The sequence below is a fragment of the Lactococcus sp. AK05 genome (genome assembly GCF_041026685.1).
Lineage (GTDB): Bacteria > Bacillota > Bacilli > Lactobacillales > Streptococcaceae > Lactococcus > Lactococcus lactis.
The window spans coordinates 115,343-173,013 of the sequence record NZ_JBFTEI010000003.1 but is presented as its reverse complement, the minus strand read 5'-3'; the positions used below and the strand labels follow the sequence as shown (position 1 = coordinate 173,013).

Here is a 57,671-nt window from a genome sequence, read left to right as displayed (position 1 = left end):
AAATGGCATAAGATTCTAAGCCAATATTTGTAAAATAGCGGGCACCATATTCAGCTAAAGCTCCTGAAGAACCTACTCCAATAAAAATAATATATCGAGCTTCTCGAATTAATTTGACAGCTTCTTCTAATTTTCTTCCCGCTTCCTTAGAGGTTATTTTTCGTAAAAATAGGTCGAGTTGTAATAAATTTTCATAGTAATTAACTGGAATTTCTGTCAGTTGATTTTGGTTTTTAAGATAATATTTTAGTTCTACCCAGCCCTCAAAACCAAGTTTTCTGGTCATGCGCATAACTGTTGCTGTGGAAACATGGACAGCTTGTGCAAGCTGTCTGACTGACATTTTATCAATACTTGATAAATTAGATAAGATGAAATTAAATGTCGCAGTTTCTAGTTCATTGAGCGTTCGAACTTGTTCGGGCAAGAAATCAATCATTTTTACTGACCCAACCTTTCTTATGTTGTTGATTATTTATTTGTTATCCTGAGCGAACTCATCAGTATCGATTTTTATTTAATAAATAAATTACTGACAGAATTTTGAGGGTCAACTCTAAACTCTTCTGTGACTTCCAAAATAAAATAAGCCAGTCGACAAATTGTCAACCAGCTTATTTTACTTTTTATTCTTTAGCTCTCATTTTTTTACTGACAGCTAATTATTATAAGATTTAACTGATAAATGTTCAGATTGTCATCTTTATTTTACAACAATATTAACTAATTTATTTGGAACAGCAATTACTTTGACCACGTTTTTACCTTCAAGAGCCTCAGCAACTGATTCACGACCAATTTTTTCAAGTTCTTCACGCGCTAAATCTTTAGCAATTTTAATTTTTGCTTTTAATTTACCATTAATTTGAACAACAATTTCAACTTCTGATTCAATTAATTTGCTTTCGTCAAATGTTGGCCAAGCAACATAAGAAATTCCAGCTTCATTACCTAATTTTACCCAAAGTTCTTCAGCAATATGTGGTGCAAATGGCGCCAAAAGTTGGACAAAGCCATTAGCGTATTCTAACGGTAAAGCTTTTGCTTTATTAACTGCATTAACAAAAATCATTAATTGGGAAATTGCAGTGTTAAAGTACATCAAGTCCAAACGCTCAGTAACATTTTTCACTGTTTCATTGTAAACTTTGTCCAACTCTCCATTATTTTCAGCTTTAATCTCTGAATTCTCAATCATTCGAACAGCTCGGTCTAGGAATTTACGAGCCCCTTCAAGGCCTTCTTCTGACCATGGAATACTTGCATCAAGTGGACCCATGAACATTTCATAAACACGTAAAGTATCAGCTCCATAATGTTCAACAACATCATCAGGATTAACAACATTTTTAAGAGATTTAGACATTTTAGCAGGAGCTTGTTCAAGGGCTTCACCTGTTTCCATATGGTAAAAGCCACCATCACGTTTTTCAACCTTATCAGTTGCAACCAAGGCCCCACGATGATCACGATAAGAGGTTCCGAGAATCATTCCTTGGTTAAAGAGTTTTTGGAAAGGTTCTTTAGTTGGAACAACTCCTAAATCATAAAGCACTTTATGCCAGAAACGAGCGTAAAGTAAGTGAAGAACAGCATGTTCAGCCCCTCCCACATAGATATCAACTGGCAACCATTCTTTGAGAAGTTCTGGGTCTGCCAAAGCTTCGCTATTATTTGGGTCAATATAGCGAAGGTAATACCAACTTGAACCTGCCCATTGTGGCATTGTATTAGTTTCACGGCGACCTTTTAGGCCATCTGCGCGTGTGACTTCCAACCAATCTGTCAAGTTAGCTAAAGGAGACTCACCAGTTCCTGACGGTTTGATATCAGAGGTTACTGGTAAAACAAGAGGAAGTTCATCTTCTGAGAGCGCTGTTGATGTGCCATCTTCCCAATGAATAATTGGAATTGGTTCACCCCAGTAACGTTGACGACTAAAGAGCCAGTCACGCAAGCGGTAAGTGATTTTCTTTTTCCCAATTTTCTTTTCTTCTAAAAATTCAATGGCTTTTTCAATCGCTTGTGCTTTGTCAAGTCCATTCAAAAATTCTGAATTAATATGAGGGCCATCTTCTGTATAAACAGCTTCTTCTACATTTCCACCTTCAACAACAGGCAAAATTTCAAGTCCATAGACCTTAGCAAATTCCCAGTCACGTTCGTCGTGAGCAGGAACTGCCATAACAGCACCATGTCCATAAGAAGCAAGAACATAATCTGCAACCCAAATTGGTATTTTACGGCCATTAATTGGGTTAATCGCGTAAGCTCCGGTAAATGCTCCAGTTTTTTCTTTAGAAAGGTCTGTACGGGCTAAATCAGATTTCAAGCTCGCTTTGCGACGGTATTCAGCAACAGCTTCTTTTTGCTCAGGTGTCGTAATAGCATCAACTAAATCATGTTCAGGTGCAAGCACCGCATAAGTTGCCCCAAAAAGGGTATCAGGACGAGTCGTAAAGACTTCAAATGATTTGTCAGTTCCTGCAACTTCAAAAGTCACATCTGCTCCTACTGATTTCCCTATCCAATTCCGTTGCATTTCTTTGACTGATTCAGGCCAATCCACTTCTTCAAGGTCTTCAAGTAAACGTTCCGCATAAGCTGTAATTTTAAGCATCCATTGGCGCATTGGTTTACGAACAACAGGATACCCCCCGCGTTCAGAAGTTCCGTCTGGAAGCACTTCTTCATTGGCAATAGCCGTTCCGAGTTCTTCAACCCAGTTAACAGCTACTTCTGCTTCATAAGCTAAACCTTTTTCATAAAGTTTAGTAAAAATCCACTGTGTCCATTTATAAAAATTAGGGTCAGTTGTATTAACTTCACGTTCCCAGTCATAACTAAAACCTAAGCTATTGATTTGACGTTTAAAGTTAGCAATATTTTCAGCTGTAAATTCTGCTGGGTCATTTCCTGTATCCATTGCATATTGTTCAGCAGGTAAACCAAAGGCATCCCAGCCCATTGGATGAAGAACATTGAACCCTTGAGCGCGTTTGTAACGGCTCAAAATATCAGTTGCAGTATAACCTTCGGGGTGTCCAACGTGAAGTCCTGCACCAGATGGATAAGGGAACATGTCTAGAGCATAAAATTTTGGTTTATTTTTATCTGTTCCTGTACGGAAAGTTTTGTTATCCGCCCAGTATTTTTGCCATTTGGCTTCTATTTCTTGATGATTGTATTCCATATTAAAGATTTGAGTTCAATTTTATTAAACTCAGTTCCTTTCTCATAATATTGCTAATGTAAATTGTCTTTTATAATAAATTATAAGCGAGAGTTAGGTCACTTCCTGAAAGCTGTAAGCCATATTTTTGCTCATATTTTTTGATTTTATTAATCAGCGTATTTCGATGAACATAAAGTATTTTTGCTGCTTTCGTTTGATTGCTACTTGCTTTATACATTGCTTCAACTAGTTTTTGGTCTTCAGGATTTTCTAATAATTCTTTACGGATTTCTTGTAAAATTCTATTTTCTGATAGATTTAGACTTTCTGATAAAATGTATTCACTAAAAGTTTGCTGACTTTCAAAAATTTTGTATTCTTCAGAATATACTTCAGAGAGTTTATTTTTCTCGACAAAACGGCCAACATAAGCCGTCACCTCTTCACCCATATCTTGCGAAAGGGTTTGAAAAATATCAAAAAGTTCTGAGTTTGTGGGACTATCAGTTGAAAATGCTTCTATCACAATTTTTTCTTCCCCAATGCTTTTTACAAAATCAGGTAAAAGTAGCTTTAAAGTATTTTCCAATTCTTCAAAATTATTTCCTGAAAATTGTAAAATACGATAGCGGCCATTAGGAAGTTTATCAGTCTTCAATTTTCTGTCAGTAAAAATCAATTCTGTCAGTAACTTTTCTCGCTCTGTCAGTTGACTGGAGTCAACTTTCTCGTAAAGTTTTCTAATTTTTTCTAGTTCCATTTTTTAAAAAAGCGACCTCTGGTCGCTTGAAGTCTTATCCTAAATCCACTTTGAATTCCAACAATTACTAGTTTAGATTTGTTCTGAAGGAAGATGTAATTCAAAGAGTGGTGACAATGGACGGCGTTCGTGAATACGAATAATCGCATCAGCAAGCAAGTGAGCAATTGAAAGTTGAACAATTTTTTCACTTTGACGTTCTTCTGGCATTTCAATAGTATCCAAAACAACGAGTTTAGTAATTGCTGAATTATTAATTCTCTCGATAGCTGGTCCTGAAAGTACGGCATGAGTACATGAAGCGTAGACTTCTGTTGCACCAAGTTCTTTAAGGGCATTGGCCGCTAAAGTAATTGTTCCGGCCGTATCAATCATGTCATCAATCAAGATACATTTTTTCCCTTGAACATCACCGATGATATTCATAATTTCTGCCACATTGGCACGAGGACGACGTTTATCAATGATAGCAAGTGGGGCTTTCAAGAAGTTTGCTAACTTGCGCGCACGTCCTACTCCACCATGGTCAGGCGAAACGACAACGATATCATCACCAGCAGAAACCAATTGACGACGGAAATATTCAGCAATCAATGGTGAACCCATAAGGTGGTCAACTGGAATGTTGAAGAATCCTTGAATTTGTGGTGCATGAAGGTCGAAAGTAATTAGACGGTCGGCACCAGCAATTTGAAGCATGTTTGCTACGAGTTTTGATGTGATTGGTTCACGAGCACGAGCTTTACGGTCTTGGCGAGCATAACCATAGTAAGGTAAGACAATGTTAATTGATGCAGCAGAGGCACGACGCAATGCATCCATCATAATCAAGAGTTCCATCAAGTTATCATTGACAGGGTCACTTGTTGATTGGAGGATAAACACATGATCACCACGAACTGATTCGTCAATATGAACGACAGTTTCGCCATCCGAATGTGCACCAACACTTACTTTTCCAAGCTCAATTCCAATTTCTTTAGCCACTTTTTGGGCTAATTCGTGGTTAGAAGAGAGCGAAAACAACTTCAAATTTGAATACGACATGAAGAGCCTTTCTTTAATTCCTACAGAACATAGCAGTTCTATTTTATGTAATTCTATTTTACATTAAATTCTCAATTTTTTCAAACGCTCATCGGCTTTATTTTAATGGAACCGTTGACAAGTAAAAAAAGCATTGCCCAAACTGAACAAAACTTTTTTACTTCTTATTTTATATTTTATAAAAGCTCTTTGAAAAGCCCTCTGACGAAAAATTCTTCATCAAAATCTTGTAAATCATTAAGCTTTTCACCTAAACCAATCAATTTAACTGGAATTTTAAGACTTTGAACGATTGACAAGACAATCCCACCTTTGGCCGAACCGTCAAGTTTGGTCAGAGCGATTCCTGTAATTGGAGTTACTGCTGAAAATTCTTTGGCTTGTTGAATGGCATTTTGGCCTGTTGTTGCATCAAGTGCCAAAATCGTTTCATGCGGAGCATCTGGAATTTCTCGTTTAATCACTTTACCAATTTTTTCCAGCTCTTTCATCAGGTTATCTTTATTTTGCAAACGACCTGCAGTATCCACAAGTAAAATATCATAATTTTCAGCTTTAGCTTTTGCGAGAGCGTCAAAAACGACTGCCGCTGGATCTGAACCAGCTGGTTTTGTGACTACTTCAACGCCTGAACGATTTCCCCATTCAACTAATTGGTCAATAGCACCTGCCCGGAAAGTATCCGCAGCTGCTAAGAGTACTTTTTTGCCTTCATTTTTATAGCGAGCAGCTAATTTACCAATGGTCGTTGTTTTACCAACACCATTTACCCCAACAAAAAGGAAAACACTTAATCCATCCGTTTGGATATCCAATTTTGTCGGTAATTTTTCACCGTCAAACTTATCAACAATTTTTTCAATAATCAATTGACGCAAGTCATCTGTTGATTTAGCATTAACTAATTTAGCTTCCTTGCGCAATTCTTCAGTCACTTCCATTGCCAAATCCACACCGACATCTGACATAATTAAAGTTTCTTCAAGTTCTTCAAAGAATTCTTCATCAACTGTCCGGAAGTTAGCAAAAAGTTCATTAAAGCCGTCAGAAAAAGTCTTACGAGTTAAAGTTAATGACTGTTCATATTTTTTCTCAGTTTCTTCGCGTGATTGAGTGAAAATATTAGCCAGAGCATCAATATCAATGACAATCTCTTCTTCCTCATCTTCGTCAGTAACTTTTTTCTCAGTCACTTCTGTAGTTTCAGAGATTACTTTTTCGTCAGTAATTTTTTCTAATTTTTCATCATTTTCTGGTTTAACAATTTGTTCATCAGTAACTTCTACTTCAACCTTTTCAGAAATAATAGGTTCATTTTCACTGACAGGTTCATCCGTAATTTCTGGCTCAACATCAATCATTTTACTGACAGACTCGTCAGTAACTTTTTCTACTTTTACTGGCTCTTCATTTACCTCAGGCCGTTTAGTAGTTTCATTTTCTTTTTCATTCTTGACTGGTTCAGTGATTTCACTAGATTGATTTTCACTGACAGGCACATCATGATTAGTTTCTTCTTGTTTCTTCTTTCCGAAGAGTCGGTCAAAAAGTCCCATATTTTCTCCTTAATAAAATATCACATTTTGATGATGAAGTTCATTCATAAAGTGAAAGATTTTAATTTAATTTTTTTCTTAAAAATGCAAGCCCTAAAACAAGGACTCCAACGGCTGAAAAATCGATTACCTTTGAAAGCAAAACGAAAGCCGTGGTCTCTACAAGAAAGGCTAATAAAATGACTGACAAAGCATGAAAAATAAAAACCAAGCCCATAAAAAGAGTCATTATTAACATTTTTCTGTGATTTTCACCCTCGCTAGCAAGCTCTAAAAGCGGTCGATTTAGAAGGACTGACAGTAAAAAAATCGTTCCAATAGCAGCCGTTAAAATCGGGTGCCAGAGCTTGAAAGCAAGATTATTTCCATGCGTCAGATAAACAGCTAAGAGTGAAATTAAAAAACCAATAATTGCCACTAAAGAAACAGGATTTAACTCTTTTTTTCTAATTAAAGACCAGAGCATATGAACAACTGGAAAGGCTGTTGCAATTCCTAAAGCTAAAGTGTCTGAATTCCCAAGCATTTTTAAAAACAAATAGGCAATAACTGGTAAAATAATCGCAAAAATTAAACTCGGCAAATACTTTTTTAGTTGAACTTCATCTTTCATTATTAGTCCTTAGAGTACATATTTTTCAATAATATGAGCAACAGCATGTTGGTCATTAGTTAAATCAGAAATAATTCTTGCTTCTTCTTTAACAGCTGGGACAGCATTTGCCATAGCAACACCATATCCTGCCCAAGAAATCATTGATAAATCGTTTGCTTCATCTCCCATGGCCATTACATTTTCTGGTTTTAAGTTTAACTGATTGATCAATTGTGTCAAACCATAAGCTTTATTAATTCCTTTTGGCATAAATTCTAAAAGCTTCGCTTGAGTTTTAAAAATCTCAAATTGGTCAAAATAAGATTCAGGAATTTTATCAAGACTAGCGTCCAACAATTCTTTTTCTGTACAAGAAACAATCTTATTATAAACCACATCAAGTGGAACTTGATCAAAATCAACTTTGATAAAAGTTAAAAGCTTATTTAAAGTGTCATATTGCGAATCAATTTTACTTTTCGTCATATAAACTTTTTCCTCACTCAAAACATCGCAAGGAATGCCAAGATTTGAAGTCAATTCTTTAATTTCTAAAATTTCATCATGTGAAAAACTTTTTTTAGATAAGATTTGCCCCGTATTTCTTTGGACCAGACCACCATTAAAGGTAATTGAAAAATCTTCAAAATCAAGCATTTCTAACGTTTTGAGAAAGGGTTGAATTGCAATCAAAGGACGCCCCGTTGTTAAAACAACATGGACCCCTTTTTGTCTTGCTGCATTAATAGCCAGACGATTTTCTTTTGAAATTTCTTTTGAAGAGTTGAGTAAGGTCCCATCCAAATCTAGGGCAATGAGTTTAATTTCTTTATTCATTGTTTAATTATAGCACACTGTATCATTCAGGTTCAATAATGCTCACTAAAGTCGGATTGCAGAATTAAACATTAACTAATATTTTTAGATTATTTATGAAAATATTTGACAAATCTAAATCTTTTGATTACACTTAGAATAATTAAAAAAACGAGGTCCAATAAATGACTTATTTACAAGCTTCTCTTAACTTGTTGTTGAAGGAGGGCTCACACTAGCTAATTTAAGCTAAATGTGTGAGTCCTCTTTGACGTTAGTTATTAACGAGGACGAAGAGACGTCCTCAGGACGTCTTTTTTTAATGTTTTATTATCAATTTATTAGTCAATAAAAGAGAGACGTCTCTGCTTATTGATTTAGAAAGCTAGGAATTATCGTTGGAAACTAATCAATCCTTAAAGAAAAAAATGGCCGCACGCCATATTACTATGATTGCTCTTGGTGGAGCAATTGGTGCTGGTCTTTTCAAAGGAAGCTCATCAGCCATTGCTGCCGCTGGTCCCTCCGTCTTAATCGCTTATTTTATCGGAGGAATCGTTCTTTATTTTGTAATGAAGAGTTTAGAAAAGCTTGTTCTAAGTTCAAAAGATCCACACGGCTTGTCCGGACTTGTTCAGCCTTATCTGGGCAATCATACGGCTGATTTTACGGACTGGGTTTATTGGTCAATGTGGATGATTAATATCATTGCTGAGGCTGTTGCTGCTGCAAGTTTTTTGCAGCTCTGGTTTGCTAATGTTCCCACTTGGGTTTTTGTCTTGATTATTGCCCTTTTAACTTCCCTTATTAACTTATTCTCAGTTGCTCTCTTTGCTGAGACAGAATACTGGTTGGCATTTATTAAAATTAGTGTTGTTATTTTGTTGATTATTTTTGGTGTTTTTCTTGTGGCAAAACAAATTTTTGATACTAATCTAGTAACTACTTTCTCTGGAATGACCGCTCATGGTGGCTTTGCTCCTCATGGCTTTAAAGGAGTCATTAATTCTTTATTAATTGTTATCTATTCGTATGGTGGTTCTGAATTAATTGCTATTACAGTTAGTGAAACAGAAGATCCTAAAAGAGCCATTCCTAAAGCCATTCGCGGTGTAATCGGTCGAATTATTTCATTTTATATTATTCCGATGTTCTTACTTCTTGTAATTTATAACTGGCAAACATTGGCTACTTCTTCAATGAGTCCTTTTGTGATGGTCTTTAATAAAATGCATATTCCTTTTGCTGGCGATATTGTCAACTTGATTATCATTCTTGCCCTCTTCTCATCAATTAATTCCGGAATCTATGCGTCATCTCGCCTTTTGTATTTCCGTTTAAAAAATCGTCAAGGTAAAATGGCACAAAGAATGGCTCATTTAAATAAACATCATGTTCCTCAAAGAGCAGTAATTTTCTGTTCAGGTACACTTTATATCGGTGTTGTTCTTTCTTATTTTGTCGGTGATCGTTTGTTTAATTACTTGGCTGGTTCCCTTTCTTACACTGTTTTAGCCGTTTGGATTTTAATTAGTCTCGCTGGTTTTGGTCTTTCTCTTAAAACAAAATCATTATCCGGTAGAACAATGAGTCTCTTAGCACTGATTGCTCTCTTTCTCATACTGATTGGTATTTTATTTACTAATCCAATCGGTGTGACTGTTTTGACTGCAATTCTTTATTTCATCATCTTTATCAGTTATCGAAAAAAGAATGATTCTGTCAGTAATTTAAACTAATAAAAAAGACTTGATAATTAATCAAGTCTTTTTATTTTTACTGACAGAATTATCTGTCAGTATTTTTTTGCTCAAAAGATTTTTGAACAAAATAACCAGAAAGCCAAATTGCAAATAGAATTCCTAACATTCCTAAAAGCATGGCGGCAACTTCAGCCATTAGTAATTTTGAATTAAAAATATCAGCCAAGCGATAATTTAATCGTACAAACCAAAGAATTAGACCTACAGTTGCTCCCAAAACTCCAAAAAAGAGGGTATTGACAGCTGTTCCCAAAATTTGTTGAGATATGATTTCTCTTTGATTTTTGAATTGGTCAAGGCTCATGTTTTCATCCTGCTCAACAACTTCTGAAAGGCTAGCTGCTAAAGCCATCGCTGATTCTGCTACCGCTCCAAGCATGGAAATAACCATGACTACAATGGCTACATTTGAAAAATTAAGCCCCACATTTAATGACAGATTTTCCAATTCATCAACATCTTCTGTGGCAAATCCCTGAAATTGACCAAAATGTTGAATGATTAAAGCAAGAATGAGCAAAGATAAAACGACAATGATACTCGTTTTAAAAGCAATCAATGTGACTTCACTTTCATCAGCAGACATAAAGATAGCTATTGCCAAAATAATTACTGACAGAACTATCAGAACTGCTATTGCATTAAATCCCCAAGAGATTAAAGTAATTAACACAAAAATAGCAATAAAGTTAAAGGTCAAACCAATTAAATTTCGTAAGCCATCTTTTTTGGCAACGATAAGCATCAATAAAATCAGTAAAATTAATAGGATTAAGAGTGCATTCATAAAGAACTCTCCTTTCCTTGATGATTTCTAGTCAAAGCAAAACTTGTGAAAACAGCGGTAATTGGCACAGCTAACACGATTCCAATGGCCGAAATAATTGTTTGTAATAACCCAAGATTAAGACCAACCGTTGCAATATAAGACCAAGAATTTCCATTTCTCAATAATAAAAGCGTCATCGGCAAAGTTTCCGCCATGAAAATCATGAACAAAACATTTGTCAAAGTTCCAATGAGCTCTTGCCCAATTGAAATTCCTGATTTAATGTAATCTTTTCTGACCATATTTATTTTGTTCAATTTATTTTGTCTAGCCATACCAAAAAGCCCTGCAACAATATCACCTGTACCATCCATGATTGCCCCTAAAACTGAAATCATTGTCCCAACAAAGAAAAACTCTGATGGATTTTGGGTGACATAGTCCAAATATTCAAAATGAATACCCGAATTCCCTGTCATTTTTAGAACGAATAAAACAATTGAAAAAGTTAAAGCAGTGGTTAATACGGTAGTTATAAAAGTATAGAGCATCTGTTTTGTGGGTCCCAAGACAAATAAAAGGGAGGAAGCTGCAAAAATTACTGACAGAAGCCCAAATAGCAAAATGACAGGTGGATTAAATTCAACGTTAAGGGCGATGACAATCACAAAGTAAAGAAGATTTAAGACCAGAGATAAGAAAAGAAAAATTGAAGCCCTAAATCGTTCAAAACTAATGACAAAACCAATAAATAAAACGAGTAGTCCAACAATTAGTGCATCCCTTTTTAAGGTCACAATTTGATAATTTCCCGATATTTTCTTTAAAATTACTTGCTGACCAACACGATAAATTTGTCCTGTTGTTTGAGAGAGAGTTGTTGTGTTTTTTAAATTTAAATTGCCAGGCTCTGCTCCTTTTGCATTGAGGACTTTTATTGACAATTCTTGCGTGACTTGACGGTCTTTATTTTGAAAATCATCACTCACTTCGTGACTACTTATCATTTTGGCAACCGTAATTTTGCCAACTGGCGCCTCGTACAAAAATTGGTCATGACTCACAAGAAAAAATGCAACAATAGCAAAGATTATGGGAAGTAGCATTTTCTTGAATATCCATTTTATATTCATAACTTTCCTTTTTTCATCGACTAAAACAATGAATTTTAGTCCTATTTTTTTATGACAAATCAAAAGACGACAAAACTGCCGTCTTTTTTATTAGGCTTTTAAATCACTGACTTTATCAGAATGTTCTATCGTATCATGCAAAGTTGCTAAAGCTTCTTTAGACTTTCCAAAAGTGAAGAATTGATAACGTTTGCCAGCATAAGAAAATCCAAAACCAAATTTAGTTGTTTTTACGGCTGTGATATATTTCAATTCAATTGTTTTCATTCGCACTCGGGGGAAAGTTGTAAAGTGAAGCTCGTCATCAGCAATGAAGAAACGGTGTGGCCAAATCAAAGTGATAAAGATAATATATGAAACAATCGCCAAAATAGTCAAAAACCAGTTGCCTTCTTTATTAAATTCATAAAAAAGTGTTCGCTCAAAGCTTAAAATGATGATGCCCCAGAGCAAAACTAATCGATGATTAAGTGACACTGGCAGAAAATATCCTGTTTTCATTGGTTCCTCTCTTAATATAAAGTGCTGACCAGCCTCAAAATTAGATCAACTCATTTTGAAGCATTTTGTCATTAACTTATCTTATTTTTATTAATCTTTCACCTTTGGTGAATCTTGTCCTTTTTCAACTTCTGGAATTTCAACCGAATAATCTGGTAAAGTTGATTTTCCTTGATTTTGACTAAGTAAACTATTTGATCTAGCTGCTAAATCTTCATTTTCTTTCTTCAATCGCTTCTCGGTTGCCTTGACCGAATAGTTATAATCTTTAGGGTCAACAGCTTTAAAGCCTTCTGGCGTATAGAACCTGAGGAGATTTTGATTATTTAATTTATCAGATGCTTTCAAGAGTTCCGAAACTTTTTGTTTGGTTTCTTTAACATATTGTTCTTGCTGAGCATTAAGTTTTTCAATCTGCAAGCCAGTTTGAGTATCATAATAGTTTCCATTCAAACTTGGTTGAGTAATGGTTGGAGTAACAAATCCACCATTTCTTAGAGCAACAAAGTCTTGACGACCAGAAGCAAACATATCTTGACCAAACTGTATATATTTTTTCGTATCAATCCCTAGTAAATGCTCAAGGGTTGGCATGACATCAAGTTGTCCAACATAAGTATTGATGATATGACCATTTGTTTGTCCAGGAATATCTACCATGAATGGTGTTCTTTGTAACATTGTACTATCGTAACTATTGAAAGTATCAGCATTATAGCCAACATAAGGAGCAAATGCCTTATTATCACTACCAGAAATTCCGTAGTGGTCACCATATAACACAATAATTGATTTATCATATAAGCCAGATTTTTTCAAATAATCATAAAATTGTTGAACTGCTTGGTCTAAGTAATGAGCCGTTTCAAAGTAACCGTCAACTAATTTATTCCCTGAATCAACAGTTGCAAAGTTCGGATCTTTGTCTTCATCATCCATTGTATATGTTAAGTGATTTGTAACTGTCAAATACTTAACATAGAAAGGTTGTTGCATTTGTTCAAGCAATGGTACAGAATCACGGAAGAGTAATTTATCTTTAATTCCCCAAGGACTCATATTTGATGCGGAATTATCAAAGAAACTTTGGTCAAAGAAGTTTTGATAACCCATTTGTTTGTATGTATTCAATCGATTATAGAAAGCACCAACGTTCCCATGAACCACAGCTGAACTATAACCATCGGTTTGATTCAAAATAGCCGGCATTGCTTGGAAAGTTTGGGTTGAACCATATTTGGCAAAAAGTGAGCCAGCTGGTAAACCAAATGTTGATGTTTCCAGTAGATTTTCGGCATCAGAAGTTTTTCCTTGTCCAACCTGATTGAAGAAATTACTGAATGAATAAGTCGAATTTGAATGATAGATTGAATTGAGGAAAGGCGTAACAACATGTTCTTTTCCATCTGTTCCTTTAATTTTCAAATCAATCAATGCTTGTTGGAAAGATTCCAAATGAATCTCAATAACATTGCGGTTTTTAGCAATTCCATACATCTTCAAGTTTGGTGCTAAATAACGATTTGAAGCAATGTATTTTTGAATTTCTTGCAAGCTTTCTTTGCTAGCATCTTTCCGTTGCGTATTTGCTAAATTCGTATAATAACCGTCTGTTAACATCCATGGGCCTAAGCCAAGATATCGAACAATATAAGTTTTATCTGATTGGGCCTTACGCAAAATCAATTGGTGTTTATTAAAATCTCCAAACCAGAAATTCAAACCGAACAAAGCCAAGCCCATTGAAAGATAAGTAAATGCTCTTTTCGCACCAACCGGTCGTTGGTCGAATTTCATTTTTTTAGCAATCAATAAAACAATAATGACTACAAGGTCAATCCAATAAACCCAGTCCATCAAATGAACAGGCACCGAACCAAAATCAAAACCATGTTGGAACATTCCGGCCCCACCAGTCATCGTATCAATCGTGATGAAATCGGTGAATTCTCGATAATAGAGAATATTAAGATAGAGCAAAAAGTTTGCAGCTATCGTTAAGACCAGTGTCGCTAAATAGAAAAGCGAAGTTCTTCTAATAAAGAGTAAAACAGCAAAACAAATAGCTGTAAAACCAATTGGGTTAATAATCATCAGCAATAATTCTGCTGGACCAACTCCGCGAAGATTAAAAACTCCGAAGTAGGCAATCATCGATTTTACCCATACAAAAAATACAATAAAACTAAGCAAACCAACACGTGTGTTGAAAGCAGATAGTAATTTTTTCAATTTATTATCCCCAGAAAATATACTCATTCTTCCTTAATTTAAAGAAAAACTGCAGTCAATTCATTAATATAAAACTTATTAATGAATACGAAAAACGCCAATTTCATTATTTTTTTAATTAATGAAATTTTTTAAATTCATGTTTTTGTTGCTTAAATTATACGACTTTCCTTATTTTTAGGCAAATCATATACCAAGCCATAAATTAGGCAGTCCTTCAAAAATCAATTTATAGTGTAGCATTAATAGATTAAAACTATCTTAAATTTCAATTAATAGCCGAATCAAGTTTAACTGAAATCATCTTAGAAACCCCAGCATCAGCCATTGTAACACCATACATTGAACCTGCTGCCGCCATAGTTCCACGACGGTGTGTTACAACAATAAATTGATTACTATTATCAAAGTGATTCATGTAATCACCAAAACGTTTAACATTGGCTTCATCAAGTGCCGCTTCAACCTCATCAAGAACCACGAAAGGTACTGTTCGTACTCTTAAGATTGCAAAAATTAAAGCTAAAGCTGTCAGCGCTTTTTCTCCACCACTCATCAAATTTAAACTTGATAATTTTTTACCTGGCGGTTGTACTTTAATTTCAACCCCAGCTTCTAAAAGGTTGTCGCTTGTTAATTCTAAATCAGCAAGCCCACCAACAAACATTTGAGCAAAGGTCGTTTTGAAACTTTCACGAATCGCATCAAAACTTGTTTTAAACCGAATTTTAACTTCATCATTCATGTCATCGATTGTACTCAATAGAAGATTTTTAGCTTCTAATAAATCATCTTTTTGACTTGAAAGGAAAGTAAAGCGTTCATTGACTTCATCAAATTGAGCAATCGCATCCAAGTTAATTGGTCCTAATGCCTTGATTTGACGTTCTAGATTTTTGAGTTTTTGCTCAGCTTCCGCTAAATCATCCACTATTTTTGCAGTGGCTTGCGCCTCTTCAAAACTGATTTGATGTTCACTATTTAACGTTTCTTGAAGTGTCATCAATTGTCCTTCGATTTGTTCCAATTGCATTTCATAACGCGTTTTTTTCGTGTTAAGTTCTTGCGTTTGCTGGATAAAATCTTGATTGTGCTGTTCTAAATCTTCCATTTGAGCTGCTAAATCTTCACGTTCAAATTTTAAACTAACCATTCGGACATTAATTTGACTCAAGCGTTCTTCTACTTCTGTCAGTTGTTTTGAGAAATTATTTCTTTCTGTTTCATCAAATTGGACAGGGTTTAAAAGTGCTGTCAGTTGATTTTTTTCTTCTGTCAAGGCTGACAAGTCTGTCAGTAAACGTTTTTCATCTGCTTTGGTGAATTTCAATTCACTGACCACTTCTGATTGACGAAGTTGAGCCTGATTTAAAGCACTTGTTTTCTCTGATTGCAAGGCTTTATGCGCTTGACTATTCGTTTTAACTTCTTCAAGTTGCTTTTCAATTTCAGCTTTTCGCTCTGTAATTTTTGCAAGAACTTCTACTTTATGTTCATTTTCTTTAGTTAATTCAAGCAAATTACCTGTTGCTTCTTGATTTGCTGATAGATTAGTTAATTGTTCTAGCGCAACTTTTTGTTCTGTTAATTGTTCAATTTTCAAATTCAAAGATTGTTCAACAAAACGTTTTTCTTCCCCTTGAGTTTTCAAAAGTTCAATTTCTTTTAGCAATTCTTGACGAGCACTTTGGGCTTTTTGAACTTCTTTTTCTGAAATTTTTAACTGCTCTTCTGATAACTTAATTTGTTTTTCTAAATTACTTATTTCAACAGAAGTAAAAGTTGTTGAATTACGTTTCCCAGCTCCTCCTGCATAAGAACCACCAGGGTTAATCTGTGTTCCGTCAAGCGTAACAATCCGAACATTATAATTCATTGCTCGAGCGATAGCAGTTGCATTTTCTCCAGAATCAACAATCACCGTTGTTCCTAAAAGTGAGCTCATCGCCTTATGCAAACGACTTTCAAAGCTTACAAGATTGATTGCTAAATCAACAAATCCTGTCATATTTTGAATACGATTTAAACCATTAAAGTCCCGTCCTTTAATCGTTGTCAACGGTAGAAAAGTCGCCCGTCCTAATCTTTTTTCACGTAGAAAAGCAATTGCTCTTTTAGCCGCATTTTCGTCTTCTGTGACTACATTTTGGCTCCCGCCACCTAGAGCAATATCAATGGCTGTTGTATATTTAGGGTCGAAGGTCAATAAATCAGAAACAACCCCAATCACACCACCGATTTGTGAAGCATTTTGCATCACGGCACGGACACCAGCAAATAAATTACTGTGACTCTCACGGATGTTTTGCAAGGAAGTCAAACGGGCCTTATGTTGGTTAAGTTCTTGCAGATAATCATACATTTTATTTTGGGCTAAACGTTCTAATTCTGCCTGTTTTTTCTCTGCTTGATTTCCTTCTTCAAATTTCGCTAAAAGGGTCTCGATTTCTTTTTTAACAGTATTTAAATTTTCCTGTGCTTCAGATAAATCTTGACTGATTTTTTCAAATTTAGTCAAATTTTCTCTGACAGACTCATCCTGTTCAGATTGTCTACGGCTCAAATCTGTAATTTCAGCTTTATTTCTAACGATTTCATTTGAGATTTGGGCTTCTTCTTCAACTAATTGAACAAATTCATCACGTAACCGTTCCATGACCACTTCTGGTGATTCAGATAAGGTCGCTAAATCTGCTGACAGCTCTGTCAGTAATTTATCTAAGTCATTTTTTTCTGTCAGTAAAAGTTCTGATTTTTTTTGAACTTCTGCCAAATTTTGTTGAGTGATTTCTAAACGACTTTTTAAGTTTTCTAAACGTTCTTCGCGTTCCGCAGCTGATTTTTCTGATGAATCTTTTTGAACATCAAATAATTCGATTTTTCTTGTTAAATCTGATTTTAGATTAGAAAAATTAAGTTGGTCAGCTTGCAATTTTTCTTGCTCGGCTTCTACTTTTTGGCGTTCTGTACGTAATTGACTGACTTGCTCATCGTAAACTTTTTTACGAGTTGATAAACTCGCTAATTCCTGTGCCACTTGCGCCAAATCAAGTTCTGTTTGATCATATTTGGCTTTTTTAGATTCCAACTGACCAACCAGTACAGAAAGTGACAAGTCTGAACGTTCTGCTTCTAGTTCTTGAAAACGGAGTGCAGTATCTCTTTGTGATTGTAAGGGAACGAGCTGACTATTTAATTCAAAAATGATATCTTCTAAACGGTTAAGATTATCTTGGGTTGAATTTAATTTTGATTCAGTTTCATTTCGTCGATTTTTGTATTTTAAAACACCTGCCGCTTCTTCAAAAATGGCACGTCTTTCTTCCGGTTTAGAATTAAAAACAGATTCAATTCGTCCTTGGGAAATAATCGATAAAGAGTCACGACCAAGCCCAGTATCTGTGAATAAATCATGAATATCACGCAAACGACATTTACGACCATTCATCAAAAATTCGGAATCACCATTTCGATATAAACGTCGGGTAATAACAACTTCTTCATTCTCATCTTGTCCTTGCAGGTAATGATCAGAGTTGTCAAAATGAGCAATAACCTCAGCATAATTAAGAGCACGTCTTTTTTCAGTTCCAGCAAAAATAACATCGGGCATTTTTCCACCACGAAGTGCTTTAGCCGATTGCTCGCCCAAAACCCAGCGCAATGCTTCAACAATATTTGATTTCCCAGAACCATTTGGACCGACAACTGCGGTTATCCCTTTATCAAATTCAACTTTAGTCTTATCGGCAAAAGATTTGAAGCCGACAATTTCCATTTTTTTAAGATACATGGTTTTGCCCTTTTATTGCATTTTCTGCTGCTTTTTGTTCTGCAACTTTTTTAGATTTTCCAAGCCCTCGTCCGAGTTCTTTCCCATTGTTAAAAACCGCGGCCACAAAGGAACGGTCATGAGCTGGCCCTTCTTCTTTCAGAATCTTGTAGCTAATCGTTGTTTCTCCACCAATTTGTAACACTTCTTGAAGTTCTGTTTTATAGTCAATCACTTTAACATAGTCATCATTTTTAACGTGAGGAATGACTACATGTTGGATAAATTTACGAACTTCATCCATTCCTTGGTCAATAAAAAGTGCACCTAAAAAAGCCTCAAAAAGGTTCTCTAGTGTTGTTTCGCGGTCACGACCGCCCATTTTTTCTTCACCATGACCTAATCGCAAGAACTCACCAAAACCGCATGAGCGTGAAAAATTAGCAAGTGATTCTGTCCGAACAATGCTTGAGCGCATTTTGGAAAGTTCTCCCTCTAATTTCTCAGGATAAGTCCGATAAAGATAATCAGAAATAACCAAAGATAGGGCAACGTCTCCCAAAAATTCCAAACGTTCATTGTTTGCAATCTTTGGGAGCCGTTCTTCATTTGTAAATGAAGAGTGTGTAAAAGCTGTTTTTAATAAATCTTCATCATTGAAGACTAATCCGTAATCATTTTTTAATTTTTTTTGAAGCTTGAGCATAAAAATCTCCTTCACTTAAAACTTCTCTTAATTTTTAGTTTTATCCCTTATTATACCAAAAAAAACCTTTTTTGTATGCCTTTCCCTGTGGAACGGGACTTTTGCGCCATAAAAAAGAGAAAAAACATTAAATCTGGGCTATTCCCCCTTAATTAACGTTTTTTCTTTTTTTTATATTTTAGGAATAAATAAATTCCCTAAAGTAGCCGCCATGACTGCTTTTATGGTATGCATTCGATTTTCAGCTTGCTCAAAAACGACCGAATTCTTTGAATTAAAAACTTCGTCAGTAACCTCTAATTCATTAAGGTTATAATTTTCCTTAATTTCTTTCATCACTTCCGTGTTTAAATCATGAAAGCTGGGTAAACAATGCATAAAAATAAAGTTTTTATTAATAATTTTTTCAACAACTTTTTGATTAATTTGATAGGATTTCAATAATTTAATTCGCTTGGCTGTTTGAGCTTCCTCACCCATACTGACCCAGACATCAGTATAAACAATATCAGCATTTTCAAGTCCATTTAAATCTGTTCGGATACTTATTTTACTGCGACTTTTCATGGCATATTTACGTGCCAGTTTTTGTATTTCTAAAGCGGGTTGCAAGGACTCGGGCGAAATAATTGTGATATTTACGCCTAAAATTGCTCCAGTCACCAATAGAGAATTTGCCACATTATTTCGTCCATCGCCAACATAAGCGAGGGTTAAATCTTGTAAATGGCCAAAATGCTCCTTGATTGTCATAAAATCTGCCAGCATCTGTGTCGGATGCCAATCATCAGTCAATCCATTCCAAACGGGTCTACCTGAATCTTTGGCGAGAATTTCCACATCACTTTGCTTAAACCCACGAAACTCAATGCCATCAAACATTGAACCCAAAACTTTCGCCGTATCTGAAATAGATTCTTTTTTGCCCAACTGAATATCATTTGGCCCTAAAAATTCAGGATGCGCTCCCAAATCTACAGCGGCCGTTGTAAAAGCTGCTCTTGTTCTTGTGGAGGTTTTTTCAAAAATAAGGGCAATATTTTTATCTAATAAATATTTATGTTGAATATGTTCTTTTTTTAACTTTTTAAGATGAATTGCAAAATCAATCAGATATAACAATTCATCTTTACTAAAATCTATTTCTTTTAAAAAACTTCTTCCTTGAAACATTCTCTCTCCTCTTATTTGCTTAAATTATCAATGATTTATCATTGTCCCTTGCCCTTTGTCAGTAAATAATTCCAATAACAAGGCGTGAGGAACACGACCGTCTAATAAAACAGCCTGACCCAATCCTTCAAACATGGCATATTTAATGGCTTCAATCTTTGGAATCATTCCGTCAGTAATTTTTTTCTCTTTGACTAACTTTTCTAGATTGGTCAGATTGATTTCATCAATAAATGACTCCTCGTCAGGAAAATTGCCATATAAGCCACGAACATCGCTTAATAAAATAAATTGTTCAGCACTCAATGCACCGGCAATTCGACTGGCTGCGGTATCAGCATTAACATTATAAATTTCACCATCAAGACCAATGCCGGCCGAAGCAATGACGGGAACAGCATCCGTTTGATTGATACGCTCAATGATTTCCGGATGAATCGCTGTAATTTCTCCAACATAGCCTAAATCTTCAGAAATAGGTTTGGCTTCTATCAATTTACCATCAATTCCTGAAACGCCAATCGCATTGCCACCTAACCGAATGATATCTTGAACCAAACTTTTATTTACTTTTCCAGCTAAAGCTGTCAGTGCTAATTGAGCAGTTTTCTTATCTGTCACGCGCAAACCTTGAACAAATTGGCTTTTTTGCTCATATTTTTCAAGTAATTCTCCAATCGCAGGTCCGCCGCCATGAACCAAAACTACTTTAATTCCCACCGTTTTAAGTAATAAAATATCTTTTAGAATACTTTCTTTCACTTTTTCATCAATCATCGCATTGCCACCATATTTAATGACAACCGTTTGGTCACGATATTTCAGAAAATATTTGAGACTTTCGGTCAAAGTCTGAGCTGTGTTTTGTGAATCTCTCATAAAATTTTCTCCAATAGCTCTGCTCCTTTTTGCAGTTCTTCTTTCGTCATGACAAGCGGTGGGAGTAATCGAATGACATCATGACCAGCTGACAAAGCTAAGAGACCATTTTCACGCAGTAAAGCAAGAACTTTTGGAACTTTTTTCTCGTCAGTTAATTGAATTCCAATCATCAATCCCAAACCTCTGATGGACTTAACCGTCGCTTTTACTGACAGCTTTTCTGTCAGTAATTTTAAGAAAAAAATACCTTTGTCAGTCACTTTTTCTAAAAAGTCACTGTCAATTTCCTTTAAAACTTCATTAGCCGAAGCCATAGCTAAAGGATTCCCACCAAATGTTGAGCCATGCTTTCCTGCTGAAAAATAACTGGCATATTTATTCTTAGCGAGCATCGCACCTGTAGGGATCCCATTTGCCAATGCTTTTGCCAAAGTAAAAATATCCGGCTCAAAATCAAAATGTTCAAAAGCAAATAATTTTCCAGTTCGACCAATTCCAGTTTGAACTTCATCAATAATCAGTAAAATTCCTTTTTGCTGACAAGTTTTTAGAGCTTCAACAAAATCTGGAGAAATTGGTAAAACGCCACCCTCACCCTGAATAATTTCAAAAATAATCGCACCAATTTTTTCTTTTTCAAGGATTTGCTCAAGTGCTACCACATCATTAAAAGGACTAGCCACAAAATTTGGTAATAAAGGCGAAAATCCTGCTTGGATTTTTTCTTGCATGGTTGCACTCATAGCACCAAAAGTACGACCATGAAAGCCATCTGTAAACGCCAAAATTTTCTGATCTTTTTTGATGAGATGAGTTAATTTTAAAGCTGCTTCATTAGCTTCAGTCCCAGAATTACAAAAAAAAGCTTTATAAGAATGATTTTGACTTAACTTTTCAGCCACATCTTCTTGCAAAGGATTTTGATAAAGATTTGAAAGATGAGACAGGCTGTCTAATTGAGCTTTCACCGCCACTTTTTCTTTTTCAAAACTATATCCTAAATTCATGACCCCAATCCCACTTGTGAAATCTAAATACTTATTTCCCCTGTCATCAAATAAATATTGATTTTCTCCTTTGATTAAGCTAAACGGTAGGCGACCATAATTTTCAAATAAATTTGTCATTTTTTCTCCTTCTTAACTTGTATATAAAGCATTAATTTCGACATATTTATAAGTCAAATCACAGCCCCAAGCCTGACCCAAGCCACTTCCAGCATTCAAGTCAGCAATAATTTCAATTTTATCTTCTTTTAATTTCTCAGAAAGAAAAGCTGCATCAAAGTCAACTGGTGTTGAATGATAAAGCACAAGTTCATCTTGAAGTTTTAATTCAATATCAGAAACTTCAAAATCAGCCACCTGACCAATTGACGAAATAATCCGCCCCCAGTTAGGGTCTGCACCAAAAATTGCCGTTTTAACTAAACTTGAACCCACAATTTTTTTGGCAATAAATCGTGCTGCTAAATCATTTGGCGCTCCTTTGACGGTCACTTCAATCAGTTTTGTTGCACCTTCGCCATCTGCGGCGATTTGTTTGGCTAAGGACTGACAAACCTTTGCTAGCATTTCTTTAAACAAAAGATAGTCTGAACTTCCTTCTAAAATTTCATTATTTTTGGCTTGGCCATTTGCCATCAACAAAACAGTATCGTTCGTTGAAGTGTCTCCATCCACTGTAATCTGATTAAATGTCGTTTCAATAATTTCTGATAATGTTTTTTGTAGTAAAGCTTGAGCGATTTTTGCATCCGTCGTAATAAAAGCAAGCATGGTTGCCATATTTGGATGAATCATCCCCGATCCCTTACAAACCCCGGCCATATTCACGATTTGACCCCCAATTTCAGCTTCAAAGTTAATTGTTTTAGTTTGGGTATCTGTTGTTAAAATGGCTTTGGCAAAATATGCTGCTGTCCCTTCATTTTGGGATAACTTTGAAATTCCTGTGGCAATTTTTTCCATCGGAAGCTGTACTCCAATGACCCCTGTTGAGCAAACCGCCACTTCCTCAGCTTTGAGTTCAAATTTTTCAGCAAGCAATTTTTGTGTTTTCAAAGCATTTGCATAACCCTGCTCGCCTGTTACTGCATTGGCAACCGCCGAATTACAAATAATGGCCCGTGCTTGTCCTTTTTTGACAATTTGACGGTCAATCAATACTGGCGCTGCACAAACTTTATTGGTTGTAAAAACGCCAGCAATCGCAGCTGGAACTTGACTTAGTATTAACCCTAAATCTAAGTTTTTATATTTTAATTGTGCATGAACAGCATCTGCCAAAAATCCCTTTGGACTTGCAATTGTCCCTTTTATTTCTTTCATTTCTTCCTCTTCTAAAGACTTGGCATAAATTTCAAGCCTAAACTTTCATCGTAGCCAAATAACTGATTAAAATTTTGTACTGCTTGTCCGGCAGCACCTTTCATAAGATTGTCAATCACCGAAACAACTGACAAAACATTTGTCACTGGATTATAAGCTAATCCAATATCGCAAAAATTGGTCCCAATCACATCTGAGAGTTGGGGCATTTGTCGTCGAATTCTGACAAAGTTTTTTGTCGCATAGACCTGTTCATAAGCATTTTTTATCGTTTCAAAATCAAAATCAGCCGCAACTTTTGCATAGCTACTAACAAAAATCCCCCGACTCACAGGTATTAAAGAAGTTGAAAATTGCAAGGCTTGAAAATTTGAATTCCAAATCTTCAATTGTTGAGCAATTTCTGGAATATGTTGATGACTATTGATTTTATACATGGACATATTATCGACAACATTCACAAAATGGCTCGCGTCAGACAAACCTTTTCCAGCTCCCGAAAGTCCTGACTTGGCATCCACAATGATTGAGTCTAAATCAATCATCTCATTTTTAACTAACGGATAAAGTGCAAGTAGTGTGGCTGTTGCATAGCAACCTGGATTCGCGATATAGTTTGCTTTTGCTTGACCAATGTCTGCCAGATTATATTGAGCACTTAATAAATATTCATTTTTTAAATCTGTATTTTTATACCATTTATTGTATATTTCTAAATCAGCTAATCGAAAATCTCCTGATAAATCAATGACAGGAAAATTATTATCAATAAAAGTTAAAGCTAATTTTTGACTAACACCCGCTGAGGTTGCAAAGAAAACTGCATCACATTCTGCCATAATTTCTTCTTCATCAAATTCACTGATAACCAAGTCAGTCAAACCTTCAAGCTGCGGAAAGTGTTCTGATAATTTTTCACCATAATGACTTGTTGCATATATTTTTGTTACTTCTACTTCTGGATGATAATAGAAAATTCGGAACAGTTCTAAGCCGCTATAACCTCTAATTCCGACAATTGCTACTTTTTTCATATTTACACACTTTCTATGTATTTTTATACACTATACTACTCTATTTTTTATTTGTCAAGAATTTTATGTATTATTATACTTTTTTAAACAAAAAAAAGAAAAAGAAATTAATTTCTTTCTCTTTGATAATTCATTAATTTTTAGTTTTCATAAATTCCGATATGCTCATGTTGATGGCTACCATCCCCAATCATATTAAGCACAGCCTCGGCATAATCAGCATATGAAATTCGACTTTTACCCGCTTTATTATGTTCTAAAACATCGCCGGTAATTGTATAATTATTTGTTTGTGCTCCCTCTGGGTCAAAAAATTCTGCAGGAGAGAAGAAGGTCACATTAAGTTTTGAAGCTTCATAAATCAAGCTTGCTTTTGCCATTTCTAAAAGAGTTGGATAGTAAGGTAAACCTGTTGATGTCACATCAAGCAAGCGTTTTTCGTGACTTTCATCAAGATAGAGAGAACTTGCTCCTCCAACAACAATTAAACGGCTATCTATATTTTCAAGAAGTTTTATCATCACATGGGCTACTTTTGAATAATCTTCCTCATGACCTGCCGGTGCCCGATGCGCTAAAACGATTGCATCGAATCCTGCTAAATCTTCAGAAGTTAATTCAAAAATATCTTTTTCAAGAATAGTAGTCACTTCAACTTTTAATCGTGCTTTATTTCTAACAATGGCAGTCACTTCATGACCGCGCCCAAATGCTTTCTGAGCGATTAAACTTCCTGCCTTACCAGAAGCAGCAATTACAGCGATTTTTTTCATAAAAAGCTCTCCAATCTCTTATTTATTTTAATTATAACAAATTAAGTAATTCTGACTTCTAAAAATGGTTCAAAAAAAACAGCCTGAGCTGCTTTTCATTTATTTAACGACTCAAATCAACTCTTTTACCTAATTTATCCATGACAAATGCCCCGATAAATAAGCTGGCAAATTCACCAAGAGCCAAAGTCCCCCAGGTCAGCAAAAAGGGTGTTCCAGCGACAAATTTTAATTCAAGAGCAATGGTGAACATACTTATCGAAAAGAAAATTGCAAAAAAGAAAAATGCTTTATTTAACTGACCATTCCAAAAATAATCTTTTTTAAAGCGGTCAAACAAAAGGACACCAAGACTTAAGAATACTAAAGTTGACAAACCACCGACAATCACATCTACCCAAGTGAAAGATAAAAAGTTTGAAATCATACAACCAATTGTCACCGCAATAATATATTTTTTATTGAAGAAGGCTGTAAAATTCAACATTTCTGACACTCGAAATTGAATAGGTCCGTAAGAAATTGCGCTCAAACCCGGTGTCATCGTTAGAATAACATACAGGGCCGCAACAATTGCGATTGTAACAATATCATAAGTTTTTGATTTTTTCAAAAGGTTCTCCTTTGGCGACAAAATTCGCCTATAATATGCTTGAGCAAAGGGATGAAGGCTCAAGGGTTAACTCACTATTGAGCAACGTTTTTATTTTAGCAGATTTTTTGCGAAATGAAAAGGATTGACAAATATTTGCTTTCATCTAATTATTATTTGGGCATTATTTTCGCTAACGAAGGAATCATTCTTTGTACTCGATAGAAATTCTAACAGGAGCATCAAAATATCCTGCCAACAAAAAGGCAAAAAAATTACTGACAGAAATTTTTTCACAGAAAACAAGCAATTGAACAACTTGTCAGTAAAATCAACAAGTCTGTCAGTACTTTTGTAGTTAATACAGACTTTCCCACAATAAATAAAAGACTTACCAACATGCTGATAAGTCTTTCAATATCTTTTATTTGATTGTCCAGCCACCATCAATCGGGACAATTGCTCCTGACATATAAGAGGCTTGTGGACTTGCTAAAAAGAGGGTCAAATCAGCCACTTCGCGAGGACTAGCCCATCGTTTAGCTGGTGTCTCATCGGCTACCCATTGGGCCATCTGACCATTATTTTCAGTAAAATCAGCCGCATTCATCGGTGTATTGATGGCACCTGGAGCGATGGCTGCTACTTGAATCCCGTGTTGTGCTTCATCCAAAGCTAACTGTTTTGTCAACCCAACAATGGCATGTTTACTGGCCGTATAAGCGACGCCACCTCCACCGGCAACCAAGCCAGCAACCGAAGCCATATTGATTATTACTCCTGATTTTTGAACTTTCATTTTTGGCAAAAATGCTGAAATCATCAAATACATTGAATTGAGATTTGTTGATAAAATACTTTGCCATTCTGCAAAGTCAGTTTCTTCCAAAGTTTTATAAGCATCCAAAACACCCGCTGTATTGAGTAAAACATCAATACTTCCCACTTCGTCAGCTAATTTTTCAACTGATTGAGCATCGGAAACATCAAGAATTTTTACTGACAGATTTTTTGAATTAATGACAGATTCGTCAGTAAATTCTTGTAAGTCCACAGCAACAACCTCTGCGCCTTCGGCTAAAAATACTTTTGTTTGAGCCAAGCCAATACCACTGGCAGCTCCTGTAATTAGCACTTTTTTCCCAGAAAATTTCATTTTGTAGCCTATCTATCTATTCAATCAAGGACCAATCATCGGCCAAAACGTCGCAAGGCGTTGGGGCCCACATTGAAAAACCTTCACCCTCTCCTGAGACATTAATCAAGAAATAAGGGGTAACTTCCAACTTCTCACCAGATTCTAAAACAATCGAATCATAGAGTTTAACATAATTTTCGGCACCAGACCAGCCTTGTGTTCTGACTACTTTTTTCCCAGCTTTAAGTAAAGCTAGCGCTTCTTCAAAAGTCATTTTTTCCTCCATATTGTTTAAAACATACTGAATTTATTATAACAAAGTTCGAGAGGTTTTTGATAAATGAAAACCAGTTTTAATTATCCGATAGATTCAACTAATAAATAGTCCTCAAAAATTATACTCTATTTGTCCCCTTAAAATTTTGTGCTATAGTAAGTTCAACAAAGTGCAACATGCGAAAAAAAACGGTCTGCGCTAACAGACCGCGTGTTCAAACTTGGTTATGGTGGGACTAATCGCTAATTGCGATTAGTTTTTTTAATTTCAAGCTAGAGCCTGACTAGATTAATTACGAAGTTCAAAACTTCGATAATCATCCCAAGTACCGCTAGCATGAAATCCTCTCCATAACCAAGGAAATACCTTGACTTCATAGGCATCTCTTCCATCTAGAATTTGTCAGGGCGCATGAAACCAAGTGAACACTAAGAGATTTCTCTCCTGATATACTTTACGTAAAAAAACGTGAAAGATAACAAATCTTTCACATTTTTTATTGTCTAATTAATTTTACCCAATCAATGAACCAGCAGGAACATCATCATCAACGGTCAAGACACGCAATTTTCCATCAAATTCGGCTGACAAAATCATTCCTTGTGAAACGTATTTTTTCATCATTTTGCGTGGTTTCAAATTGGCTACGATTTGCAATTTTTTACCTACTAATTCTTGTTCATTTGGATAAAATTGTGCAATTCCTGACAAGATTTGACGTGGTTCAGAATCACCAGCATCCAATTTAAATTTCAACAATTTATCAGAACCTTCAACAGGTTCTACTTCAAGCACTTCGGCAACTTTTAGTTCAATTTTTTCAAAATCATCAAATTTAATTTGTGGTAAAGTTAAATTCAATTCAACTTCTTCAGGGACCCACTCTTTTTCTGGCAATACGCCGCCAGCCATTTGTAATTTAATATAAGCAACCTCTTCTTCCACATCAAGACGTGGGAAAATAGGTTGACCTTTTGCTACTACAGGATGAGTAAATGAATAGCCAAAAGAAAGATTTTCAAGTGAAAATGATCTTTCATCCATTCCCAATTGCTCAAAGATTTTACCTGATGTTGCACGCATAAATGGTTGTAAAAGTGCACCTGCAATCCGTAAATTTTCTGCCAAATGATACAAAACATTATTCAATTTTGCTTTGTCGTCTTCTGATTTTGCAAGGACCCAAGGTGCTGTTTCATCAATATATTTATTTGTTCTTGAAATCAATGTCCAAATATCAGCCAAAGCCACGTTGAATTCAAATTTATCCATTGCTTTATGGAAATGACTGATTGTTTCTTCAACCACTTCTTCCAAACTTGCATCAAATTCAGTCGAAACTCCAGTTGCTTCGATTTTTCCGTCATTATATTTGTTAATCATTGAAACGGTACGATTCAACAAATTCCCTAAATCATTGGCCAAATCAAAATTAATACGTCCAACAAAGTCTTCTGGAGTGAAAATTCCATCTTGTCCAAAAGAAATCGCACGCATCAAATAATAACGAACCGCATCAAGGCCATAACGTTCAATTAACATCTCAGGATAAACAACATTTCCTTTTGATTTAGACATTTTTCCGTCTTTCATCAAGAGCCATCCATGAGCGAAAACTTGTTTTGGTGGTTCAATTCCTAATGCTTTACAGAAAATTGGCCAATAAATCGTGTGGAAACGAACAATTTCTTTTCCGACCATATTTACCCCAGGCCAGAATTTTTTATAAAGTGAGTCGTCATCACCATAAAATCCAAGAGCTGTCACGTAGTTAAAGAGTGCATCCAACCAAACATAAACCACATGTTTTGGATTTGATTTTACTGGAATACCCCAAGTGAATGTTGTCCGAGAAACTGCCAAATCTTCCAATCCTGGTTTGATGAAATTATTAATCATTTCATTTTTACGAATTGCCGGCTCAATAAATGTAGGGTTAGCTTCATAAAACTCAAGAAGCCAATCTGCATATTTGCCCATACGGAAGAAATAAGATTCTTCTTCAACCCATTCTACTTCATGACCTGAGGGAGCAATCCCACCAGTCACATTGCCCGCTTCATCTTTAAAAACTTCTTCCAATTGTGTTTCAGTGAAAAATTCTTCATCAGAAACAGAATACCAACCCGCATATTTACCCAAGTAAATATCATCTTGTTCAAGTAATTTTTCAAAGATTTTTTGAACGGCTTCTTCATGATAAGTGTCTGTAGTACGGATAAATTTATCATAAGAAATATCCAATTTTTTCCATAATTCTTGAACATCAGCCGCCATTGGGTCCAAGTATTCTTTAGGAGTCATTCCCAATTCTTCGGCTTTTCGTTGAATTTTCATTCCGTGTTCATCAAGCCCTGTTAAATAAAAAGTATCAAAGCCCATCAAACGTTTGTAACGAGCAAGCACGTCACAAGCAATAGTTGTGTAAGAACTACCAAGATGCAACTTACCTGATGGATAATAAATTGGGGTTGTAATGTAAAAAGTTTTGTTTTCTGTCATATTTTCCTCTTTCCGAGCAAATGAGGCTCGATATTTGAGAAGATTCTCATCTAAATATTATACCAAAAAACCTCTAAAATCGCATTGTCTGATTAAGTTTGTTATAATTATCATAGAAAAGTTAAGAATTCCTTTAAGTCACAGCTCTTTGGAAATTCTTTTAAAAAAAAAGGAACGATTATGAACTATAAATTTATCTCATGGAATATTGACTCACTCAATGCTGCATTAACTGGAACCTCAGAACGTGCTGCCCTTTCTCTTGCTGTTGTTAAAAATCTTGCCCAAGCACAACCAGACGTTTTAGCCATTCAAGAAACCAAACTTCCTTCTACTGGACCTAAAAAAGCTCATTTAGAAGTTTTGGAAGAACTGTTTAAAGGTTATAAAATCGTCTGGCGTTCATCAGTAGAACCTGCTCGTAAAGGATATTCTGGAACAATGATTCTTTATAAAGAAACTCTACCAGAACCAGTCATCACTTTTCCTGAAATTGATGCTCCTGAACCTATGGATGCCGAAGGTCGAATCATCACCCTTGAATTTCCTGATTTCTTTGTCACTACAGTTTATACACCAAATGCGCAAGAAGGTCTGACACGACTTGATTTACGTGGAATTTGGGATGATAACTATCGTGACTATCTCACAAGCCTTGATGCTCAAAAACCTGTCTTTGCTTGCGGAGATTTCAATGCAGCATATACAGAAATCGACTTAGCCAATCCCCGTGGCAATCACAATTCAGCTGGATTTACTGACCAAGAACGTGAAAAATTTGGTCAACTTTTAGAGGCTGGATTTACTGATACATTTCGTCAACTCCATGGTCAAGTTGAGAAATTTTATGAAGAAGGACGCAGTATTTATACTTGGTTTGCCCAACGTGCCAAAACTTCAAAACTAAATAATTCAGGTTGGAGAATTGACTACTGGCTGGTTTCCAATCGTCTTGCACAAGCAGTTAAAGTTTCTGAACCCCTTGATTCTGGTGAACGTTTAGACCACGTCCCAATTCTCTTAGAATTTGAACTCTAAAATAAAAGAACCTTAAAGGTTCTTTTTTATTGTCATTAAAACAAATAGAGACTATAATTGAGTAAAAATAGTTGAGGAGAACATATTTATGGTTAATATAAATTTAGTTTTAGCAGAGCATCAGACCTTAGAAACTGAGCGCTTGATTCTTAGAAAATTACAACTTGAGGATGCCCCAGAAATGTTTAACTATGCTTCTAATCCTGAAGTTGCTCGTTTTACTAGCTTTGAACCACATGATTCTATAGAAACTACTAGAGCCACAATTGCCAAGTTTTTTCTGCCTAGCAGCCTCTATCATTGGGGGATTGTTGAAAAAACTTCAGGTCAGCTTATTGGTGAAATTTTTCTTAATCCTATCAATGAAAAAACAGTCGAACTGGGTTGGATTTTAAATCAAGACCATTGGGGAAAAGGGATTATGCCAGAAGCTGCTGAATGTCTTTTGGCGCTTTCTTTCGATAAATTAGAAGTTAAAGTTATTCAAGCTAAACATTTTACAGAAAATGCAAAGTCTGGACGGGTCATGGAGAAGTTAGGAATGAAACACTTAGGAAAGGTTTATTCTTACTTTCCTAAGTTTAAAAATCCTCTTCTTACAGATTATTGGGCAATTACTAAAGATGAGTATGAGTTACTTCATTGACTTACGAACGAAAGGATTTCTAATAAAAAGGTTTATTTTTTTAGATTTTTGTGGTAGTCTTAAAATATAAAAAAGATGACGAAAGGCTACTAAATGTCCCGTTCTGACGAAATCATTCGCATTGTGAGTGATTATAAAAAAATTGAAGTCAATCAACTTTCACAACTCCTTAATGTTTCAAACGTAACGATTCGAAAAGACCTTGATAAACTTGAAGAGAAAGGAATTATTAATCGCCAGCACGGTTTTGCTTTGATTAATAATACAGATGATATCAATTTTCGTTTAGCCAAAAACTATGATTTAAAGCGAAAAATTGCTGTCAAAGCTGCTGAAAATATTCTTGATGGGGATACAGTAATGATTGAATCTGGTTCGACTTGCGCTTTGCTTGCTGAAGAGTTAGCTTTTAATCGAAAAAATGTCACTATCATCACTAACTCTGTTTTTATTGCCAATTATATTCGTAAATCCGACTCGGTAAAGGTAATTTTATTAGGAGGAGAATATCAAAATAATTCACAGGTCAACGTTGGACCTCTGATAAAAAAGGTGGTTGATGAATTTTACGTTGATAAATTATTTATCGGTATTGATGGTTTTGACCCCGTCCGCGGTTTTAGAAGTAATGATCTCGCTCGTAGTGAAGCCATTCATGTCATGGCTGCTGCGGCTAAAGAGGTTGTCATTTTAACTGATGCTTCTAAATTCAACCAAAATGGAACTGTCACCTGTTTTTCATTCCCTGAAATTTCCCAAGTTTTTACTGACAAGTCAATCAACGCAGAAAGTCAAAAAATTCTCGATTTGAAAAAAATAAAGGTTACTACTATCTAATTAAAAATGGACATTGTCCATTTTTTTATTGACAGATTTTCTAAAATATGATATATTTTTTTCATAAGAAAGAATTATACTTTCGTTTGAAAGTTTTACTTTTTTTGGAATCTCCTAAGATTTAAATATTATTACATAAAAAAATGAGTCTAACCAACTCATTTTTTTATATTTTTTCGTAAGATGATTCTTTAAAACCAATCTGTTGAACTTGACCATTTTTCACTAGTAATGGACGTTTGATAAGCATTCCATTTGACGAAAGAAGTTCTGCCATTTCTTTTTCAGATAATGTTGCTAGCTTGTCTTTAAGATTTAAGTCGCGATAAACTAAACCACTTGTATTGAAAAACTTTTTGATGGGAAAATCTGCTTCTTTAAACCATTTCTCAAAGTTTTTTTGACTCGGTGGTGTTTCATTCAAATCAATCGCTTGATAATCTATTCCAAGTTCATCTAACTTTGCTTTAGCTTTTCTACAAGTTGAACACTTTGGATACCAATAAAAATCGTACATCTTATCCTCCTTATGCTTTAATTTTATTATAGCATATTAAAAAGGGATTTTTTGGTCCAATTTTCTATGAAAAATCTATTTTTTAATGATTAATTTTATAGCTTGTTCGAGTTTTTCTTCCTTGTCAGTCACTTCTTTGTCCAGTAAAAGTTCTTTGAGATTCTCAGCTACGATTAGACCAATCAGACTATCTAAGCTAGAGCGAACAGCGGTTAATTGAGTCACAACATCAATACATTCCTCTCCAGATTCCATCATCTTAAGTATTCCTGTGAGTTGTCCTGTCGCTCGTTTCAAGCGATTTTCCATTTTTTTGTCATATTTTTTCATCAGTCATCCTTTTCTTGTTTCGCTCCCTAATCAAGTAATTCTTTGGTAACTTTGCTGTATAATCCAAAGGCACCATCTAAATTTTTCACTTTGTAGCCCTCTTGTTTTAGAATACGTTCTGCATTGTAAGAGCGAAGTCCTGACTGGCAGCTAACAATATATTCAGTCTTTTTATCCAGTTCATTTAGCCGCTCACGTAAGTCATCAAGCGGAATATTTTGAGAATTTTTAAATTTCCCTTTTGACAACTCATTTGGATTTCTCACATCAAGTAAGACTTTCCCTTTTGCTAATTCAGCCGCAAGTTCATGCCACTGAATATTTTCTGATTGCCCCAAGAGAAGGTTTGTTGCGGCATAGCCAGCCATATTTACTGGATCTTTGGCTGAACCAAAAGGAGGGGCATAGGTCAATTCCAATTCTGGTAAATCAAAAACGGTTAGTTTTGCTTTGATAGCCGTAGATAAAATATCAATTCTTTTATCTACTCCTTCTTTACCAATTGCTTGCGCACCAAATATTTGTCCACTTTCTGGTTCAAAAATTAATTTCAAAACAATAGAAGTTGCATCTGGATAATAGCCCGCGTGATTATTTGCTGTGACATGAACAATTTTATGATTAATCTTTAAACCTCTAAGCTGAAACTCAGAAAGGCCTGTACTTGCCACTTGCAAATCAAAAACACGGACAATGGCCGTTCCAAGTGAACCGCGATTTTTAACTGGTAATCCACTAATGATATCAGCTACCTGACGCCCTTGACGATTAGCTGGAGAAGCCAATGAAATTAAAGCATCCTGCCCTAATTGATTTTTGACAACAATGGCATCGCCTACTGCATAAATATCCTTAACCGATGTTTCATAATGTTCGTCAACAAGAATTGCATTTCTTAGTCCTAATTTGATGCCCGCACTTTTAGCTAGACTCGTTTCTGGCTGAATTCCCACAGAAAGAATCGTTAAATCCGATTGCAGACTTTCACCATTATCTAGCAAAATTTCGTCATTTTTAAATTCGACAGCTCCTCTATTTGTCATTACTGAAAGATTATTTTTAATTAATTCTTCATTGACAAAAGCTGCCATTTCGCGATCAATGGTTGGTAAAACATGTGGTGCTTTTTCGACGATTGTGACACTTAACCCTCGTTTGGCAAGATTTTCAGCCATTTCTAAGCCGATAAAACCAGCACCAATAATTGTTGCACTTTTAGGAGCTTTGGCTTTCAAATAGGTCATTATTTTATCCACATCAGGAATATTTCGTAAGCTAAAAACATTTGTCGCTTGGTTCAAACCTTTGATTTGTGGAATTAAGGGTTTAGCCCCTGGTGAAAGAATCAATTTATCATAGCTTTCAACATAGCTTTCGCCGTTTGAAACTACAGTCACTTTCTTTCCTTCACTATCAATCGCAATAACTTCAGAATTTTCGCGCACCTCTAAGTTAAAACGGTTTTTTAGAGCTTTAGCAGATTGAACAATTAACTTTTCTCGCTCTGCAATTTCTCCCCCCACATAGTAAGGTAAGCCACAATTGGCAAACGAAACGTAAGGGCCTTTTTCAAAAACGATGATTTCTGCATTTTCGTTAAGACGTCGCAAACGGGTTGCAGCTGACATTCCACCCGCAACTCCTCCAACAATTAATATTTTTTCTGTCATTTTTTAATTTTTCCTCTCCAAGCTCGCATTCCTCCATTTACGTTTGTTACATCATAATTAGCTTTGTTTAATATTTTGTAGGCTTTTTTTGACCGCATTCCCGACTGACAAATTAATAAATACTTTTTGTTTTTGGCTAAAACATGTTCTCCCAATTTACTTAAAGGGATATTTCGAGCGCCTTTTATATGTCCATTTTGAAATTCATGAGCTTCTCTTACATCAATTAATTGTGTTCCTTTTTTTAATTCAGTACTTACTTCTGCTGGACTGATACTTTTTATTTTCTTAAAAAATTCAAACATCGTTCTTTCTCTAAAATCTGTCAGTAAATTCTAAGGGGCCATTCCAAGCAATGGTACCGCCTGAAATATTTATAGTATCAATTCCTTTTGCCGAAAGATACTGACAGGCCCTAGCTGAACGAGCACCTGACTGACAGATAAGATAAGTTCCGTCAGTAATTTCTGTATATCTTTCTTCTAGTTGACTCAATGGAATATTTTTGGCATTAGGAACATGACCGCTATTATACTCAAAATTTTCTCTTACATCTACAATTACTGGATTTTCACTTTCTGTCAGTAATTCTAATTCACTTATTTCAATTGTTTGCATTTTTCACCTCTTGATTATTTGATTTATAACAATTATATACCCCCGAGGGTATATAAGTCAAGTTTATTATTTCCAAATGAAAAAACCTAAGTTTTAAATAACTTAGGTTTTACTTAATTTTGAGAAATTCAATTATTTCTCGTTTTTATGTTTGACAGAGTCAACCGTATCATTAAATTTTTCTGCAACATCTTCAGCTAGGTCAGAAGCTTTGTCTTTAATATTTTCCAAGCCTTCTTTAGCTTTTCCCATAAGTCCTTCTGTTTTACCTTTAGCTTCTAGTTTTTCATCACCAGTTACTTTACCTGTGGTTTCTTTAACTTTTCCACTTACTTTATCTTTTGTTGCATCAAGTTTGTCATTTAAAGCCATTTTAAATCCTCCTAGTAATTGCGATTTTTTCTTTTATTATCATGAAAGTTTCATAATAATTTGTTAGAAAAACTAAATCAGTTAAATTTGTCAATCATTGACTGACAAAATCGAATCTACGATTTCCCCTCCTTTATTCTCTTCTTAATCTATTCTCATTCTAACATCCGTAGCAAAAAAAGTACAGAAAACTGCTCATAAGACTAAAAAAACTTGGAAAATTCCAAGTTTTAATAATCATAGAGTTCTGTTGAAAGATAGCGCTCACCATTGTCAGCACAAAGTGCGAGAACTTTTTTACCTTTACCAAGTTTTTTTGCCAATTCATAAGCTGCCCAAATTGCTGCGCCAGAAGATATACCTACTAAAAACCCTTCACTTTTGCCAATTTTTCGTGCGGTCTCTAAAGCCTCATCACTTGTCACATCAATCACTCCATCATAAGCCTCCGTATCTAAATTTGGTGACATAAATGGAATACCAATTCCTTGAATGCGGTGTGGACCGCTCTCACCTCCTGATAAAATTGGGGATTCTGCCGGTTCGACAACAAAAGTTTTGATTTTAGAATTTTGACTTTTGAGATAGTGAGAAACACCAGAAATTGTCCCCCCAGTTCCTGCACAAGCAATAAATGCGTCCAGTCCATTTTCACCAAATGCTTCAATTATTTCTGGACCAGTCGTTAATTCATGGGCTTTTAAATTAGCTGGATTTTCAAATTGCATTGGCATAAACCAACCATTTTCTTCAACTAATTTTTGACCTAAATCAATGGCAGCTTTGATGCCATCAGCTGCTGGAGTCAAAATCAATTCTGCTCCATAAGCTTGAATAAGCTGACGACGCTCTTTTGAATAACTATCAGGCATGATAATAACCACATTATAGCCTAAAGCTGCACCAGCCATGGCAAGTCCAATTCCTGTGTTCCCAGAGGTAGGTTCAACAATCGTTCCTCCCTTTTTTAAGCGACCATCTGCTTCGGCTTGCCGAATCATTTGTAAAGCAATCCGGTCTTTAACTGAACCTCCAGGATTAAAATATTCAAGTTTTAGATAAATTTCTGCTCCATTTTCTGGACCATTTTTTAGTTTGATAATTGGACTATTTCCAACTAATTCAGTAATATTTTCAACAATTTTTACCATAATTAATTCCTAAATTACTGACAGCTTTGTGTCAGTTCAAGTCAACCAAATGAGCGCTTGAGGCGGGAGATAGATGAATTGTATGCACTTCTGTCAGTAAATTACTTTCAATTTCTACTGTCTAATTTTTCTGTCAGTTCAACAGGACCAATGTGAGCTGTTAAAGTGAGGGAGAAAGGAGTCGTAAGCTTTGCTTACAAGTCTGTCAGTAAAATTATTTTTTTTCAAGTGCTTCTTTGATATCTGTCAGTAAATCTTCAATTGCTTCAACCCCTACTGATAGACGAATTAGGCCATCCTTAATCCCAATTTCTTCACGAAGTTCTTTTGGAATAGAAGCATGAGTCATCACTGCTGGCACTTCAATTAAAGATTCAACGCCACCTAGTGATTCAGCCAACGTAAAATAGCTCAAGTTTTCAACAAAATCTTTGACGGCATTTTCATCCGTTAATTCAAATGAAATCATCCCTCCAAAGGCAGACATTTGTTTTTTAGCAATTTCATGCCCCGGATGGCTATTAAGACCTGGATAATAAACTTTTGAGACGGCTTTAGAAGTTTCTAAAAACTCAGCAATTTTTTGAGCATTTGCCGAATGAGCCTCCATCCGAAGCGCAAGTGTTTTAATACCTCTTTGCACTAACCAGCTGTCTTGTGGTCCAAGAACCGCCCCAATTGAATTTTGTAAAAAGCCAATTTCGCTGGCGAGTTCTTTTGAATTGGTTGTAACTAGTCCTGCCACTACATCTGAATGTCCACCTAAATATTTCGTTGCGGAATGCAAAACAATATCAGCTCCTAAAGCAATTGGTTGTTGTAAATACGGTGTCGCAAAGGTATTATCCACCAGTGTTAAGGCATCATGAGCTTTAGCAATTGCTGAAATTTCCTTAATGTCCAAAACTTTTAATAAAGGATTTGAAGGAGTTTCAAAATAAATAGCTTTCGTTTCTTCTTTAAAAGCCGCTTTCAAGTCATCAAGATTACTCAAATCAACTAAATCATAAATAATCCCTGTCTTTGTCAGCACTTTATCCATCAAACGGAAAGTTCCACCATAAACATCATCAGCTAAAATGATATGATCTCCTGCAGAAAATAGCGAAAGAACCGCATGAATTCCAGCAAGTCCTGAACTAAATGCAAATCCTTGAACACCACCTTCTAAATCTGCAATTAATTCTTCCAAGGCATGACGCGTTGGATTTCCAGAACGTGAATATTCGTATTCTTTAGGTTGTCCAAGTCCGTTTTGTTTATAAGTTGACGTTTGATAAATCGGAACAGATACTGCTCCTGTTGTCTTGTCTGTTGAAATACCACCATGAATTACTTTCGTTTTTATACTTGTCATTGGCCCTTTTCTTTCTATTTTCTATCTAATATAAAGATATCACGAAAGTTTGCCCAGTGCTATAAGATTTTTTTATAGCAGAATTAACTTTTTTTATGTATAAAAAAACGAAGGACATCCTTCGTTTTTTAATATTTTCTAAATCTTTCGTAGCGTTGTTCTGCCAATTCTGTTTCTGTCAGTAATGACAATTCACCAAGTGATTCTGTCAGCTGTCTTTTCAGATTATCAATCAGATTTTCCTCAGAAATAATAGCATCAACAAGACCCATTTCCAAAAGATGTGGCGCTGTAATTTTCATCAATTCAGCCGCTTCATCACGACGTGAACCATCTTTCCAGAGAATCGTCGCAAAACCTTCTGGAGAAAGTACTGAATAAACAGCATTTTCTAAAATATATACTTTATTGGCAAGTGCAAGAGCTAATGCTCCTCCTGAACCACCTTCACCTGTGATGAAAGCAATAATTGGAACTTTAAGGTCAGACATTTCCAAAAGGTTTCTAGCAATTGCTTCACCTTGTCCACGTTCTTCTGCTTCAATTCCTGGATAAGCACCAGCTGTATTAATAAACGTAATGACTGGACGCCCAAACTTTTCAGCTTGCTTCATCAGTCTTAATGCTTTACGATAGCCATTCGGACTTGGTTGTCCAAAATTAGTAGCTAAATTTTCAGCAAGGTTACGTCCTTTTTGAATTCCAATAACGGTCACAGCTTGATTATTGAAGCGAGCAATTCCGCCGACAATCGCTTCATCATCTGTTAACTGACGGTCGCCGTGTAATTCAAAGAAATCAGTGAAAACTTTGTCAATAATATCTCTTGCCGAAATTCTGTCAGCCGCTCGTGCTTCATTAATAATGTCAGCAATATTTTTTTGTGAAACTTCACCTGTCAGTGAATCAATTGTTTCAGACATTTTCCACCTCCGTATGAAGTTCTAAAAGAAGTGCCAATTTTTGACGTAATTCAGTCCGCTTAACAATTGCATCAACAAAACCATGATTCAAAAGAAATTCAGCTTTTTGGAAATCATCAGGTAAAGTTTGACGGACGGTTTGTTCGATGACACGACGTCCAGCAAAACCAATTAAAGATTGGGGCTCAGCTAAAATAATATCTCCCAGGCTGGCAAATGAAGCTGTCACTCCTCCAGTTGTTGGGTCAGTTAAAACTGTAATATAAAAAAGTCCTGCATTTGAATGACGTTTCACAGCAGCCGAAGTTTTGGCCATTTGCATCAATGACATAATTCCTTCTTGCATTCTTGCACCACCTGATGCCGTAAAAACAATAATCGGCAATTTTTCGTCAGTTGCATATTCAAATAAGCGTGTCAATTTTTCACCAACAACAGTTCCCATTGAAGCCATGATAAAAGTCGAATCCATAATTGCCAAAGCCGTTTTTTGCCCTTTAATTGTGGCCGTCCCAGTCATAACTGCTTCATCAAGACCAGTCCGTGCTTTTGTTGCCGCCAATTTTTCAGGATAACCTGGAAAATCCAAGGGATTTTTGCTTTCAATTCCGGTGAACATTTCAACAAAAGAATCTTTGTCAGCAACAATTGCTAACCGTTCTTTGGCTGTAATTCGGAAATTGTAATCACAATTAGGACAAACTTTATTTTTTCCTAAATCTTTTTGATAAATCGTATGTTTACAAGCAGGACATTTGGCAAAAAGTTCATCAGGAACTTCTGGCTGCTCGGCTTGCTTTTCAATAATAGAACGATTTGGATTAATTTTAATGTATTTTTTCTTTTGGAAAAGAGCCATCTTTGCATCCTTTTCTCATTTTTTTATAAATTTTACTGACAGATGAATTGTAAGCCATCTGACAATTCTGTCACTAATCTATTGATTAATCTTCTTTTTGATATTCTGGTAAGAAAACATTTCCTAAGAAGCTTGTATCATAATCTCCTGCCACAACATGTGGGTCAGAAATTAATTCTAGTTGGAAATCAACATTTGTAATGACCCCTTCAACGTCAAATTCAAGAAGGGCGCGTTGCATTTTCATCAGTGCTTCAAAACGATTTTCACCATGAACAATGACTTTAGCAATCATACTATCATAGTATGGCGGAATGCTGTAACCACTGTACATAGCGCTATCAACCCGCAAACCAACTCCACCACTTGGCAAGAAAAGATTAGTAATTTTTCCTGGACTTGGTGCAAAATTAAATTTAGGATTTTCAGCATTAATTCGACATTCAATCGCATGTCCACTAAAAGTCACATCTTCTTGCTTGACAGACAATTCATTGCCATTGGCTACACGAATTTGTTCTTTTACAATATCAACACCTGATACAAACTCTGTGACCGGATGTTCAACTTGAACACGTGTGTTCATTTCCATGAAATAAAACTTACCAGAAGATTCATCAAGTAAGAACTCAATGGTTCCCGCATTTTCATAAGAAACATGCTGAGCTGCTTTAACAGCCGCAGCTGTTATTTCATTTCGTAAAGTGTGTCCAATTGCGACTGACGGAGATTCTTCAAGAACTTTTTGATTATTTCTTTGCAATGAACAATCACGTTCACCAAGATGAATCACATTTCCTTGACTATCTCCTAAGATTTGAACCTCAATATGACGCGCTGGGAAAATCATTCGTTCGATGAACATGGCTCCATTACCGAAAGCAGCTTGTGCTTCCGCTTGTGCTGCCTCAAATGCTGGAACAAGTTCCTCAACATTATTAACCTTACGAATTCCTTTACCACCACCACCAGCTGATGCTTTAAGCATGATTGGATAGCCAATTTCTTCAGCAATTTTTACTGCTTCATCAGTGGTATGAACTTCGCCCTCAGAACCCGGTGTTACAGGAACACCAGCTTTAATCATTTCTGCACGAGCATTGATTTTATCACCCATCATATCCATAACTTTTGCTGACGGACCGATAAATTTAATATTCATTTCTTCACAAAGACGAGCAAATTTTGAATTCTCAGAAAGGAATCCAAAACCTGGGTGAATCGCTTGTGCGCCAGTTGCCACAGCAGCTGACAGAATATTATTCATATTAAGATAAGACTCAGTACTTCTAGCTGGGCCCACACAAATTGCTTCGTCAGCTAAATGAACATGTAAAGCATCGCGGTCTGCAGTTGAATAAATGGCAACTGTACCCACTCCTAATTCACGAGCTGCACGAATAATTCTTACAGCAATTTCGCCACGATTGGCAATCAAAATTTTATTAAACATAGATGTTCTCCATATGGGAAAATACCCCGAGCTTTTGCTCAATGGGTGTTTTGAAAAGAATGATAAAAAAGAAAGTCATTCCCAACAAAACAATTTTTTGATAAATAAAAATAAGTCCGAATTTACCATAAGTAAAAAATCTTATGGTTAAAATAAATTTTTGTTTCTTAATCATAAAAAATATGATTATTTTTAAATGAAGATGAGCTATATACCTAAGGCGGGATACAACCTGACATCTTCGATATCAGGTCACCTTGACCGTCTTTACACTTCGTGCTCGATTATCCATACTCGCTACATCACTAAAGCGACTAGTCGTAATGGTTATAAGCCTATCTCCACTTCGTTTCGCTGTCCGTTTTCTCTACTTGCTAAAGCAAGTGATAAAAAGGCAAGTGCTAAAGCACTAACGCCCTAAGGCAGGATACAACCTGACATCTTCGATATCAGGTCACCTTGACCTAGAAGCCTAAGTGCTAAAGCACTAACGCCCTAAGGCAAAAGTCAAAGTTCCTTTAGCTGCCAATTTCCCATCAACAGTTGCTTCTGCTTCAACAACTGCAATTGGACCACGACGTTTGATAAATTTAGCATGTAAGACCAATTGATCTCCGGGAGTGACTTGTTTTTTGTACTTAACATTGTCCATTCCCGCATAAAAAACAAGTTTTCCTTTGTTTTCAGGTTTAGATAATTCTAAAACACCAGCCGCTTGTGCGAGAGCTTCCATAATCAAAACCCCTGGCATTACTGGATATTGTGGAAAATGTCCTTGGAAAAATTCTTCATTAATCGTCACATTTTTAATTGCTGTAATTTCGTCATCAGCAATATCAATCACACGATCGACTAATAGAAATGGATAACGATGAGGCAAAGCCTCCATAATTTCAGTTACATTAATGTTTACTTCAGTCATTTATTCTCACTTTTCTTTTAGAGATTCACTGACAGAACTTGTCAGTAAATTCTCTGGCACCTCAACCAGAGCTGTCAGTAACTTTTACATCAAAGATAAACTGACAGAGCTTTGTCAGTAATTTTTTTATTTGATTCTCATCAAATCTTGACCAAATTCAACGACATCTTCTCCAGAAACCATAATTTCCGTGATGACTCCATCTTTTGGTGCAGGAATTTCATTCATTACTTTCATTGCTTCAATAATAAGCAAAGTTTGACCTTTTTTAACTGAATCACCAACTTTGGCAAATTCAGCCTTATCTGGTGAAGGTTTAAGATAGGCTACGCCCACTAATGGAGAAGTAACTGCTTCACCCTCAGCTTCAACAGCCGCTTCACTTGCTACGGGCGCTTCTGTACTTTCTGCAACTGGCGTTGCTTGTTGAGCTGTAAATGCAGGTGCAGTAGGTGCAGCACTTTGAGCTCCAACAAGGGCTTGACCTTCATTTTTAGAAAATGATAATTCACCATCAGCATTTTTCCAAGAAAATTCACGTAAAGTAGAACCATTGAATTGGTTCATCAAATCTTTTACTTCTGAAATGTTCATTTTTATTTACTCTCCAGTCCATTTCTTGAATGCCAATACAGCATTGTGTCCACCGAAACCAAAGTCTTGCGACAATGCAAGATTAATATCAGCAGGTTTACCTTCACCAAGAACAACATTAATTGTCATTCCTTCATCAAGTTCAGTTGTTCCAGCATTTACTGGTGCATATTGATTCAAAAGTGCTTGAACAGTTGCCACTGCTTCAATTGCACCTGTTGCACCAAGTGCATGACCGTGCAATGCTTTTGTAGATGAAACATAAGCTTTATCGCCAATTACATTGTGAATTGCTTTGCTTTCAGTTTCTTCATTGGCATGTGTTGAAGTTCCGTGTGCATTAACGTAATCAACATCAGCTGGACTTGCACCAGCTTCTTCCAAAGCCAATTTAATCGCATTTTCAGCACCCACTCCTGAAGGAGTTGTCATATGGAAAGCATCATTTGTATTTCCGTATCCAACAATCTCAGCCAAGATATTAGCGCCACGAGCTTGTGCATGTTCAAGGCTTTCCAAAATCAATACACCAGAACCTTCGCCCATTACAAATCCTGAACGATTTTTATCGAATGGAATACATGCTTTTTCAGGGTCAGTTTCTTTAGTCAAAGCAGTCAAATTAGCAAAACCTGCAATTCCAAGTTCACAAATAGCCGCTTCAGCACCACCAGCAATCATTGCATCAGCGTAACCATGTTTGATTTCACGGAAAGCTGAACCAATTGAATTAGCACCAGCCGCACAAGCCGTTACTTCAGCACGCGAAACCCCACGAGCACCTGTACGTAAAGCAACGTTACCAGTTGCCATATTAGCAATAGCAAGTGGAACGTAGAGTGGTGCTACCCCTTTACGAGGGCCTTTAGCGACAATTGCTTGTGAATTTTTTTGTGATTGTTCAAGTCCACCAATCCCAGAAGCCATGATACAGCCCAAACGGTCAAAATTAGTATTTTCTTCTGTAATACCAGACATTTCCATGGCATCAAGTGCTGCATAAACCGCATAAAGTGAGAAAGTATCCATGCGTCGTGCATCTTTTTTCTGGAAATATTTATCAAATGGAAATTCTTTTACTTCTGCTGCAACAGAAATCCCTGTTGCTTCAGCATCAAAGTGAGTGATTGGACCAATTCCAGTTTTACCAGCTTTAAGATTGTTCCAAAATTCTTCTGGGCTATTTCCAATTGCACTAACTACACCATAACCAGTGATAACAACTCTATTTGTCATATTTTTATCCTCTTAATTTTAAAATTTATCAATGAATCATTTACATTGAAACTCCACCATCAATGGTAAGTACTTGTCCAGTCATATATTCTTGTTCAGCCAAGAATTGAGTTGCTGTTGCAATTTCTTCAGGAATTCCAAAACGTTTCATTGGAATTTGCCCTTTCATTGCATCTTTAACTTTATCAGAAAGAACTTCAGTCATATCTGATTCAATAAATCCTGGAGCCACAGCATTGACACGAACATTTCGTGCCGCAACTTCTCTAGCAATTGATTTTGTCAAACCAATAAGTCCTGCTTTTGAAGCGGCATAATTTGCTTGCCCAGCATTTCCCATAAGTCCAACAACTGATGAGATATTAATAATTGCTCCAGAACGAGCTCTGGTCATCGGTTTCAAAACAGCCTGTGTCATATTGAAAGCCCCAGTCAAGTTGATTTTAAGAACAGACTCAAAATCTTCTTCTGACATTTTCAAAGATAAACCATCACGAGTAATTCCTGCATTGTTTACCAAAATATCTACTGAACCAAGAGTTTCAATCGCTTCTGCAACCATTCGTTTTGCATCTTCTGATTTTGAAATATCACCAGAAATACCAATTGCTTTAACACCATAGGCTGTAAATTCAGCTAATAATTCTTCTGAAATTGCTGAACGACCATTAATAATTAGATTAGAACCCGCTTTAGCAAATTGAAGCGCAATTGCTTTACCAATTCCACGTGTTGAACCAGTCACAAAGACATTTTTATTTTTAATTTCCATTATTTAAGATATGAACCTGTCTAAGAAGTTTTAGCACTTTAGTACTAAGATTTCAAAAGGACAAACTCAATTCCTTTCTTCAATTTTACTGATTAATCAAAGCTTCAAATGAAGCTAAATTTTCAACATTAGCAATTTCTGCATTTTTATCAATTTTTTTAATGAAACCTGAAAGTACTCTCCCAGGACCAACTTCAATAAAGCGAGTCGCCCCTAGTTTTTGCATTGTTTCAACAGATTCATAAAAACGAACAGGTTCCATGACTTGACGCGTCAAAAGTCCTTTGACTTCATCATTTTCCATTACTTTAGCACTCGTATTTGAGATTAATGGTAATTCAAAAGGTCTAAAATCAATTTTATCAAGTTCCAAAGCCAATTTTTCAGATGCTGGTTTTAAAATTGCTGTATGGAAAGGTCCTGAAACTTTTAATTCAATAAGTTTACGAACTCCGGCTTCTTTAAGTAATTCAACAGCATAATCAACCGCCTCAACTTCACCACCAATAACAATTTGTGCGGGCGTGTTATAATTTGCTGGACTCACAATACCGCCTTTAAATTCGGCCGCTTTCTGGCAAATTTCTTCAATCAAGGCTGGGTCTGTGTTCATTACAGCGACCATTTTACCAGAACCAGTCGGTGCAGCTTCTGTCATATATTGACCACGTTTAGCTACAAGCTTAACTGCTTCTTGAAAATCAATGATTCCTGATGCTACCAAGGCAGAATATTCACCAAGACTAAGACCAGCAACAAGGTCAGGTTTAATCCCATTCTCACTTAACAAACGTAAAATAGCAACAGAGGTTGTTAAAATTGCAGGTTGAGTGTACTTTGTTTCATTTAGTTTTTCTTCATCATTATCAATCAAAGCTCGCAAATCATATCCTAAAGCTTGACTTGCTTCATCAAAAGTTGCTTTAACTGTTTCATATTGGTCATATAAGTCACGTGCCATTCCAAGCTTTTGTGCCCCTTGACCTGAGAATAAAAATGCTGTTTTAGTCATAATATATAGTAATCAACCTTTTGAATCAATGATTCAAAATCAGTCAATTTGAATTCCTCGTATTTTCTTTTATAAAGTTAATTATTAGTATTGTAAAATGTTTTTTACCTTAAAAAAAATGACATTCTTCAATATGAAAATTATAGGACAAGCTCAGTATATCATTACTGAGCCCCCTATACTAGAATTCTATTTTGAAAATAGAACTAGTCCAACGAAAAGAAGGGGCGAAATTCGCAAAAGAATCAACTCCTTTGCTCGCTTCACCCCCATCCCGAATTATTTGTTGTTTTCTACGTATTTAACGAGGTCAGCAACTGTTTTCATATCTGCTTCTGTATCAACTTCAACGTCGAATTCGTCTTCGATGTCATTGATGATTTGGAAAAGGTCAAGTGAATCAGCGTCGAGCTCTTCAAATGAAGTTTCGAGTGTTACTTCTTCTTTTTCTTTACCGAGTTCGTCAACGATAATATCTTGTACTTTTTCAAATACTGCCATAATTTTTTCTCCTTTAATTGAGTGAAAATATTTATATTATATCCGCAAAGCGGTTTATAACCATTAGTTAGTGAAGATTTTTTAAAATCTTCTTGTGAGTCAAAGTTAGCTGATAATGTTTTCTTATATAGACAACTTAAGAAAAACTTGCTAAACTTTGAAGCTCTTATAAATTAATAATTGCTGTACCCCAAGTGAGGCCACCGCCAAATCCTGTCAAGACGACTTTTGTTTGACCGTCCAAACTAAATATACCATTTTTTACGGATTCTGACAACAATATAGGGATACTTGCTGCCGATGTGTTACCATATTCTTGCATATTTTGAAGGAACTTTTGGCGCGTCACACCAAGCTTTTTAGCCATTTTATCAAGGATTCTTGAATTCGCTTGATGAAGGAGATAATAATCTACTTCTTCAGCAGACAAATTAGCTTTTTCTAAAGTTGCCTGGATATTTTTAGGAACATCACGTACGGCAAAATCAAAAATTGCTCGTCCTTCCATACTCAAGTTTGAACTTTCGTATGAAACAGAGGCAAATGGAGTTTGGATGTCAGCATAACTAGAAAGTAAACTGTTCCCACGACTTCCATCCGTTTGCATTTTTTCAGCAATAATCAGAGGTTGACTCGCGCCAGCTTCTATAAGCACACCAGCAGCTCCATCTCCGAAAAGAACAGCAGTTGATCGGTCTGACCAATCAATTACTTTTGAAAAGACTTCTGCGCCAATGACAAGCCCTCGTTGATATGCTCCTGAGGAAATTAATTTTTCCGCTGTTGATAGAGCAAAGACAAAGCCTGAACAAGCCGCAGTCAAATCGTAAGCAAAAGCATTAACTGCTCCTACTTGAGCTTGAACCCGTGCCGCGGTTGAAGGCATCAATGAGTCCGGAGTTACCGTAGCAACAATGATGAAGTCAATCGTTTCTGGGTTTAAATTTGAATCGCTAATCAACTGCTTAGCAACTTTAGCTGCTAAGTCTGAGGTGTTTTCTCCAGTTGAAATATGGCGATTTTTAATCCCTGTCCGACTGTAAATCCATTCATCATTAGTATCCATTATTTTGGATAAGTCATCATTAGATACCACATTTTCAGGCACATAGTGTGCCACTTGCGTAATTTTCGCAAAAGTCATTATTTCATATTCTCCAAAGAATCGTGTAAGGTTGCAAGTTCACCAGCCAATTTATTTTCAGTAGTTCCATAAACGCTATCAAATAGATTATCTGTAATCGTATGGAAAAATTCACGGTGAGTTGCACAAAGCTCATCACCCTTCGATGTCAGTATAATGTGAGTCACTCGTCTGTCCGCTGTAGAACGCTTGCGTTCAATATATCCCTTATCTTCTAATCGATTGAGGGTAATTGTAATTGTTGACAAGGCCAATTTTTGATTTTTGGCAATATCTGTTGCACGACAAGTTCCTAGCGTATGAACCAGTGTCAAAATTTGTAATTCTTTTACTGTTACATCTGAATAAGCTGAGTCTTTTAAAAATTGCTCCTCTAATATCATAAAATCATGAAAGAGTTGAATCAGCCATTCATTCACCTTATCAAAATCTGTTTTCATCTGTCATCCTCTTCATTATTTAGATGTGAGTCCGACTTTAGACATTACGAAAAAAAAGAAATTGAAATCAATAAAACCCCTTATGAAATTTTATTATTACATTTAGATAGGGGATAAACTGATGCAAAAAACATCATCAACTTACCCCCTGATTTATTATTCTATTTTTTCTTTCTCGCAAGATGAACTCAATTTGTTTTTATATTGCAAATGGTTTTCTGTATCAAATTATATTATTTTTTAGAATGATTTGCAAGTAATAATTTTTAGAAAACGTCATCATTGCTCAATTTTTATAAAAAATATCAGTTTCTGTCAGTAAAATTTGCCTTCCCAAACTACTGACAGAAATAATTTCAACAAAAAAAGTTACTGACAGAAAATTTAAAGTTTTCATCAGTAACTTTTGAATTCATTAGGCAGGATTGCTGGCAATAATTTCGAATTGACCAGACAAATTCCATTTTTCAATGTTGCTTGGTAAGATGAAATGAGCTCCTTTTTCAACTGGATATTCATTTCCATCAACTGTTAATTTTCCTTGACCATCAAGCACAGAAACTAAAGTGTAATCAGCAACTTTGGTAAATTCATGGTCACCATGAATTTGCCATTTATAAACATCAAAGAAATCTGATTTCACAAGAGTTGTAATTTCTGCATCAGCAAATTTTTCAGTTTTAACTTGATTTTCAGGAACTTTGTCGCCCGGAATATTCAATACATCAATTGATTGTTGAATATGTAATTCACGTAGATTTCCTTGGTCATCTTTACGGTCGAAATCATAAACACGATAAGTTGTATCAGAAGATTGTTGTGTTTCAAGAATAACAATTCCAGCACCGATTGCGTGCATTGTTCCTGACGGAACATGGAAGAAATCTCCTGTTTTCACTTTTACCTTGCGTAACAAATGATCCCAATCACCAGATTTAATCATTTCTGCTAATTCTTCACGTGATTTAGCATTATGTCCATAGATAATCTCAGCGCCTGGTTCAGCTGAAATAATGTACCAACATTCAGTTTTTCCAAGTTCACCTTCATGTTTTTGTCCATATTCATCATCTGGATGAACTTGCACAGAAAGCCAGTCATTGGCATCTAAAATTTTAGTTAATAAGGGAAAAACTTCTTTTTTACTATCACCAAACAATTCGCGGTGACTTGCGTATAATTGGTCAAGTTTTTGACCTTTAAATTCGCCATTAGCAATTGTTGACACACCATGTGGATGAGCAGAAATAGCCCAATATTCACCAACTTTGTCTGATGGCAAATCATAGCCAAACTCTTTCAAATGGTCGCCGCCCCAGATTTTTTCTTGTAAAACTGAGTTCAAAAACAATGGTTCTTTCATAATTTCCTCCAAATGAGCAGATTTTATTCGCTTTCATTTCACAATGTCTATTATATCACAAAATTTATCTAGAACAATTCTGTCAGCATTTTTATGACAAAAAAAGTTACTGACAGAACTGTCAGAATGTATTCAACCTAAAGAATACACTCAATTTTTTCGTCAGTAACTTTTTTAATTAATATTCTGATTTATTGTTAAGCCCACGAAGAAGCTCATCAATTTTTGAACCATATTCAACAGATTCATCTTTTGCAAAAGTTAAATCTGGAATTTTGAAAATGGTCATGCGTTTTGCCAATTCACTTTTGAAAAGTCCGGTTGCTTTTTTCAAAGCAGTTGCGGCTTTTTCATTATCTGAGGCAAGGTTTGACAAGAGGCTATAATAAACAGTCGCTTGACTCAAATCACCAGTCAATTGAACATCAGTGATATTTACATCTTGAACACGTGGATCACGTACTTTATTTCGTAAAATATCATTGATTTCGCGTTGAATTTCTACAGCGACACGGTCGCTACGAAAAGAATTTCCCATTTTCTCCTCCTATTTTTTCGTTTAAAATGTAGATAAATGATTTTTAAATCACTTTTCCACACCTCCACTTAAAATGAGTAAAAGCTCCCAGAAACAATAAACTTAAATAAAATTCATCATTTTTAACCAGTCGCCCTCACCTTTTATTTAACTGAGTTCACCTTCTTAGAAGTCTGTGAAAATGCGATTCATCTTGCGACTTTAGTCGCTTAGAATGAATCGACAGCGTAGCCACATTGTGGCGTAGATAGACAAAATGGGACCTACACTACGCGTAGAACCACATTTTCTATCTACGCTGTCCCTTCTCGCTAAACTGCTAAAGCAGTTAGTCGAAGTAGCAATTATCATAACTTCTGGACAGTCGAGCTCACCTCTTATTATTTACGTTCGATTTCAACCATTTTGTAAACTTCAAATGTATCATCAATTTCAACATCGTTGAAGTCTTCAACCATCAAACCACCTTCTTGAGCATTTCCGACTTCTTTAACGTCATCTTTGAAATGTTTAAGACTGGCAATAGCTCCATCATGAATCACGACACCTTCACGAATGACACGGACAGAAGCATCACGGGCAACTTTACCACGAATAACCATAAATCCGGCAATTGTACCAACTTTAGAAACGTTGAATGTTTCGCGAACAATTGCTTCACCAATGATTTCTTCTTTGAACTCAGGATCAAGCATTCCACGCATTGCTGTTTCAACTTCTTCAATTACTTTATAAATGATGCTGTGCAAACGAATATCAACTTCTTCTTGAGCCGCTTGTTCACGTGCAAGACCAGTTGGACGAACATTGAAACCAATGATAATCGCATTTGATGCTGCTGCAAGTGAAATATCAGACTCTGAAATTGCCCCAACAGCTGAATGGACGATATCTACTTTCACACCTTCAACTTCAATTTTTTGAAGTGAAGCAGCAAGCGCTTCTGCAGAACCTTGAACATCCGCTTTGATGATAATGTTAACAGATTTAGTTTGACCTTCTTTAAGAGTATCAAAGAGATTGTCCAAGTTAACACGGCGTGTATTTTGACGTTTGATCAATTGAGCACGTTTAGCACGTTCTTCCCCAGCCGCACGAGCTGCTTTTTCATCTTCAAATACTGCGAAGTGATCACCAGCTTGTGGTACGTCAGAAAGACCAGTTAATTCAATTGGAGTTGACGGACCAGCTTCTTTAATCCGACGTCCGAGGTCATTTGTCATTGTACGAACACGACCATATGTGTTTCCGACAACAATTGGATCTTGAACATGAAGTGTTCCTTGTTGTACCAAGAGAGTTGCAATTGCCCCTTTACCTTGGTCAAGACGGGCTTCAACAACAGTACCAATGGCACGAACAGTTGGGTCAGCCTTAAGTTCTTGCACTTCTGCCACAAGAAGAACTGTATCTAACAATTCATCAAGATTTTGGTTAAATTTAGCCGAAATTTCAACGAATTCTGAACCATTTTCTGGATCCCAAGCGACTGGGAATACACCATGTTCAGTCAATTCTTGTGTTACACGTTGTGGGTTGGCACCTGGTTTATCAATTTTGTTGATTGCAACAATAATTGGCACACCAGCAGCTTTAGAGTGATTGATTGCTTCAATTGTTTGTGGCATTACACCATCATCAGCAGCAACTACAAGGATTGTAATATCTGTGACAGAAGCACCACGAGCACGCATAGAAGTGAAGGCTTCGTGACCTGGCGTATCAAGGAAAGTAATTTTCTTACCATTTGCTTTGATTTGGTAAGCACCAATATGTTGAGTGATACCACCTGCTTCACCCTCGGTCACACGAGATTCGCGGAAACGGTCAAGTAAGGTTGTTTTACCATGGTCAACGTGTCCCATAATTGTTACAACGGCTGGACGTTCAACCATGTTTTCTTCTTTAAGATAGCCATCTTCAACAAACAAACGTTCAATATCTGATTTGTCTTCTTCAACTTTTTTGACCGGTGTTACACCATAATCCATGAGAATCAACTCAATTGTATCTTCATCAAGTGATTGGTTTTGGTTGACCATTGTTCCCATCATGAAGAGTTTTTTGATAATTTCAGCTGGTTCGCGTTTGATTGATTTAGCAATATCTTGAACATTCATTCCTACTTCATATTCAAGACTTTCTGGTAATTCATGGAATTTACGTTGAGTTGCTGGAACACTTGAAGATTGGTTGTTTTGGTGACGACCACGACCACCTTTTTGATTCCAGTTTGAGTTACGCGCATTACGAACTTGATTACGATTATCATTTACGCGAAGTGGACCACCTTTACGGTTACCATCTTTTGTATTATCGCGGTTATTATCAGATTTTTTACGGTCACGGTCACGACGGTTTGTTTTACCAGAAGTAGCTGGTGTAAACGAATCTGTTGCTGGTGCACTACCTGATGAAGCAAATTTGTCACGTTTTTGACCTTGATTTTGTCCTTGACCAGATGAACGGTTCTTATCATAATGGTTTCCACCTTGACCATTCCCATTTTGGTTAGGACGGCGATTATCATTACGATTATTTCGGTCATTACGATTTTTGTCGAATTTTTTCTTTTCAGGACGAGCTGCCGCTTGTTCTTTTTTGATATCTTCGGCACGTTTAATAACTTTGATTTGAATTCTTGGTTTTTGAGTCAATGATTTTTTCTTCTCTTCAGTAACAACTGGTTCTTTTTTATCAGCAACATTTTCTGGTTTTACTTCAGCTTTTGGCGTTGCTGTGTTATCTTTTGTTTCTACTTTTTCAACTTTTGGCTCAGATTTAGCTTCAACTTTTGGTTCAGCTTTTTTAACTGGTTCACTAGCTTTAGATTTTTCTGTAACAACAGGATGTTCAGTTGATTCAACTTCTACTTTTGCTGCTTTTTCAGCTTCTTCTTTAGCTTTAATTCTTGCTAAAATGGCTGGGTCCTCAACAACTGTTTTCCCAGCAAAAGTGCGTGGATGGTCTTCCTTGTTTTTCTTTGCTGCCTCAGCAGCTTTTGGATGACTTGTTTTAACAGTTTTTTCAGCAACTTTAGCAGTTTGGTCAGTGCCTGTTTTTGCACTTTGAATGATTTTTTCTGCTTGTTCTGCTGTTACAGAACTTGAATGTGATTTCACTTCAAAACCGAGAGTTTGTGCTGCCGAAACAAGTTCAGCATTTGTTAATCCAGTTTCCTTAGCAATTTGGTTTATACGTTTTTTATCAGACAATCTTTGTCCTCCTTATATCATCAATTGTTCATGAGGCTCTCCATTTTCTTTGCAAATCCATCGTCCACAAGTGCAATAACCTTGCGATTTTGTCCTATGGCGTGCGATAATTCTATTTCTGTAAAGAGTGTTGAGACAGCAATCTCATAATAATTTGATTTATCAGTAATTCTTTTACTCAAATTTGCTGCGGCATCATTGGCAAGAAAAACTAATGTAGCTTTACTGCTTTGAATTGATTTAATCACCAATTCCTCACCACTAATAATTTTTCCAGCTCGTTTTGCAATTCCTAGTAAATTTGAAATTTGTTGTTTTTTATCCATCTTTAGTCGTAGTCCGGCGCTAAATCAGCGGAATAGGTTGCAGATTCAAGTTCTCGTCGAGCAACAAGGTGTTCAACATAAGTGATTAACTCATCATAGAACTCATCAGCAATTTTAGTTTGAAAAGCTCGGTCAAAAACACGTTTTTTCTTAGCTTCTCTTGCTTCTTTATTCAAAATAGCAATATAAGCTCCGCGTCCATGTGCTTTACCAGAAGGGTCAATTGAAATTTCTCCCTCTTTATTATAAGCAATCCGTAACAAATCCTTTTTGGGAAATTGTTCATTCGAGACTAAAGATTTTCTCATTGGAGTTTTTTTCTGTTTCATCGAAAATCCTCAAAATTTCTGTTGAAAAAATGACTGACAGCCAATTTCTTGACCACTAGAATATCAGCCATTTTACTGACGGACCTATAAAAAAGAAATTTTCAGCACCTTTGTGCTTTTTCTAAAATATTATTTTCTGTCAGTAAATTTTCAAGCTTTTAAAATTTATTCTTCACTTTCGCTAACTTCAGGTGTTTCAACAACTTCTTCAACTACAAGAGTTTCGTCAACTTCAGTTGTTGGAATTTCTTCCCCATCTTCACCCACGAATTCATAATCATCCAGATTGAATTCATCAGCCGCTTTAATATCAATTTTACTGTTTGTAACGTGTGCAGCAAGACGAACATTTTGACCACGTTTACCAATGGCAAGTGACAATTGGTCACGCGCAACAACTGCTAAACTTGAACCATCAGCAGTAATCAAAACTTGTTCAATACGAGCAGGTTTTAAAGCATTGGCAACAAGTGTAGCTTTATCTTCTGACCATTCAATGATATCCATTTTTTCACCCGCAAGCTCGCGAATGATTCCTTGGATACGTGAACCTTTAGCCCCAACCATTGTACCAATTGCATCAACATTTTCATCATGACTTTGAACGATGACTTTAGCACGGTCACCAGCATCACGAGCAATTGATTTGATTTCAACAGTTCCATCAAAAACTTCAGGAATTTCTTTTTCAAACATACGTTTGAGCATATCAGGCGCAGTACGTGAAATGAAGACACGAGTTCCTTTTGGAGTCAAGACAACATCAGTAACATAAACTTTCACACGATCTCCCACATGGAAGTTTTCTTGTGGAATTTGGTCTTTCTTAGTCAAAAGAGCATCAACACGGCCAAGATTTACATAAACGGCACGAGCATCAACTTTTTCAACAGTTCCTTGGATGATTTCATCTTTGTAACGGCTATATTCGTTATAAATAATTGTGCGTTCTTCTTCACGCATTTTTTGCATGATAACTTGTTTAGCAGCTCCAGCAGCAGTACGAGCAAAATCTTTTGGTTTTTCTTCAAACATAATTTTGTCGCCAATTTCATAGTGAGGATTTAATTCATGCGCATCCTCAAGTGAAATTTCAAGACGACTGTCGAAAACTTCATCCACGACTTCACGAGTCGAATAAACATTGAAGTTTCCTTTCTTTTCATCAAAGATAACTTTAACATTTTGTGCTTGACCATATTGACGCTTGTAAGCTGCTGTGATAGCTTGCTCAATCGCTTCAATAACAATCTCAGATTTGATTCCTTTTTGCTCTTCTAACATTGCAAAGGCGTTCAGCATTTCTTTGCTCATTTTTTTCTCTCTTTCTTTTTATAAGAAAATTTCATTTTTAATATAAGCTAAGTTCGACTACCTTGAATCAAGGAAGTTTTACATTTCGCCTAACTCAAGGAAATCGAACTCAGCTTCTAATTATTGATTCTCTTTAGAAAAATCAATAAATCCTGTCATATCTTTAAAATTTAACCATCGTTTGTGCTTTTGCAACAGCAGATAAAGGAATTTCAATATTTTTATGACGGGTCTTATCCAAGACATCTACCACTAAAGTTTCTCCATCAAAGCTTACCAAATCACCAGTAATTTCTTTTTCATTATTGATTTTTTGATAAAGTTTAACGAAAATATACTCACCAACTGCACCTGCAAAATGCTCAGCATTACGCAAAGGACGTTCAGCTCCTGGACTTGCAACCTCTAGTAGATAACCTTCTGTTGGAAACGGGTCTGGACTAATGGTATCAAGCAAAGGTGAAATGATTTCACTCAACTCAGCCGTCTCATCAATTTCGATTCCACCTTCTTTATCCACCAGAATTGAAAGCATCATATCTCCACCAAATTTTTCCCATTCAACTGCAAACAGTTCAAAAGGTTGAGGAATATGAGGTCTAATGAAATCTTCTACAATTTTAACAACATCATTCATAGGCAATTCTCCTTTCATAAAATACAAAGTTAGAGTCAACTTCTATTTTAAAAACACAAGAGAAGGAGCGCCCTTACGAACGCTCCTTTCTAATAGTTTATTTATATTTATTATAACACGTTTCAAGTAAAAGTCAAGCACACATTTTAAATTTTTTATTAAGCTATTTTCATTAATCTAAAGCCAGTTTATCCTTGAAAAAGCCTATCTCGAAGAGTACAATAAAAATTGTTGTAAAAATTATCCGTAATTAACTTAGGGAGTTAACAAATATGAAAATTTACCTGCAATTATTAATCATTTTTGGCTTTTCTTTTATTGGAAATGTCATTTCAAACGTCTTTCGTTTACCAGTTCCAGGCTCTATTCTAGGAATGATACTACTTTTCCTCGCATTACAATTCAAAATTCTTGAATTTCGTCATGTTGATGAAGCCGGAAGCTTTCTTATCAATAATATGACCATTTTATTTTTGCCAGCCGGTGTTGGAATTATGGCCAAATGGAATTTGATTAGCCACTTTTGGGCACAAATCCTCTTGATTGTTGTTGGAGCACTCATTATAAATATGCTCATCTTAGGAAAGCTAGTTGAATGGATTAAAGTTAAATTTGAAGGCGATTATGTCGCTTTAAAACCAGATACTACCGTCACTTCTTCCACTGAAGACCAATAATTTGGAGCATATAAAATCATGAATATTATCACTACCGACCCTCTCTTTGGCTTTGTCCTTACCGTTCTTGTCTTTATGATTGGAGTACGAATTAATGAAAACTTTCGTAAACCTTGGACAAACCCACTTCTTTTTGCGACTGTCGTAATAATCCTAATTCTCTCACTAGCTCATATCCCTTATAAAAACTATTATATCGGGGGTTCAATTATCAATGACCTTATTGGACCTAGTACCGTTGCTCTCGGAATTCCACTCTATAAAACTTTCCACTTGATGAAACATCACGCGCGCTCAATTGTTAGCTCAATTGCTATTGCGGCTCTAGTCAACTGTATTTTTACCGCCCTTTGTGCTAAGTTTTTCAGCCTTAGTAAACTCGCTTCTCTTTCAATTTTCCCTAAATCAGTAACCACTGCAATGGCTATGGGAATTTCAGATAAAATGCATGGTGTTGAACAAATTACCGTTGTTGTCGTTGTTGCTACAGGAATCCTCACAAGCGTGCTTGGCGGCCCTCTCTTAAAACTCTTTAGAATTACTGACCCAGTTGCTCAAGGGATTGCCCTTGGAGGAACTGGACATGCTGTCGGAACCGGAACAGCGATTGAACTTGGAAAAACACAAGGTGCAATGGCAGCTCTTAGTATCGGAGTGACTGGTATTATGTATGTGATATTTGCTCCAATCATTGCCAAAATCATTCTTGGCTATTAAAAAACTCCTATATAAATAAAAAAGGTTGAACAATTAAGTGTTCAACCTTTTTTATTTAGCTAAATTTAATCATTTTATTTAACTTCTTCTTCTTTTTTTCTGCTTTTTTTTAAGCAGATAATAATCAGAAATAAGACAAAACCATAAGAAGTTAATAAGAGAGAACTAGCTACACCAGTTTTTGGTAATAATCCAAAAACTTTTTTTGATGAATCATCCTTACTTTTAGGAGCTTTAGGAACTTCAATTGGTTTAGGAGCAGGCTCAGGTTTGTTTGGACGTCCGGTTTTTTCCTTATCAACACTAGATTTAGGATAAATATAAACCTCATTTAATCCTGAAACTGGAGCCTTGATTACCAAAGGTAAAGCTGCTTTCAGCAAACCTTTCTGAGGGTTAGTTTGTTCTTCAATCAAATAATAACCATCAGCCACAGATAAACTAGCTACTCCATTAGAGTCAGTCGCCAAATCAGCAACCTCTTTTAAAACTGTATAACTTGATGGCGGTGGATTTGTTGCCTTAAGTTCTGAACCATCCCCGGTAGGTGAAATTTCATAAACTAAATAATGAATTCCAGAAAGAACTGACAGTTCGTTTCCTAAATTATCCAAGGGGAGGTTATTAATCTGTAGTC

Annotated in this window: 55 protein-coding genes, 1 pseudogene and 1 riboswitch (2 of these 57 running past the window's edge); of the genes and pseudogenes, 6 read left to right on the top strand and 50 right to left on the bottom strand. The window is 35.9% G+C overall.

The window, feature by feature from the left end:
• From AB6B24_RS07970 to AB6B24_RS07940, 7 genes are all read right to left on the bottom strand, one after another.
• Positions 1 to 439, bottom strand: the 5' portion of a protein-coding gene (locus tag AB6B24_RS07970) for a MurR/RpiR family transcriptional regulator (RefSeq protein ID WP_003132572.1). It extends 317 nt beyond the left edge of the window; 439 of the gene's 756 nt are visible here — the first part of the coding sequence; the start codon lies at positions 437 to 439; the stop codon falls past the left edge of the window.
• Positions 440 to 703: 264 nt separating this feature from the next.
• Positions 704 to 3,193: a leucine--tRNA ligase gene (gene leuS / locus AB6B24_RS07965; RefSeq protein WP_311802410.1), complete on the bottom strand. Its 2,490-nt coding sequence runs from the start codon at positions 3,191 to 3,193 to the stop codon at positions 704 to 706.
• 70 nt (positions 3,194 to 3,263) lie between these two features.
• Complete coding sequence (locus AB6B24_RS07960) at positions 3,264 to 3,935, bottom strand: helix-turn-helix domain-containing protein (protein WP_095586811.1); 672 nt, start codon at positions 3,933 to 3,935, stop codon at positions 3,264 to 3,266.
• A 72-nt stretch (positions 3,936 to 4,007) separates the two neighbouring features.
• Entirely contained in the window at positions 4,008 to 4,982 is a 975-nt protein-coding gene (locus tag AB6B24_RS07955; RefSeq protein WP_011835531.1) for a ribose-phosphate diphosphokinase, read from the bottom strand.
• A 176-nt stretch (positions 4,983 to 5,158) separates the two neighbouring features.
• Positions 5,159 to 6,538, bottom strand: coding sequence for a signal recognition particle-docking protein FtsY (ftsY, locus tag AB6B24_RS07950; RefSeq protein ID WP_311802409.1), 1,380 nt, complete (start codon positions 6,536 to 6,538; stop codon positions 5,159 to 5,161).
• A 61-nt stretch (positions 6,539 to 6,599) separates the two neighbouring features.
• Entirely contained in the window at positions 6,600 to 7,151 is a 552-nt protein-coding gene (locus AB6B24_RS07945) for a hypothetical protein (RefSeq protein WP_153241879.1), read from the bottom strand.
• Positions 7,152 to 7,160: 9 nt separating this feature from the next.
• Positions 7,161 to 7,970: a Cof-type HAD-IIB family hydrolase gene (locus AB6B24_RS07940; protein WP_011835534.1), complete on the bottom strand. Its 810-nt coding sequence runs from the start codon at positions 7,968 to 7,970 to the stop codon at positions 7,161 to 7,163.
• Positions 7,971 to 8,347: 377 nt separating this feature from the next.
• Between AB6B24_RS07940 and AB6B24_RS07935 the strand changes: the two genes are divergently transcribed.
• A complete protein-coding gene (locus AB6B24_RS07935) occupies positions 8,348 to 9,688 on the top strand; it encodes an amino acid permease (RefSeq protein WP_047206542.1) in 1,341 nt (446 codons plus the stop codon).
• Between the two features lie 49 nt (positions 9,689 to 9,737).
• Here the strand turns inward: AB6B24_RS07935 and AB6B24_RS07930 are convergent, their stop codons facing one another.
• From AB6B24_RS07930 to metG, 16 genes and pseudogenes are all read right to left on the bottom strand, one after another.
• Positions 9,738 to 10,499: a YibE/F family protein gene (locus AB6B24_RS07930; RefSeq protein WP_260311674.1), complete on the bottom strand. Its 762-nt coding sequence runs from the start codon at positions 10,497 to 10,499 to the stop codon at positions 9,738 to 9,740.
• Positions 10,496 to 11,614, bottom strand: a complete 1,119-nt coding sequence (locus tag AB6B24_RS07925) for a YibE/F family protein (RefSeq protein ID WP_311802408.1) — start codon at positions 11,612 to 11,614, stop codon at positions 10,496 to 10,498. The genes AB6B24_RS07930 and AB6B24_RS07925 overlap by 4 nt, the downstream gene beginning before the upstream one ends.
• 90 nt (positions 11,615 to 11,704) lie before the next feature.
• Positions 11,705 to 12,115: an EbsA family protein gene (locus tag AB6B24_RS07920; RefSeq protein WP_003132556.1), complete on the bottom strand. Its 411-nt coding sequence runs from the start codon at positions 12,113 to 12,115 to the stop codon at positions 11,705 to 11,707.
• A gap of 90 nt (positions 12,116 to 12,205) precedes the next feature.
• On the bottom strand, positions 12,206 to 14,374 hold the full coding sequence (locus tag AB6B24_RS07915) for an LTA synthase family protein (protein WP_311802407.1): 2,169 nt from the start codon (positions 14,372 to 14,374) through the stop codon (positions 12,206 to 12,208).
• A 241-nt stretch (positions 14,375 to 14,615) separates the two neighbouring features.
• Positions 14,616 to 18,140 carry a chromosome segregation protein SMC gene (gene smc / locus AB6B24_RS07910; protein WP_311804172.1) on the bottom strand — a complete coding sequence of 1,175 codons (3,525 nt, stop codon included), beginning with the start codon at positions 18,138 to 18,140 and terminating at the stop codon, positions 14,616 to 14,618.
• The gene (rnc, locus tag AB6B24_RS07905; RefSeq protein ID WP_010905569.1) at positions 18,130 to 18,825 is read right to left on the bottom strand and encodes a ribonuclease III; all 696 of its coding nucleotides are present in this window, start codon (positions 18,823 to 18,825) and stop codon (positions 18,130 to 18,132) included. The genes smc and rnc overlap by 11 nt, the downstream gene beginning before the upstream one ends.
• 171 nt (positions 18,826 to 18,996) lie before the next feature.
• Positions 18,997 to 19,998, bottom strand: coding sequence for an ornithine carbamoyltransferase (gene argF, locus AB6B24_RS07900; protein WP_011835541.1), 1,002 nt, complete (start codon positions 19,996 to 19,998; stop codon positions 18,997 to 18,999).
• 27 nt (positions 19,999 to 20,025) lie between these two features.
• On the bottom strand, positions 20,026 to 20,877 hold the full coding sequence (gene argB / locus AB6B24_RS07895; RefSeq protein WP_011835542.1) for an acetylglutamate kinase: 852 nt from the start codon (positions 20,875 to 20,877) through the stop codon (positions 20,026 to 20,028).
• Positions 20,874 to 22,007, bottom strand: coding sequence for an acetylornithine transaminase (locus AB6B24_RS07890; RefSeq protein WP_311802405.1), 1,134 nt, complete (start codon positions 22,005 to 22,007; stop codon positions 20,874 to 20,876). Before AB6B24_RS07890 ends, argB begins: the two co-directional genes overlap by 4 nt.
• A gap of 12 nt (positions 22,008 to 22,019) precedes the next feature.
• Positions 22,020 to 23,210: a bifunctional glutamate N-acetyltransferase/amino-acid acetyltransferase ArgJ gene (gene argJ / locus AB6B24_RS07885; protein ID WP_058206148.1), complete on the bottom strand. Its 1,191-nt coding sequence runs from the start codon at positions 23,208 to 23,210 to the stop codon at positions 22,020 to 22,022.
• 11 nt (positions 23,211 to 23,221) lie between these two features.
• On the bottom strand, positions 23,222 to 24,244 hold the full coding sequence (gene argC, locus AB6B24_RS07880) for an N-acetyl-gamma-glutamyl-phosphate reductase (protein WP_311802404.1): 1,023 nt from the start codon (positions 24,242 to 24,244) through the stop codon (positions 23,222 to 23,224).
• 140 nt (positions 24,245 to 24,384) lie between these two features.
• The gene (locus AB6B24_RS07875; protein WP_369164441.1) at positions 24,385 to 25,017 is read right to left on the bottom strand and encodes an NAD(P)-dependent oxidoreductase; all 633 of its coding nucleotides are present in this window, start codon (positions 25,015 to 25,017) and stop codon (positions 24,385 to 24,387) included.
• A 103-nt stretch (positions 25,018 to 25,120) separates the two neighbouring features.
• Entirely contained in the window at positions 25,121 to 25,630 is a 510-nt protein-coding gene (locus AB6B24_RS07870) for a QueT transporter family protein (protein ID WP_023188848.1), read from the bottom strand.
• Positions 25,628 to 25,733: riboswitch (PreQ1 riboswitch) on the bottom strand. It overlaps the preceding gene by 3 nt.
• Positions 25,734 to 26,033: 300 nt before the next feature.
• A complete protein-coding gene (locus AB6B24_RS07865) occupies positions 26,034 to 26,765 on the bottom strand; it encodes a 3-oxoacyl-ACP reductase (RefSeq protein WP_311802402.1) in 732 nt (243 codons plus the stop codon).
• Positions 26,766 to 26,781: 16 nt separating this feature from the next.
• Complete coding sequence (locus AB6B24_RS07860; protein ID WP_311802401.1) at positions 26,782 to 27,021, bottom strand: DUF2829 domain-containing protein; 240 nt, start codon at positions 27,019 to 27,021, stop codon at positions 26,782 to 26,784.
• A 516-nt stretch (positions 27,022 to 27,537) separates the two neighbouring features.
• A pseudogene (metG, locus tag AB6B24_RS07855) lies at positions 27,538 to 29,535 on the bottom strand (methionine--tRNA ligase); the annotation flags it as partial.
• Positions 29,536 to 29,706: 171 nt separating this feature from the next.
• Here metG and AB6B24_RS07850 point away from each other — a divergent pair.
• From AB6B24_RS07850 to AB6B24_RS07840, 3 genes are all read left to right on the top strand, one after another.
• Positions 29,707 to 30,564: an exodeoxyribonuclease III gene (locus tag AB6B24_RS07850; RefSeq protein ID WP_153241871.1), complete on the top strand. Its 858-nt coding sequence runs from the start codon at positions 29,707 to 29,709 to the stop codon at positions 30,562 to 30,564.
• Between the two features lie 88 nt (positions 30,565 to 30,652).
• Positions 30,653 to 31,210: a GNAT family N-acetyltransferase gene (locus AB6B24_RS07845; RefSeq protein ID WP_153241870.1), complete on the top strand. Its 558-nt coding sequence runs from the start codon at positions 30,653 to 30,655 to the stop codon at positions 31,208 to 31,210.
• Positions 31,211 to 31,303: 93 nt separating this feature from the next.
• Entirely contained in the window at positions 31,304 to 32,047 is a 744-nt protein-coding gene (locus AB6B24_RS07840) for a DeoR/GlpR family DNA-binding transcription regulator (RefSeq protein ID WP_058217627.1), read from the top strand.
• 166 nt (positions 32,048 to 32,213) lie between these two features.
• Here the strand turns inward: AB6B24_RS07840 and AB6B24_RS07835 are convergent, their stop codons facing one another.
• The 26 genes from AB6B24_RS07835 to rimP form a co-directional block, all read right to left on the bottom strand.
• Complete coding sequence (locus tag AB6B24_RS07835; RefSeq protein WP_369164438.1) at positions 32,214 to 32,564, bottom strand: arsenate reductase family protein; 351 nt, start codon at positions 32,562 to 32,564, stop codon at positions 32,214 to 32,216.
• A 75-nt stretch (positions 32,565 to 32,639) separates the two neighbouring features.
• Positions 32,640 to 32,894, bottom strand: a complete 255-nt coding sequence (locus AB6B24_RS07830; protein WP_011835555.1) for a metal-sensitive transcriptional regulator — start codon at positions 32,892 to 32,894, stop codon at positions 32,640 to 32,642.
• Between the two features lie 26 nt (positions 32,895 to 32,920).
• Positions 32,921 to 34,564, bottom strand: coding sequence for an FAD-dependent oxidoreductase (locus AB6B24_RS07825; protein WP_311802400.1), 1,644 nt, complete (start codon positions 34,562 to 34,564; stop codon positions 32,921 to 32,923).
• Entirely contained in the window at positions 34,561 to 34,869 is a 309-nt protein-coding gene (locus tag AB6B24_RS07820) for a rhodanese-like domain-containing protein (protein ID WP_012897463.1), read from the bottom strand. Before AB6B24_RS07820 ends, AB6B24_RS07825 begins: the two co-directional genes overlap by 4 nt.
• A gap of 10 nt (positions 34,870 to 34,879) precedes the next feature.
• Positions 34,880 to 35,182: a rhodanese-like domain-containing protein gene (locus AB6B24_RS07815; RefSeq protein WP_153241868.1), complete on the bottom strand. Its 303-nt coding sequence runs from the start codon at positions 35,180 to 35,182 to the stop codon at positions 34,880 to 34,882.
• Between the two features lie 132 nt (positions 35,183 to 35,314).
• Entirely contained in the window at positions 35,315 to 35,554 is a 240-nt protein-coding gene (locus AB6B24_RS07810; RefSeq protein ID WP_003132523.1) for a CsbD family protein, read from the bottom strand.
• 230 nt (positions 35,555 to 35,784) lie between these two features.
• Positions 35,785 to 36,705 (bottom strand): cysteine synthase A, encoded by a 921-nt coding sequence (cysK, locus tag AB6B24_RS07805; protein WP_311802399.1) that lies wholly within the window; start codon positions 36,703 to 36,705, stop codon positions 35,785 to 35,787.
• Between the two features lie 214 nt (positions 36,706 to 36,919).
• Positions 36,920 to 38,062 carry a cystathionine gamma-synthase gene (locus AB6B24_RS07800; RefSeq protein ID WP_010905558.1) on the bottom strand — a complete coding sequence of 381 codons (1,143 nt, stop codon included), beginning with the start codon at positions 38,060 to 38,062 and terminating at the stop codon, positions 36,920 to 36,922.
• 128 nt (positions 38,063 to 38,190) lie between these two features.
• Positions 38,191 to 38,985, bottom strand: a complete 795-nt coding sequence (gene accA / locus AB6B24_RS07795) for an acetyl-CoA carboxylase carboxyl transferase subunit alpha (protein ID WP_058219730.1) — start codon at positions 38,983 to 38,985, stop codon at positions 38,191 to 38,193.
• Positions 38,978 to 39,844 (bottom strand): acetyl-CoA carboxylase, carboxyltransferase subunit beta, encoded by an 867-nt coding sequence (gene accD / locus AB6B24_RS07790; RefSeq protein WP_153241865.1) that lies wholly within the window; start codon positions 39,842 to 39,844, stop codon positions 38,978 to 38,980. The genes accA and accD overlap by 8 nt, the downstream gene beginning before the upstream one ends.
• Positions 39,845 to 39,929: 85 nt before the next feature.
• Positions 39,930 to 41,297, bottom strand: coding sequence for an acetyl-CoA carboxylase biotin carboxylase subunit (accC, locus tag AB6B24_RS07785; protein WP_003132515.1), 1,368 nt, complete (start codon positions 41,295 to 41,297; stop codon positions 39,930 to 39,932).
• 487 nt (positions 41,298 to 41,784) lie between these two features.
• Positions 41,785 to 42,219, bottom strand: a complete 435-nt coding sequence (gene fabZ / locus AB6B24_RS07780) for a 3-hydroxyacyl-ACP dehydratase FabZ (RefSeq protein ID WP_015426090.1) — start codon at positions 42,217 to 42,219, stop codon at positions 41,785 to 41,787.
• A 126-nt stretch (positions 42,220 to 42,345) separates the two neighbouring features.
• Positions 42,346 to 42,813: an acetyl-CoA carboxylase biotin carboxyl carrier protein gene (gene accB, locus AB6B24_RS07775; protein WP_003132509.1), complete on the bottom strand. Its 468-nt coding sequence runs from the start codon at positions 42,811 to 42,813 to the stop codon at positions 42,346 to 42,348.
• Between the two features lie 6 nt (positions 42,814 to 42,819).
• Positions 42,820 to 44,049, bottom strand: a complete 1,230-nt coding sequence (gene fabF, locus AB6B24_RS07770) for a beta-ketoacyl-ACP synthase II (protein WP_011835565.1) — start codon at positions 44,047 to 44,049, stop codon at positions 42,820 to 42,822.
• Positions 44,050 to 44,089: 40 nt separating this feature from the next.
• Complete coding sequence (gene fabG / locus AB6B24_RS07765; RefSeq protein ID WP_311802397.1) at positions 44,090 to 44,821, bottom strand: 3-oxoacyl-[acyl-carrier-protein] reductase; 732 nt, start codon at positions 44,819 to 44,821, stop codon at positions 44,090 to 44,092.
• 85 nt (positions 44,822 to 44,906) lie between these two features.
• The gene (fabD, locus tag AB6B24_RS07760) at positions 44,907 to 45,833 is read right to left on the bottom strand and encodes an ACP S-malonyltransferase (protein ID WP_003132502.1); all 927 of its coding nucleotides are present in this window, start codon (positions 45,831 to 45,833) and stop codon (positions 44,907 to 44,909) included.
• 279 nt (positions 45,834 to 46,112) lie between these two features.
• A complete protein-coding gene (locus AB6B24_RS07755; RefSeq protein WP_003132501.1) occupies positions 46,113 to 46,334 on the bottom strand; it encodes an acyl carrier protein in 222 nt (73 codons plus the stop codon).
• Positions 46,335 to 46,500: 166 nt separating this feature from the next.
• The gene (locus tag AB6B24_RS07750; RefSeq protein ID WP_029343618.1) at positions 46,501 to 47,478 is read right to left on the bottom strand and encodes a beta-ketoacyl-ACP synthase III; all 978 of its coding nucleotides are present in this window, start codon (positions 47,476 to 47,478) and stop codon (positions 46,501 to 46,503) included.
• On the bottom strand, positions 47,478 to 47,918 hold the full coding sequence (locus AB6B24_RS07745; RefSeq protein WP_003132498.1) for a MarR family winged helix-turn-helix transcriptional regulator: 441 nt from the start codon (positions 47,916 to 47,918) through the stop codon (positions 47,478 to 47,480). The genes AB6B24_RS07750 and AB6B24_RS07745 overlap by 1 nt, the downstream gene beginning before the upstream one ends.
• 415 nt (positions 47,919 to 48,333) lie before the next feature.
• Positions 48,334 to 49,281 carry a mannose-6-phosphate isomerase, class I gene (gene manA, locus AB6B24_RS07740; protein ID WP_311802396.1) on the bottom strand — a complete coding sequence of 316 codons (948 nt, stop codon included), beginning with the start codon at positions 49,279 to 49,281 and terminating at the stop codon, positions 48,334 to 48,336.
• 178 nt (positions 49,282 to 49,459) lie between these two features.
• On the bottom strand, positions 49,460 to 49,819 hold the full coding sequence (gene rbfA / locus AB6B24_RS07735) for a 30S ribosome-binding factor RbfA (protein ID WP_003132494.1): 360 nt from the start codon (positions 49,817 to 49,819) through the stop codon (positions 49,460 to 49,462).
• Positions 49,820 to 50,199: 380 nt separating this feature from the next.
• Complete coding sequence (gene infB, locus AB6B24_RS07730; RefSeq protein ID WP_311804170.1) at positions 50,200 to 53,034, bottom strand: translation initiation factor IF-2; 2,835 nt, start codon at positions 53,032 to 53,034, stop codon at positions 50,200 to 50,202.
• A gap of 20 nt (positions 53,035 to 53,054) precedes the next feature.
• Positions 53,055 to 53,360, bottom strand: coding sequence for a YlxQ-related RNA-binding protein (locus AB6B24_RS07725; protein ID WP_003132491.1), 306 nt, complete (start codon positions 53,358 to 53,360; stop codon positions 53,055 to 53,057).
• Between the two features lie 2 nt (positions 53,361 to 53,362).
• Positions 53,363 to 53,689 (bottom strand): RNase P modulator RnpM, encoded by a 327-nt coding sequence (rnpM, locus tag AB6B24_RS07720; protein WP_003132489.1) that lies wholly within the window; start codon positions 53,687 to 53,689, stop codon positions 53,363 to 53,365.
• Between the two features lie 165 nt (positions 53,690 to 53,854).
• Positions 53,855 to 55,003, bottom strand: coding sequence for a transcription termination factor NusA (gene nusA, locus AB6B24_RS07715; protein ID WP_015426082.1), 1,149 nt, complete (start codon positions 55,001 to 55,003; stop codon positions 53,855 to 53,857).
• A gap of 163 nt (positions 55,004 to 55,166) precedes the next feature.
• Positions 55,167 to 55,640 (bottom strand): ribosome maturation factor RimP, encoded by a 474-nt coding sequence (gene rimP / locus AB6B24_RS07710; RefSeq protein WP_139916349.1) that lies wholly within the window; start codon positions 55,638 to 55,640, stop codon positions 55,167 to 55,169.
• 272 nt (positions 55,641 to 55,912) lie between these two features.
• Here rimP and AB6B24_RS07705 point away from each other — a divergent pair, with 272 nt between their 5' ends.
• Together AB6B24_RS07705 and AB6B24_RS07700 are read left to right on the top strand one after the other, a co-directional pair.
• On the top strand, positions 55,913 to 56,317 hold the full coding sequence (locus AB6B24_RS07705) for a CidA/LrgA family protein (RefSeq protein ID WP_012897449.1): 405 nt from the start codon (positions 55,913 to 55,915) through the stop codon (positions 56,315 to 56,317).
• 18 nt (positions 56,318 to 56,335) lie between these two features.
• A complete protein-coding gene (locus tag AB6B24_RS07700; RefSeq protein ID WP_003132485.1) occupies positions 56,336 to 57,034 on the top strand; it encodes an LrgB family protein in 699 nt (232 codons plus the stop codon).
• Between the two features lie 74 nt (positions 57,035 to 57,108).
• Here the strand turns inward: AB6B24_RS07700 and AB6B24_RS07695 are convergent, their stop codons facing one another.
• On the bottom strand, positions 57,109 to 57,671 hold the 3' portion of the coding sequence (locus tag AB6B24_RS07695; protein ID WP_311802392.1) for a pilin N-terminal domain-containing protein. Its footprint extends 163 nt past the window's final position; 563 of the gene's 726 nt are visible here — the last part of the coding sequence; its start codon lies off the right edge, out of view; its stop codon occupies positions 57,109 to 57,111.

Bases quoted from the DNA above. Each gene is read 5' to 3' on its own strand.
- leuS (WP_311802410.1), bottom strand. From the start codon at position 3,193: ATGGAATACAATCATCAAGAAATAGAAGCCAAATGGCAAAAATACTGG.
- AB6B24_RS07960 (WP_095586811.1), bottom strand. From the start codon at position 3,935: ATGGAACTAGAAAAAATTAGAAAACTTTACGAGAAAGTTGACTCCAGT.
- AB6B24_RS07955 (WP_011835531.1), bottom strand. From the start codon at position 4,982: ATGTCGTATTCAAATTTGAAGTTGTTTTCGCTCTCTTCTAACCACGAA.
- ftsY (WP_311802409.1), bottom strand. From the start codon at position 6,538: ATGGGACTTTTTGACCGACTCTTCGGAAAGAAGAAACAAGAAGAAACT.
- AB6B24_RS07945 (WP_153241879.1), bottom strand. From the start codon at position 7,151: ATGAAAGATGAAGTTCAACTAAAAAAGTATTTGCCGAGTTTAATTTTT.
- AB6B24_RS07940 (WP_011835534.1), bottom strand. From the start codon at position 7,970: ATGAATAAAGAAATTAAACTCATTGCCCTAGATTTGGATGGGACCTTA.
- AB6B24_RS07930 (WP_260311674.1), bottom strand. From the start codon at position 10,499: ATGAATGCACTCTTAATCCTATTAATTTTACTGATTTTATTGATGCTT.
- AB6B24_RS07925 (WP_311802408.1), bottom strand. From the start codon at position 11,614: ATGAATATAAAATGGATATTCAAGAAAATGCTACTTCCCATAATCTTT.
- AB6B24_RS07920 (WP_003132556.1), bottom strand. From the start codon at position 12,115: ATGAAAACAGGATATTTTCTGCCAGTGTCACTTAATCATCGATTAGTT.
- AB6B24_RS07915 (WP_311802407.1), bottom strand. From the start codon at position 14,374: ATGAGTATATTTTCTGGGGATAATAAATTGAAAAAATTACTATCTGCT.
- smc (WP_311804172.1), bottom strand. From the start codon at position 18,140: ATGTATCTTAAAAAAATGGAAATTGTCGGCTTCAAATCTTTTGCCGAT.
- rnc (WP_010905569.1), bottom strand. From the start codon at position 18,825: ATGCTCAAGCTTCAAAAAAAATTAAAAAATGATTACGGATTAGTCTTC.
- argF (WP_011835541.1), bottom strand. From the start codon at position 19,998: ATGTTTCAAGGAAGAAGTTTTTTAAAAGAAATAGATTTTAGTAAAGAT.
- argB (WP_011835542.1), bottom strand. From the start codon at position 20,877: ATGAGAGATTCACAAAACACAGCTCAGACTTTGACCGAAAGTCTCAAA.
- AB6B24_RS07890 (WP_311802405.1), bottom strand. From the start codon at position 22,007: ATGACAAATTTATTTGAAAATTATGGTCGCCTACCGTTTAGCTTAATC.
- argJ (WP_058206148.1), bottom strand. From the start codon at position 23,210: ATGAAAGAAATAAAAGGGACAATTGCAAGTCCAAAGGGATTTTTGGCA.
- argC (WP_311802404.1), bottom strand. From the start codon at position 24,244: ATGAAAAAAGTAGCAATTGTCGGAATTAGAGGTTATAGCGGCTTAGAA.
- AB6B24_RS07875 (WP_369164441.1), bottom strand. From the start codon at position 25,017: ATGAAAAAAATCGCTGTAATTGCTGCTTCTGGTAAGGCAGGAAGTTTA.
- AB6B24_RS07865 (WP_311802402.1), bottom strand. From the start codon at position 26,765: ATGAAATTTTCTGGGAAAAAAGTGCTAATTACAGGAGCTGCCAGTGGT.
- AB6B24_RS07860 (WP_311802401.1), bottom strand. From the start codon at position 27,021: ATGACTTTTGAAGAAGCGCTAGCTTTACTTAAAGCTGGGAAAAAAGTA.
- AB6B24_RS07850 (WP_153241871.1), top strand. From the start codon at position 29,707: ATGAACTATAAATTTATCTCATGGAATATTGACTCACTCAATGCTGCA.
- AB6B24_RS07845 (WP_153241870.1), top strand. From the start codon at position 30,653: ATGGTTAATATAAATTTAGTTTTAGCAGAGCATCAGACCTTAGAAACT.
- AB6B24_RS07840 (WP_058217627.1), top strand. From the start codon at position 31,304: ATGTCCCGTTCTGACGAAATCATTCGCATTGTGAGTGATTATAAAAAA.
- AB6B24_RS07835 (WP_369164438.1), bottom strand. From the start codon at position 32,564: ATGTACGATTTTTATTGGTATCCAAAGTGTTCAACTTGTAGAAAAGCT.
- AB6B24_RS07830 (WP_011835555.1), bottom strand. From the start codon at position 32,894: ATGAAAAAATATGACAAAAAAATGGAAAATCGCTTGAAACGAGCGACA.
- AB6B24_RS07825 (WP_311802400.1), bottom strand. From the start codon at position 34,564: ATGACAGAAAAAATATTAATTGTTGGAGGAGTTGCGGGTGGAATGTCA.
- AB6B24_RS07820 (WP_012897463.1), bottom strand. From the start codon at position 34,869: ATGTTTGAATTTTTTAAGAAAATAAAAAGTATCAGTCCAGCAGAAGTA.
- AB6B24_RS07815 (WP_153241868.1), bottom strand. From the start codon at position 35,182: ATGCAAACAATTGAAATAAGTGAATTAGAATTACTGACAGAAAGTGAA.
- AB6B24_RS07810 (WP_003132523.1), bottom strand. From the start codon at position 35,554: ATGGCTTTAAATGACAAACTTGATGCAACAAAAGATAAAGTAAGTGGA.
- cysK (WP_311802399.1), bottom strand. From the start codon at position 36,705: ATGGTAAAAATTGTTGAAAATATTACTGAATTAGTTGGAAATAGTCCA.
- AB6B24_RS07800 (WP_010905558.1), bottom strand. From the start codon at position 38,062: ATGACAAGTATAAAAACGAAAGTAATTCATGGTGGTATTTCAACAGAC.
- accA (WP_058219730.1), bottom strand. From the start codon at position 38,985: ATGTCTGAAACAATTGATTCACTGACAGGTGAAGTTTCACAAAAAAAT.
- accD (WP_153241865.1), bottom strand. From the start codon at position 39,844: ATGGCTCTTTTCCAAAAGAAAAAATACATTAAAATTAATCCAAATCGT.
- accC (WP_003132515.1), bottom strand. From the start codon at position 41,297: ATGTTTAATAAAATTTTGATTGCCAATCGTGGCGAAATTGCTGTAAGA.
- fabZ (WP_015426090.1), bottom strand. From the start codon at position 42,219: ATGACTGAAGTAAACATTAATGTAACTGAAATTATGGAGGCTTTGCCT.
- accB (WP_003132509.1), bottom strand. From the start codon at position 42,813: ATGAACATTTCAGAAGTAAAAGATTTGATGAACCAATTCAATGGTTCT.
- fabF (WP_011835565.1), bottom strand. From the start codon at position 44,049: ATGACAAATAGAGTTGTTATCACTGGTTATGGTGTAGTTAGTGCAATT.
- fabG (WP_311802397.1), bottom strand. From the start codon at position 44,821: ATGGAAATTAAAAATAAAAATGTCTTTGTGACTGGTTCAACACGTGGA.
- fabD (WP_003132502.1), bottom strand. From the start codon at position 45,833: ATGACTAAAACAGCATTTTTATTCTCAGGTCAAGGGGCACAAAAGCTT.
- AB6B24_RS07755 (WP_003132501.1), bottom strand. From the start codon at position 46,334: ATGGCAGTATTTGAAAAAGTACAAGATATTATCGTTGACGAACTCGGT.
- AB6B24_RS07750 (WP_029343618.1), bottom strand. From the start codon at position 47,478: ATGACTTTTGCGAAAATTACGCAAGTGGCACACTATGTGCCTGAAAAT.
- AB6B24_RS07745 (WP_003132498.1), bottom strand. From the start codon at position 47,918: ATGAAAACAGATTTTGATAAGGTGAATGAATGGCTGATTCAACTCTTT.
- manA (WP_311802396.1), bottom strand. From the start codon at position 49,281: ATGAAAGAACCATTGTTTTTGAACTCAGTTTTACAAGAAAAAATCTGG.
- rbfA (WP_003132494.1), bottom strand. From the start codon at position 49,819: ATGGGAAATTCTTTTCGTAGCGACCGTGTCGCTGTAGAAATTCAACGC.
- AB6B24_RS07725 (WP_003132491.1), bottom strand. From the start codon at position 53,360: ATGGATAAAAAACAACAAATTTCAAATTTACTAGGAATTGCAAAACGA.
- rnpM (WP_003132489.1), bottom strand. From the start codon at position 53,689: ATGAAACAGAAAAAAACTCCAATGAGAAAATCTTTAGTCTCGAATGAA.
- nusA (WP_015426082.1), bottom strand. From the start codon at position 55,003: ATGAGCAAAGAAATGCTGAACGCCTTTGCAATGTTAGAAGAGCAAAAA.
- rimP (WP_139916349.1), bottom strand. From the start codon at position 55,640: ATGAATGATGTTGTTAAAATTGTAGAAGATTTCATTAGACCTCATATT.
- AB6B24_RS07705 (WP_012897449.1), top strand. From the start codon at position 55,913: ATGAAAATTTACCTGCAATTATTAATCATTTTTGGCTTTTCTTTTATT.
- AB6B24_RS07700 (WP_003132485.1), top strand. From the start codon at position 56,336: ATGAATATTATCACTACCGACCCTCTCTTTGGCTTTGTCCTTACCGTT.